General features: G+C 42.8%; 52 protein-coding genes, 1 tRNA gene and 1 riboswitch (2 of these 54 running past the window's edge). Of the genes, 36 read left to right on the forward strand and 17 right to left on the reverse strand.

From position 1 onward, the window contains the following. From AC1U9Z_RS04480 to AC1U9Z_RS04525, 10 genes are all read left to right on the forward strand, one after another. Nucleotides 1-533, forward strand: the 3' portion of a protein-coding gene (locus AC1U9Z_RS04480) for an MBL fold metallo-hydrolase (protein WP_333531996.1). 214 nt of this gene lie to the left of the window's left edge; only the last 533 of its 747 coding nucleotides appear in the window; its start codon lies off the left edge, out of view; it ends in the stop codon at nucleotides 531-533. A gap of 13 nt (nucleotides 534-546) precedes the next feature. Beyond that, complete coding sequence (locus AC1U9Z_RS04485) at nucleotides 547-1,518, forward strand: alanine-tRNA synthetase second additional domain-containing protein (protein WP_333531995.1); 972 nt, start codon at nucleotides 547-549, stop codon at nucleotides 1,516-1,518. A 14-nt stretch (nucleotides 1,519-1,532) separates the two neighbouring features. After that, nucleotides 1,533-2,270, forward strand: a complete 738-nt coding sequence (gene rph, locus AC1U9Z_RS04490) for a ribonuclease PH (protein WP_333531994.1) — start codon at nucleotides 1,533-1,535, stop codon at nucleotides 2,268-2,270. 10 nt (nucleotides 2,271-2,280) lie between these two features. Then, nucleotides 2,281-2,874, forward strand: coding sequence for an XTP/dITP diphosphatase (locus AC1U9Z_RS04495; RefSeq protein ID WP_333531993.1), 594 nt, complete (start codon nucleotides 2,281-2,283; stop codon nucleotides 2,872-2,874). 16 nt (nucleotides 2,875-2,890) lie between these two features. Further along, the gene (locus AC1U9Z_RS04500) at nucleotides 2,891-3,379 is read left to right on the forward strand and encodes a metallophosphoesterase (RefSeq protein ID WP_333531992.1); all 489 of its coding nucleotides are present in this window, start codon (nucleotides 2,891-2,893) and stop codon (nucleotides 3,377-3,379) included. 192 nt (nucleotides 3,380-3,571) lie between these two features. Continuing rightward, nucleotides 3,572-3,645 (forward strand) — tRNA-Gly (locus AC1U9Z_RS04505). Between the two features lie 337 nt (nucleotides 3,646-3,982). Next, nucleotides 3,983-5,326, forward strand: a complete 1,344-nt coding sequence (locus AC1U9Z_RS04510) for a hemolysin family protein (RefSeq protein WP_333531991.1) — start codon at nucleotides 3,983-3,985, stop codon at nucleotides 5,324-5,326. A 483-nt stretch (nucleotides 5,327-5,809) separates the two neighbouring features. After that, nucleotides 5,810-6,343, forward strand: coding sequence for a DUF2062 domain-containing protein (locus AC1U9Z_RS04515; RefSeq protein ID WP_333531990.1), 534 nt, complete (start codon nucleotides 5,810-5,812; stop codon nucleotides 6,341-6,343). A 371-nt stretch (nucleotides 6,344-6,714) separates the two neighbouring features. Next, nucleotides 6,715-7,563: a metallophosphoesterase gene (locus tag AC1U9Z_RS04520; RefSeq protein ID WP_333531989.1), complete on the forward strand. Its 849-nt coding sequence runs from the start codon at nucleotides 6,715-6,717 to the stop codon at nucleotides 7,561-7,563. Between the two features lie 195 nt (nucleotides 7,564-7,758). Next, nucleotides 7,759-8,640 (forward strand): alpha/beta fold hydrolase, encoded by an 882-nt coding sequence (locus AC1U9Z_RS04525; protein WP_333531988.1) that lies wholly within the window; start codon nucleotides 7,759-7,761, stop codon nucleotides 8,638-8,640. On the opposite strand, the gene AC1U9Z_RS04530 is transcribed toward AC1U9Z_RS04525, so the two are convergent. The 3 genes from AC1U9Z_RS04530 to AC1U9Z_RS04540 all read right to left on the reverse strand — a co-directional run bounded on the left by AC1U9Z_RS04530 (nucleotide 8,637) and on the right by AC1U9Z_RS04540 (nucleotide 13,569). After that, nucleotides 8,637-11,102: a cyclic nucleotide-binding domain-containing protein gene (locus tag AC1U9Z_RS04530; RefSeq protein ID WP_333531987.1), complete on the reverse strand. Its 2,466-nt coding sequence runs from the start codon at nucleotides 11,100-11,102 to the stop codon at nucleotides 8,637-8,639. The two genes, AC1U9Z_RS04525 and AC1U9Z_RS04530, sit on opposite strands and share 4 nt — an antisense overlap. Nucleotides 11,103-11,196: 94 nt before the next feature. Continuing rightward, nucleotides 11,197-12,273 carry an ATP-binding protein gene (locus AC1U9Z_RS04535; protein WP_479955928.1) on the reverse strand — a complete coding sequence of 359 codons (1,077 nt, stop codon included), beginning with the start codon at nucleotides 12,271-12,273 and terminating at the stop codon, nucleotides 11,197-11,199. A 357-nt stretch (nucleotides 12,274-12,630) separates the two neighbouring features. Continuing rightward, nucleotides 12,631-13,569: a magnesium transporter CorA family protein gene (locus AC1U9Z_RS04540; protein WP_333531985.1), complete on the reverse strand. Its 939-nt coding sequence runs from the start codon at nucleotides 13,567-13,569 to the stop codon at nucleotides 12,631-12,633. Nucleotides 13,570-13,663: 94 nt separating this feature from the next. Between AC1U9Z_RS04540 and AC1U9Z_RS04545 the strand changes: the two genes are divergently transcribed. The 12 genes from AC1U9Z_RS04545 to AC1U9Z_RS04600 all read left to right on the forward strand — a co-directional run bounded on the left by AC1U9Z_RS04545 (nucleotide 13,664) and on the right by AC1U9Z_RS04600 (nucleotide 27,928). Further along, the gene (locus tag AC1U9Z_RS04545; protein WP_333531984.1) at nucleotides 13,664-14,134 is read left to right on the forward strand and encodes a hypothetical protein; all 471 of its coding nucleotides are present in this window, start codon (nucleotides 13,664-13,666) and stop codon (nucleotides 14,132-14,134) included. A gap of 173 nt (nucleotides 14,135-14,307) precedes the next feature. After that, nucleotides 14,308-17,550, forward strand: coding sequence for a hybrid sensor histidine kinase/response regulator (locus AC1U9Z_RS04550; protein WP_333531983.1), 3,243 nt, complete (start codon nucleotides 14,308-14,310; stop codon nucleotides 17,548-17,550). Then, nucleotides 17,540-17,749, forward strand: coding sequence for a hypothetical protein (locus AC1U9Z_RS04555; protein WP_333531982.1), 210 nt, complete (start codon nucleotides 17,540-17,542; stop codon nucleotides 17,747-17,749). Before AC1U9Z_RS04550 ends, AC1U9Z_RS04555 begins: the two co-directional genes overlap by 11 nt. Next, nucleotides 17,739-19,112: a sigma-54-dependent transcriptional regulator gene (locus AC1U9Z_RS04560; protein WP_333531981.1), complete on the forward strand. Its 1,374-nt coding sequence runs from the start codon at nucleotides 17,739-17,741 to the stop codon at nucleotides 19,110-19,112. The genes AC1U9Z_RS04555 and AC1U9Z_RS04560 overlap by 11 nt, the downstream gene beginning before the upstream one ends. Nucleotides 19,113-19,262: 150 nt before the next feature. Beyond that, nucleotides 19,263-19,478 carry a hypothetical protein gene (locus AC1U9Z_RS04565; RefSeq protein WP_333531980.1) on the forward strand — a complete coding sequence of 72 codons (216 nt, stop codon included), beginning with the start codon at nucleotides 19,263-19,265 and terminating at the stop codon, nucleotides 19,476-19,478. A 163-nt stretch (nucleotides 19,479-19,641) separates the two neighbouring features. Further along, nucleotides 19,642-20,004 (forward strand): response regulator, encoded by a 363-nt coding sequence (locus AC1U9Z_RS04570; RefSeq protein WP_333531979.1) that lies wholly within the window; start codon nucleotides 19,642-19,644, stop codon nucleotides 20,002-20,004. A 21-nt stretch (nucleotides 20,005-20,025) separates the two neighbouring features. Continuing rightward, complete coding sequence (locus AC1U9Z_RS04575; RefSeq protein ID WP_333531978.1) at nucleotides 20,026-22,044, forward strand: chemotaxis protein CheA; 2,019 nt, start codon at nucleotides 20,026-20,028, stop codon at nucleotides 22,042-22,044. A 10-nt stretch (nucleotides 22,045-22,054) separates the two neighbouring features. Then, nucleotides 22,055-22,534: a chemotaxis protein CheW gene (locus AC1U9Z_RS04580; protein WP_333532055.1), complete on the forward strand. Its 480-nt coding sequence runs from the start codon at nucleotides 22,055-22,057 to the stop codon at nucleotides 22,532-22,534. A 41-nt stretch (nucleotides 22,535-22,575) separates the two neighbouring features. After that, nucleotides 22,576-24,936 carry a HAMP domain-containing methyl-accepting chemotaxis protein gene (locus tag AC1U9Z_RS04585; protein ID WP_333531977.1) on the forward strand — a complete coding sequence of 787 codons (2,361 nt, stop codon included), beginning with the start codon at nucleotides 22,576-22,578 and terminating at the stop codon, nucleotides 24,934-24,936. Between the two features lie 54 nt (nucleotides 24,937-24,990). Further along, a complete protein-coding gene (locus tag AC1U9Z_RS04590; protein ID WP_333531976.1) occupies nucleotides 24,991-25,803 on the forward strand; it encodes a CheR family methyltransferase in 813 nt (270 codons plus the stop codon). A 5-nt stretch (nucleotides 25,804-25,808) separates the two neighbouring features. Next, nucleotides 25,809-26,831 carry a protein-glutamate methylesterase/protein-glutamine glutaminase gene (locus AC1U9Z_RS04595; RefSeq protein ID WP_333531975.1) on the forward strand — a complete coding sequence of 341 codons (1,023 nt, stop codon included), beginning with the start codon at nucleotides 25,809-25,811 and terminating at the stop codon, nucleotides 26,829-26,831. Nucleotides 26,832-26,890: 59 nt separating this feature from the next. Then, the gene (locus tag AC1U9Z_RS04600) at nucleotides 26,891-27,928 is read left to right on the forward strand and encodes an HD-GYP domain-containing protein (protein ID WP_333531974.1); all 1,038 of its coding nucleotides are present in this window, start codon (nucleotides 26,891-26,893) and stop codon (nucleotides 27,926-27,928) included. Nucleotides 27,929-27,985: 57 nt separating this feature from the next. Here the strand turns inward: AC1U9Z_RS04600 and AC1U9Z_RS04605 are convergent, their stop codons facing one another. From AC1U9Z_RS04605 to AC1U9Z_RS04620, 4 genes are all read right to left on the reverse strand, one after another. After that, complete coding sequence (locus AC1U9Z_RS04605; protein WP_333531973.1) at nucleotides 27,986-28,441, reverse strand: hypothetical protein; 456 nt, start codon at nucleotides 28,439-28,441, stop codon at nucleotides 27,986-27,988. Between the two features lie 11 nt (nucleotides 28,442-28,452). Beyond that, nucleotides 28,453-29,319 (reverse strand): sensor histidine kinase, encoded by an 867-nt coding sequence (locus AC1U9Z_RS04610; RefSeq protein ID WP_333531972.1) that lies wholly within the window; start codon nucleotides 29,317-29,319, stop codon nucleotides 28,453-28,455. Between the two features lie 467 nt (nucleotides 29,320-29,786). Next, nucleotides 29,787-30,974 (reverse strand): DUF438 domain-containing protein, encoded by a 1,188-nt coding sequence (locus AC1U9Z_RS04615; protein WP_333531971.1) that lies wholly within the window; start codon nucleotides 30,972-30,974, stop codon nucleotides 29,787-29,789. A 102-nt stretch (nucleotides 30,975-31,076) separates the two neighbouring features. Beyond that, nucleotides 31,077-31,352, reverse strand: coding sequence for a hypothetical protein (locus AC1U9Z_RS04620; RefSeq protein WP_333531970.1), 276 nt, complete (start codon nucleotides 31,350-31,352; stop codon nucleotides 31,077-31,079). 142 nt (nucleotides 31,353-31,494) lie between these two features. On the opposite strand from AC1U9Z_RS04620, the gene larE reads away from it, so the two are divergent. From larE to fdhF, 8 genes are all read left to right on the forward strand, one after another. Beyond that, nucleotides 31,495-32,298, forward strand: a complete 804-nt coding sequence (gene larE, locus AC1U9Z_RS04625) for an ATP-dependent sacrificial sulfur transferase LarE (protein WP_333531969.1) — start codon at nucleotides 31,495-31,497, stop codon at nucleotides 32,296-32,298. A 3-nt stretch (nucleotides 32,299-32,301) separates the two neighbouring features. Further along, complete coding sequence (gene larB, locus AC1U9Z_RS04630) at nucleotides 32,302-33,054, forward strand: nickel pincer cofactor biosynthesis protein LarB (RefSeq protein WP_333531968.1); 753 nt, start codon at nucleotides 32,302-32,304, stop codon at nucleotides 33,052-33,054. Nucleotides 33,055-33,057: 3 nt separating this feature from the next. After that, a complete protein-coding gene (gene larC, locus AC1U9Z_RS04635) occupies nucleotides 33,058-33,819 on the forward strand; it encodes a nickel pincer cofactor biosynthesis protein LarC (RefSeq protein ID WP_333531967.1) in 762 nt (253 codons plus the stop codon). Nucleotides 33,820-33,851: 32 nt separating this feature from the next. Beyond that, nucleotides 33,852-34,613 (forward strand): selenium cofactor biosynthesis protein YqeC, encoded by a 762-nt coding sequence (gene yqeC / locus AC1U9Z_RS04640; protein ID WP_333531966.1) that lies wholly within the window; start codon nucleotides 33,852-33,854, stop codon nucleotides 34,611-34,613. 253 nt (nucleotides 34,614-34,866) lie between these two features. Beyond that, nucleotides 34,867-36,021, forward strand: a complete 1,155-nt coding sequence (larC2, locus tag AC1U9Z_RS04645; protein WP_333532054.1) for a nickel pincer cofactor biosynthesis protein LarC2 — start codon at nucleotides 34,867-34,869, stop codon at nucleotides 36,019-36,021. Nucleotides 36,022-36,234: 213 nt separating this feature from the next. Continuing rightward, nucleotides 36,235-36,729 carry an NADH-quinone oxidoreductase subunit NuoE gene (gene nuoE / locus AC1U9Z_RS04650; protein ID WP_442886078.1) on the forward strand — a complete coding sequence of 165 codons (495 nt, stop codon included), beginning with the start codon at nucleotides 36,235-36,237 and terminating at the stop codon, nucleotides 36,727-36,729. Between the two features lie 14 nt (nucleotides 36,730-36,743). Then, a complete protein-coding gene (locus AC1U9Z_RS04655) occupies nucleotides 36,744-38,525 on the forward strand; it encodes an NADH-quinone oxidoreductase subunit NuoF (protein WP_333531965.1) in 1,782 nt (593 codons plus the stop codon). Between the two features lie 24 nt (nucleotides 38,526-38,549). Continuing rightward, nucleotides 38,550-41,240, forward strand: coding sequence for a formate dehydrogenase subunit alpha (gene fdhF / locus AC1U9Z_RS04660; protein WP_333531964.1), 2,691 nt, complete (start codon nucleotides 38,550-38,552; stop codon nucleotides 41,238-41,240). 102 nt (nucleotides 41,241-41,342) lie between these two features. On the opposite strand, the gene AC1U9Z_RS04665 is transcribed toward fdhF, so the two are convergent. Together AC1U9Z_RS04665 and AC1U9Z_RS04670 are read right to left on the reverse strand one after the other, a co-directional pair. Then, nucleotides 41,343-42,341 (reverse strand): inorganic phosphate transporter, encoded by a 999-nt coding sequence (locus AC1U9Z_RS04665; RefSeq protein WP_333531963.1) that lies wholly within the window; start codon nucleotides 42,339-42,341, stop codon nucleotides 41,343-41,345. A 15-nt stretch (nucleotides 42,342-42,356) separates the two neighbouring features. Then, the gene (locus AC1U9Z_RS04670; protein ID WP_333531962.1) at nucleotides 42,357-42,971 is read right to left on the reverse strand and encodes a DUF47 domain-containing protein; all 615 of its coding nucleotides are present in this window, start codon (nucleotides 42,969-42,971) and stop codon (nucleotides 42,357-42,359) included. A 360-nt stretch (nucleotides 42,972-43,331) separates the two neighbouring features. Here AC1U9Z_RS04670 and sigK point away from each other — a divergent pair, with 360 nt between their 5' ends. Continuing rightward, entirely contained in the window at nucleotides 43,332-44,030 is a 699-nt protein-coding gene (gene sigK / locus AC1U9Z_RS04675) for an RNA polymerase sporulation sigma factor SigK (RefSeq protein ID WP_333531961.1), read from the forward strand. Nucleotides 44,031-44,183: 153 nt separating this feature from the next. Here the strand turns inward: sigK and AC1U9Z_RS04680 are convergent, their stop codons facing one another. The 3 genes from AC1U9Z_RS04680 to AC1U9Z_RS04690 are packed head-to-tail and all read right to left on the reverse strand — an operon-like array spanning nucleotide 44,184 to nucleotide 46,719. Further along, nucleotides 44,184-45,017, reverse strand: a complete 834-nt coding sequence (locus AC1U9Z_RS04680) for a MetQ/NlpA family ABC transporter substrate-binding protein (protein ID WP_333531960.1) — start codon at nucleotides 45,015-45,017, stop codon at nucleotides 44,184-44,186. A 12-nt stretch (nucleotides 45,018-45,029) separates the two neighbouring features. Further along, complete coding sequence (locus AC1U9Z_RS04685) at nucleotides 45,030-45,704, reverse strand: methionine ABC transporter permease (RefSeq protein WP_333531959.1); 675 nt, start codon at nucleotides 45,702-45,704, stop codon at nucleotides 45,030-45,032. Further along, nucleotides 45,697-46,719 carry a methionine ABC transporter ATP-binding protein gene (locus AC1U9Z_RS04690; protein WP_333531958.1) on the reverse strand — a complete coding sequence of 341 codons (1,023 nt, stop codon included), beginning with the start codon at nucleotides 46,717-46,719 and terminating at the stop codon, nucleotides 45,697-45,699. The genes AC1U9Z_RS04685 and AC1U9Z_RS04690 overlap by 8 nt, the downstream gene beginning before the upstream one ends. A 103-nt stretch (nucleotides 46,720-46,822) precedes the next feature. Next, a riboswitch (SAM riboswitch) is annotated at nucleotides 46,823-46,935 on the reverse strand. 436 nt (nucleotides 46,936-47,371) lie between these two features. Between AC1U9Z_RS04690 and AC1U9Z_RS04695 the strand changes: the two genes are divergently transcribed. Continuing rightward, nucleotides 47,372-47,554: a hypothetical protein gene (locus AC1U9Z_RS04695; RefSeq protein ID WP_333531956.1), complete on the forward strand. Its 183-nt coding sequence runs from the start codon at nucleotides 47,372-47,374 to the stop codon at nucleotides 47,552-47,554. 350 nt (nucleotides 47,555-47,904) lie between these two features. Here AC1U9Z_RS04695 and AC1U9Z_RS04700 read toward each other — a convergent pair whose 3' ends face one another. The 5 genes from AC1U9Z_RS04700 to AC1U9Z_RS04720 form a co-directional block, all read right to left on the reverse strand. Continuing rightward, the gene (locus AC1U9Z_RS04700) at nucleotides 47,905-48,375 is read right to left on the reverse strand and encodes a hypothetical protein (protein ID WP_333531955.1); all 471 of its coding nucleotides are present in this window, start codon (nucleotides 48,373-48,375) and stop codon (nucleotides 47,905-47,907) included. 103 nt (nucleotides 48,376-48,478) lie between these two features. Further along, the gene (locus AC1U9Z_RS04705; protein ID WP_333531954.1) at nucleotides 48,479-49,309 is read right to left on the reverse strand and encodes a metal ABC transporter permease; all 831 of its coding nucleotides are present in this window, start codon (nucleotides 49,307-49,309) and stop codon (nucleotides 48,479-48,481) included. Next, nucleotides 49,290-50,069: a metal ABC transporter ATP-binding protein gene (locus AC1U9Z_RS04710; RefSeq protein ID WP_333531953.1), complete on the reverse strand. Its 780-nt coding sequence runs from the start codon at nucleotides 50,067-50,069 to the stop codon at nucleotides 49,290-49,292. The genes AC1U9Z_RS04705 and AC1U9Z_RS04710 overlap by 20 nt, the downstream gene beginning before the upstream one ends. Nucleotide 50,070: 1 nt before the next feature. Beyond that, the gene (locus AC1U9Z_RS04715; RefSeq protein ID WP_333531952.1) at nucleotides 50,071-51,006 is read right to left on the reverse strand and encodes a metal ABC transporter substrate-binding protein; all 936 of its coding nucleotides are present in this window, start codon (nucleotides 51,004-51,006) and stop codon (nucleotides 50,071-50,073) included. Continuing rightward, nucleotides 51,003-51,437: a Fur family transcriptional regulator gene (locus AC1U9Z_RS04720; protein ID WP_333531951.1), complete on the reverse strand. Its 435-nt coding sequence runs from the start codon at nucleotides 51,435-51,437 to the stop codon at nucleotides 51,003-51,005. The genes AC1U9Z_RS04715 and AC1U9Z_RS04720 overlap by 4 nt, the downstream gene beginning before the upstream one ends. 217 nt (nucleotides 51,438-51,654) lie before the next feature. Here AC1U9Z_RS04720 and AC1U9Z_RS04725 point away from each other — a divergent pair, with 217 nt between their 5' ends. The 4 genes from AC1U9Z_RS04725 to rnk all read left to right on the forward strand — a co-directional run. After that, complete coding sequence (locus tag AC1U9Z_RS04725) at nucleotides 51,655-53,841, forward strand: PAS domain S-box protein (RefSeq protein ID WP_333531950.1); 2,187 nt, start codon at nucleotides 51,655-51,657, stop codon at nucleotides 53,839-53,841. Nucleotides 53,842-54,034: 193 nt separating this feature from the next. Next, nucleotides 54,035-55,513 carry a potassium/proton antiporter gene (locus tag AC1U9Z_RS04730; protein ID WP_333531949.1) on the forward strand — a complete coding sequence of 493 codons (1,479 nt, stop codon included), beginning with the start codon at nucleotides 54,035-54,037 and terminating at the stop codon, nucleotides 55,511-55,513. A gap of 470 nt (nucleotides 55,514-55,983) precedes the next feature. Next, nucleotides 55,984-57,429: a cardiolipin synthase gene (gene cls, locus AC1U9Z_RS04735; RefSeq protein WP_479955937.1), complete on the forward strand. Its 1,446-nt coding sequence runs from the start codon at nucleotides 55,984-55,986 to the stop codon at nucleotides 57,427-57,429. Nucleotides 57,430-57,615: 186 nt separating this feature from the next. Next, nucleotides 57,616-57,671: the start of a nucleoside diphosphate kinase regulator gene (rnk, locus tag AC1U9Z_RS04740; protein WP_333531947.1), read on the forward strand. Its footprint extends 367 nt past the window's final position; only the first 56 of its 423 coding nucleotides appear in the window; it begins with the start codon at nucleotides 57,616-57,618; its stop codon lies off the right edge, out of view.

Consider the following 57,671-nt stretch of genomic DNA (forward strand, 5'->3'; position numbering starts at 1 on the left):
GACATGCCATTGAGTCTGCCAACCGGGAAGGGCGTATGAACAGGATTGTGCCCCTGTTCATGCCCACTGGCCCGGCGGAGGATTTTAACAGGATCATGGGCTTTACCAAGGCCTTTCAGGTGCAGATAATTGACGAAATGCCTGAGCCCAGGGAAACAATCCTCGCTGGTTTAAAGATAACCTTTGTACCAGGCAAACACAATCTGCCAGTGTACAGTTTAGCGGTTAAGGGAACGAGGAGACTTGTTTTCTCCGGGGATACCGCCTATAATGAGGATTTAATTAAACTAACAACCGGAGCAGACTTACTTCTCTGTGAGGCCAGCGGCCTCGATAAAGATGCAGACTACCTCAAAGATAATCATCTGACTGCCCGTCAAGCTGGCCAAACAGCCGCCGCAGCTAATGCCAAGCGGTTAATGATTACCCACTTTTACCCTGAATATGTCCTTTCCGAATTGCAAAGGCAGGCTGAGGAGGGATTCGGGCAAACTACGGAATTGGCCAGGGAAGGAGCTACCATCGAGATTTAAAGGGGGAGAAGCATTGCCAGTGTCCATTATTCATGAGTACTTAATGCATGCGGTCTATTTTGCACCCAGGGGACGCTACCGATTGCTGGCCCTGGGCGGCAGCTTGTCTCACCGCTACCTCAGCCCGGGGGATCTCTTAATTGGTTTTGTGGGAGATGCCGGAGCGGGCAAATCACTTCTTATAAGAGGGATGTTTCCTGGGCTAGAACTTACCAATGATGATGATGGAATCAATGTACGCCCATTGCCCCTGCTGGATGATTTTGAGAGAAAACATTTTCGTAGTCGAACTTATCACTTGGATGTACGGTTTGAAATGGCCTTTACCCAGCCTTGGACCATTGTAGAGGCTATAAAAGAGGCCATTAAACATGACAGGCGTGTTATTATCGAGCATTTTGATCTGATCTATCCGATGCTGAAAAGGAATGCACAAATATTGATTGGTATCGGCGAGGAAGTGATTGTCACCAGACCCAACATTTTTGGACCGGAGCCCCAGGAAATTGTAGATATCGTCTATGAATCACTGATCTATAGAAAAATGGCCCATACCGCTGAGGATATTACCGGGTTGGTATTGGAGCATGAATTTGGCATTAAATGCCCCAAGTCCCACAACGATATTAAGCACGGTTTTGTTATAGAATTTGGCGAGAAACCAACTCTGGATCTTGATGCATTGGAAAACAGAGTAAAAGCAATTATTGATAAGGATTTTTGTATTTACTACCACGATGAAACAAATATTAAAGTAGGGGAAAACCTGATCTTTCCTTGTACAGGTCCACGGTTGCATGTGAAAAAAACCAGTGAAATTATTAATTTCCGTCTGGTGAAGGAATTTATCTGGGACCCCATGGATGAACTTTATGGCCTGGTAGGTTTAGTTGGCTCTGTGGATGAAGGGAATAGCCCCGCGGCACCACCAGACCAGTTCCAGCTTATCCGAAGGGCCCGGGGGCGATCCAAAGCGGTTACATAAGGAGGCAAATACAGTTGGAGAGAGTTGACGGAAGAAAGCAGAATCAAATACGCCCGGTGAATATGACACCCAATTATAACAAGTATGCGGAGGGATCCGTTTTAATCGAGGTGGGGGATACCCGAGTTATTTGCACTGCCACTGTAGAAGAGAGGGTGCCGCCTTTTTTAAAGGGGCAGGGTAAAGGCTGGGTTACTGCCGAATATTCCATGATTCCCCGGGCGACCGGCAGCCGCACAGTAAGAGAAGCTGCCAGAGGCAAATTGGGTGGTCGGACCATGGAAATACAACGATTAATTGGCCGCGCCCTTCGCTCGGTGGTGGATCTCGAGGCTCTGGGTGAGAGGACCCTTACGCTGGATTGTGATGTTATCCAGGCCGATGGGGGTACTCGTACTGCATCCATTACCGGGGCCTATGTGGCCATGATTTTTGCCTTGAACAAATTAGTGGAACAAGGTATGCTAAAGAAAATACCAGTGCGAGATTTTATCGCTGCCACCAGTGTAGGAATCGTTAGTGGTAAACCAATCATTGATTTATGCTATGCAGAGGATTCTGCCGCAGAAGTCGATATGAATGTGGTCATGACAGGAGCAGGTCGTTTTATTGAAATACAAGGTACCGGTGAGGAAGCAACCTTTTCCAGGGACGAAATGAATAAGTTGTTGGATTTAGCCACGGCTGGCATTCAAGAATTAAATAATGTGCAGCGCCAGGTACTGGGTGATATCTCTGCCAAGATAGGGTAGGTGTCAGGTTTTGAAATTGGTCTTAGCAACCAACAATCAAGGAAAAGTTAAAGAATTAGATGAAATGTTAAAACCCCTTGGTTTTCACGTCATTCCCATCGGCGAATATCCTGGGTTTAAAGAGGTGGAGGAAGACGGGGAGACCTTTGCCGATAATGCTATAAAAAAGGCGAAAGCTGCGGCTGAATTCACAGGAGAGCTAGCCCTGGCAGATGATTCTGGCTTAGAAGTGGATGCATTGAATGGTGCACCTGGGGTACATTCTGCCCGTTTTGCCGGGGAACCTAAGGACGATGCTGCAAATAACGCCAAATTATTACGGATGTTGGATAATATCCCCCCAGAGAAACGCACGGCCAGGTTCCGCTGCGCCATTGCCATTGTTGAACCTAACGGCACAACCCAGACAACGGATGGTACCTGTGAGGGGTTAATTCTAAGGGAATTAAAGGGTGAAGGTGGTTTTGGCTACGACCCCCTCTTTTATGTGCCGGAATATAAACAGACCTTTGCGGAATTAAATTTAGAAAACAAAAACTCCATCAGTCACCGGGGGAAAGCCCTCATAAAAGCGATGGAACTTTTGAAAAGCCTTTATATTTAATCAGGAGGGCTAAGTTTTGCGAATTTTGGTTGTATCGGATACCCATGGACAACTGGATGTTATTTATAACATCACCCAATATATTGGTGACGTGGACCTAATCCTGCACGCCGGTGACCATTACCGGGATTGTGATAAGCTGGCCTATACCCTGGAAATACCCGCCAGAGGTGTGCGGGGCAACTGTGATTACGCAGGAGATGGTCCACTGGAGGATATTTTAATTGTAGATGGCCTGAAAATTTTTATAACCCACGGTCACCGTCATGGCGTAAAATATGGCACCGACACCATAATCAAAAGGGCCAAGGAATTAGGGGCAAAGGTGGCCATTTATGGGCATACCCATGTTTCCGATTTCCGAGTGGTCGATGACATTGTTATTATGAACCCAGGAAGTCCAGTACAGCCAAGGGGACGCAAAAGGCCCTCGGTTGGACTCATCGATATACAGGATGAAGAAATTGATATAGAGATTTTCTTTATCGACTACTTTTTCCCATAAAAATAAACTGTTTTGGAGCACAGGGGGACGGTTCTTTTGTGTTGGTCTAGAACAACACAAAAGAACCGTCCCCCTGTGCTCCTGTGCCCTCCGTTTTATTTGTCGGTGGGTCGAAAAAGAAATATTGACAATCGCTGTGGATTTGATATAATAATATTCGTTCCGGTGAACAAGCAAATGCAATTAAGTAATGCGGGTGTAGCTCAATGGTAGAGCGTCGGCCTTCCAAGCCGATTACGTGGGTTCGATTCCCATCACCCGCTCCATAAGATGACTTTTTTGGAGCTTAACCATAATTTGTCCGTTTTGGACAAGTTATGGTTTGGTTTTTTTTTAGAACATTTAAAGGCTCTTAGCTTGTCGCAACGATTGATAACTCTGTATGATCGGTCTTTATGACTAGGAAAGCGTAGTAAGCAGACGATTGACAGAGAAAAAGAAACCCTTTAGCGAATAAAATATTAAATTACCACCCGACTCCCTCAGACGGTAGTTTAGTAACTTTTCTCTGGTTTTGTTAATAATCTGAAATTTGTTAGAATAATTATTAGTTAGCGAGAAAACTTCGCTTTAAATTTTATAAAGGAGAGTGATCCCATTACCATGGGTGACGACACGTCATTCAGTATGCTTTTGGCATTACAGGTCCTGTTGGCATTGTTTTTAGTCTTTCTCAACGGTGTTTTTGTGGCTGCAGAGTTTTCCTTTGTGAAAGTTAGGCACACTCGACTGGCCCAACTGGTGGCTGAAGGAAATCGTCAGGCCAAGAGCGCCCAAATCTGTGTCAACAACATCGATGCTTACCTATCGGTTTGCCAACTGGGAATTACCCTGTCAAGCTTGGGTCTAGGGTGGCTGGGAGAGCCGTTGGTAGCCAAATTTTTAGAGCCGGTACTGCATTTCATAGGAGTAACCTCCGTTGCAGCGGTCCACACCATTTCCTTCATCATTGCCTTTGCTTTGGTGACCTTTATGCATGTGGTTTTTGGGGAGTTGGTACCAAAATCACTGGCCATTCAAAAGGCGGAGAGTGTAACACTATGGTTAGCTGGGCCGATGCGTCTATTTTATGTCATCTTCTACCCCGGCATTGTGATTTTTAATGGCACTGCCAACTGGATCCTTCGCCGAATGGGGGTGCAACCAGCCAGTGAGCATGAAGAAAGTCACAGTGAAGAAGAATTGCAGATGTTGGTCTCCGAAAGTTACAAAGGTGGGCATTTGGATAAAAATGAATGGCGCTTACTCCAGAATGTTTTTGAATTCGAAAATAGAGTGGCCAGGGAAGTAATCGTCCCCCGTCCAGAGGTTGTCTTCTTGGATTGCAAAAAAAATCTGGAGGAAAACCTGGCCTTAGCTCGTCAAACCGAGCATACACGCTATCCTTTGATGGATGGGGATAGCGACCATGTGGTTGGCCTAGTGCATATTAAAGATTTATTTAGGTTGGCACCAGGAACGAGCATCGACAAAGTAAAACGGCCTATTATGATGGTACCCGAAGGCGTTTCGCTGGATCGGTTGCTTAGAGAATTTCAACAAAATCATCAACAAATGGCCCTCGTAGTGGATGAGTATGGCGGCACCAGTGGAATCATTACAATGGAAAACGTGCTTGAAGAACTGGTGGGCGATATCCAGGACGAATTTGATCAAGAACAACCACAGGTTGCCCCTATTGAAGAGGGTACGTTTATGGTGAATGGCCGTATATTACTAGAAGAAGCCACGGAATTATTCAAGTTACCCGTGGATGAAGAGGAAGAATATGATACCTTGGGTGGCTTTGTCTTTGGCAGATTGGGTAAGCGGCCGAAGGTAGGTGATGTGGTGGAATTGCCCGAACACAAACTAGAAGTTGTGGAGATGCAAGGCCTGCGCATTCACCGCATACGCTTAAATATTTTAAATAGCAATTTGCGGGAAGATAGCAATGTTGCTTCATAGATACCAAAGGAGAGCCTGTTCTTGATGAATAGGCCCTCCCTTTTTGATTACTTTTTCACCACCAAGGTCAATGCATATTTTTAATATAGCTTACAAGGCACCTAAAAAGGGGCTTTTACACAAAATGCACTATAACGCAGAACTGTACACTTTCGTGGTAATTTTGTATAATAGATGTTGAAGTGAAGATCCAATTTATCAAGGAACAATTTAAGAAACGGAAGCAACCATTCATTCCCCTCAGCCACTTATCACTAATTAGGTCAGCAGCATGGCCAGTCGGCAAAGGTTTTCTGCAAAATACAGCCCTTATGCAGTCCTTAATGATATACTTTAGTGAGGCAGAGCCTTTTAAATTGAAGGAGCGTGTGAGGGTACCTATGTTTAAAATTTTGGATCATTTGGAGTAGGCACAGCGAAGGCCGCCTGGTATTAGGCCATGAGATGTGTAGGGTTCTTATTTTGCAGAATGAGGGGGAGCTAGTGATATTCAAGAAGTATAAGGAAAGGTTTTTCAAGCTCATTAGTATTCGTGACTGCCCATATAAACTGGCAAAAAGCATTTCTTTGGGTTTTTTCTTAGCCCTGCTGCCCTTGCCGGGTTTGAATTTGGCAGTAGGTGTAATTCTAGCGAAGTTGTTTAGACTCAACGTGGTGGCCACAACGATACCAGCTGTACTTTTAACCTATGTTTCTCCCTTTTTATACTATTTTAATTACAAAACAGGTGCTTTGTTTATCCACTCCGGCGAAAAACCACCGCAGGAGTTTGTCTATGACCTTTCCTTTTGGGAGAAGATTGCTAATTTCTTTGCCCAGGCAGGCCCAGCCTATTTGCTAGGCAGTGCCATTAATGCTACGCTGGCGGCATTTTTATCATATTTCATTTTCCTTTACTTTTATAAAAAAGCTTTTCCCCTTTTTGTCAAGAAAATTGGTTTATGGAAGGTTAGAAGGCATATAAAAGAGAAGGACGCTTCTATGTTCAGAATAAGCAATTGGAAGAATCTTAAGTAATGGGTTGGTATGAGTACATGAGAAGTGCCTGGGGTTTAGAACCTCGGGCATTTTGACCTTATATGCTGTACGGAAAAACCACCCATTTGACGGTATGTTTATCATACGATATAGTTAAACCCATGAAACGATGAGGACTAATTTGCACCGAGAGATTATATTACAACACTAAAGGGGTTTGCCATGAGAATTTGGTTTTCAATTATTTTAATTATATACTCTGTCTCGAACTTTCTAATTGGGAGACAACTTTATGATTTATTGAAAATAAATAAATTGGTTTATTGGCCAATCTTTATTTTAATAGCCCTTTCCCCCTGTTGGGACGTTTCAGTGCCATAAGCGTCTTTGAAAAGATAGGCAATTATTGGATGGTCTTTTTCTATTTTGCTACCTTTGTGGCAGTACTTGGTCTTTTTATTAAACATAAACCCTTTATCCTTGGCTGCTACTTATTAATCTTTTTGGCTATTTTCTATGGATCTTTTCAGGCTAAAAATATAAAGGCCGAGCACTATGATATTACGATACCCAAGCAGGCAAATGACCTACGAATCGTCTTGCTATCGGATATCCATATTGATAAACAAAAGAGCCAAGGCTTTGTGGCTAAAATGGTTGAAGATATTAATGCTTTAAACCCGGATATAGTAGTTTTAGCGGGGGATATTTTCGATGACAGGGATATTAACTCTCTAAAAAGGGAGCAAGAGACCTTAAAGGGGATCCATGCAAAATATGGGGTATACGGAGTTTTGGGTAATCATGAATACTACACTGGTAATCTAGATGAAAGTTTGGCTATCTTTAAAGATGCCAATATAACGATACTGAGGGATGAGGTTGTTGAGGCGGCAGGAATTTATATCGTTGGTCGTGAGGATGTTTCCAGAAAAAGAAAGAATTTGCAAGACATTTTACAGCATGTAAATAAGGAGAAACCCATCATATTGCTGGATCACCAACCGGTGGCCTTCGATGAAGCAAGGGAAAATGGAGTTGATTTGCAACTCTCTGGCCATACTCACAGGGGGCAATTTTTTCCAAACCAACTCATTACGAAGAGGGTTTATGCCGTGGATTATGGTTACCTGGCGATGGATACGTTGCAAGTTATCGTTTCGTCTGGCTATGGTACCTGGGGACCGCCTGTACGCATCGGTACCCAGTCAGAAATTGTAGACATTAAAATCGCCTTTAGGAAAAACGCAAGTCTCTAAAAGAATGATGCAATCTAAATATAGCCTGGCAGATTAAAAATCGGCCGGGCTATATTTATAAAAAACCCAGGTCAGCATACCCAGTGTTATATGGGACAGAAAGCTAGTGTTGTTTTCCCTTAGGGGTATGGTTACAAATTGATTTCCGTTACAATAATGTTGGGGATGTATTGGTTAACGGGGGAGTCGGTACAAATGGGAGATTTTAAATTTAACTCGAAGTTTATTGAAATAGAAGGCAATAACATTCATTATTTGGATGAAGGGAATGGTGAGGTACTGCTAATGCTGCACGGTAATCCCACTTGGTGTTACCTGTACAGGCATTTCATACCCGAATTAAGCTTGGATTACCGTTGCATAGCGCCGGATTTTCTGGGATTTGGCTGGTCCGATAAGCCTGTGGGGGCAGATTATAGCCTGCAGGCCCAATTAAAACGGTTAACCATTTTTATCGAGAGGCTGGAACTGGCGGAGATTACCCTGATAATCCATGATATTGGCGGAATTATTGGCCTTTCTTGGGCGGCAGAACACAAACACTTGGTTAAACGTCTCGTCATATTAAATACCAGTGGTTCGGTACCAGCTGTTTGGTATGACAATCGATATTTACCCCCTTGGTCTTATCTGGTACTTTGGCCTTTACGAATACCTGGGGTAGGGGAACTGCTGGTACAGGGCTTTAATATCCTCCAGAGGATGGTCATGCCCTTAGCCTTTGCCGACCAGCGAGTATTTACCCGGGAGGCCCGACGGGGTTTTCGATTACCCTATCGGTGTAAAGCGGACCGTGTGGCACAACTTAGCACAGTAAGGCAAATACCGATTCTTAAATCGGACCCGGTATATCACATGCTCCTTAAAACCGGCCAAAGGCTAAAAGGCTGGCAGGTACCCACCCAGATTATCTGGGGTATGAAGGACCCCGCCTTTTCGCCAAAGCTGATTAAAGACCTGGAACGCTTATTGCCAAACCATCGGCCAACTCTGCGGCTGCCAGGTGCAGGGCATTTTCTAATGGAGGAACAGCCCACAGCCATTCTTGAAAAAATAAAAGAATTTTTAACGGACTAAAGAAAATACATTAAGAGAGCAAAGTAGCCCAGGGCACTGGCGACGGCTGTAATCGTAACACCTTTATGCCTTATTTGAGGCAGAATCCGGAATAGGCAATACAATGTCCATAGTAGCCCGAAAAGCATAAGAAAGGTCTGAAGAAAGCTGCAGGCATTGGTAGTAAAAAGTTGCTGTTTGCCAATACCATATACTAACTGCAGGGAAATTACCTTCAATTCATCGAATTTAGACCCTAACTGGTAGGAGATATTAGCTGCGGCAATTAATGGTGTAAAACCCAGGGACAATCGCAGGTAAGGAGTAAAATATTTGCTTGATAAGTGCTTTTTTACATAAGCAACGACAATCACCAGTAATAAGGTAAATAACAACCAGTAAAAAAGGTTAAACAACAGTTTCCATTGGAAAGGATAATGAGCTTTGATACTTTCCATGGTTAATGGTGGGATCAGCATAAAGGCGAAGAAAATCACCAAAACCGCAAAACCCCCGTGGACATTGGAAAGCATAAAAATTTCCCGACCCGGTGGCCTTAGACTAAATTTAATGGAATCGTTAGGACAGTTGGTTACACATTTGAAACAGAGCTTGCAGTTAATATTGCTGTCAATATACATGGCATGCAGCAGCATGGGGCAGCCTGAACGACTGTTGCCTTTATAGCAATTAAAAGACATGCATTGGTTTTGACAAATGTCTGTTTTAGTTCGCAGTTCGACCACTGAAAGGGTAGAACTTACAGCAAAAATCGCCCCTAGGGGGCACATGTAACGGCACCATACGTGACCCTTAAATAATAAACCACAGGTGATGGCGGCTAAAGAGATGGCTATGAGTAACAAGCTAGTTAGGTAGGTGGAGTCTTTAATGACGAAATATTCTTCATACCATAAGATTAAACTGAATAAGAAACCAATCGTGATGTAATAGTAACGGGTTAAAAAAGCAGGGAAGTGTTTTTCAAAACATTTTAGATGCTGTGCTATTGAAGCCAACTGAGAAAAGGGGCATATTGAACAGGCTGTCCTGGCTAGCACAAGGCAAGCAATAATAATGGCTGGCCCCATAACCTTCCAGGTTAAAAGGCTAATGAAGGGATTATCATTTCCTCCGATATAACTAAATAAAAGGATACTAAGAAAAATTATGGTTACCAGCAGTTGTGCCCTTTGGGGCCATTTTTGTTGTTGGATAAGTTCCTTGAAAAATTGCCAATTGAGGAGGTTATAGCCGGTGAGGCTGCGGGTGACCTCCCCTAGAATGATGCTATCTGCTTCGATGACCTTGCCCTCGGTCAATATTACTGCGCGGTCGATGATTTCTTCTAGTTCCTGAATATTGGATTGTTGGTAATCGTGGGAGAGCAGCTTTTCAACGGCATCTGGGGCCAACTCCATTATTTCTTTATTGTGCTTTGTACATTTAAGTTCTACAAAATGCTTTAGTAATTCAGGGATGTCTTTTTTTCTATTACGCAGAGGCTCTAGGTATAGACCATTCCGAAATAGTGGATAACAGGTAACGCCAGGAAATCTTTTTTCTATATATTGACTAGGGTTGTTAAGCAGGGAGGCCATAATAATTCTGACTTCCCTGGAGCGGTTGACATATTCCAGCAATCTGAGCAAGGCCCCCCTGGGCAACAGCTCAATGTCATTGAGGTAAAGGGTGCCACGCTGGGCCAGGTCAAGGTAGCTAAATTGATCGAGTGGGGTACTGGTTTTGGACAAAGGACCCAGTAGCTTGTTACCTTCCTCATCCTGTGACAGTTCCTCACAATCCACAACAATAAAGGGTAATTCCTTTCTTTTACTTTGTCTATGGATCAAATTTGCGATTAAAAGTTTGCCTGTACCCTTTTCCCCGGTTAACAGTAAGGGTTCACTGTGTTTAGCTAAATCGTCCATTTTATGCCGCAGTACCTTGGAAAATTTACTTTGCCCGACCAAACGGTTTAAGTAACTCCTAGATTCCAGCATAAAGGTAGCCAAGGCCAGTTGTTTATCTTTGGCTGCTGTATTTTCAAGATTTACCTTTTGAAGTTGACTGGATAGGGTTTTAATAATTCGGTTGCTAAGATTAGGTAGTAAATGAATAAGTCTCTGGAAGGCATTATCATCGAAGATAATAACCTGACTTTTTCGAACTGCACTTATGTTTACAGGGGATGGCTCCCCGGTAAGTAAACAAATATCACCATAATAGTCCCCGGATAAAAGCCGATCCAGGATTACTTTTTCACCGTTTTCATCCGTCGTATAAACCTCTAATTCGCCGGAACTAACGATGAAAAAATTCCTTAATACTTCCAACTGATAAATAATGGGATCTTGGACCCGTAGGGTCTTTAATGTGCAATCTTTACTAATAGCATGTAAATGCTCAGAGGGAATCCCTTTGAACAGGTTAAGGTCATGCAAGGTTTTATAAATCAAATCCTCAGGGGTTTGCCATGCCATATTATCACCCAATTATTCTTATCTATAACTAGTTGGTAGTAGCATAATATATTTTGACAATTCGGACAATACGATTTTGTGGAATTTTTAATCATTAGGCACTGGCAGAGGTCTCGCAATGTTCCTTTGCCGCAGATGTATAGTGGGGGAGATAAATTATACAATGTGTGCCGATTCCTTCTGTACTTAGCACTTGAATCTTACCCCTATGGGCTTCTATAATGGATTGGCAAATAAACATACCAAGTCCTGTGCCATTGGTTTTTGTGGTGAAGAAAGGCACGAAAATATTTTCTATTGTTTCTTCTGACATACCGGAACCGGTATCGGATACGGTTATACAAAATTGTTCGTTTTCATAAGCAACCGTTATAAACAAATACCCCCCGTTTGACATTGCCTCAATTGCATTTTGGCAGATGTTTAATAATACTTGTTTTATTTGTTTCCCATCAATAAAACAGCTTGCTGGTATCTTTAAGCTTTGGCATTCAATTTGGATGTTCTTTAGAAGGGCCTGGGGCTTAACCAAGGTTGCGATGCCCTTAACCAATGTACTTAATGAATGGTGTTCAAGTAGAGGATGACTTGGTCGGGATAATCGAAGGAAGTCATTAATTACTGAATTGGCAGAATCGACTTCTCCAATGATGATATGGGCATATTGGTTTAAAATGTTGTCGGGAGAGGATTTTTCCTCTAAAATTTGGGCAAACCCTCTTACGGCAGTGAGGGGGTTTTTTACCTCATGGGCCATACTCGCAGCCATTTGACCAATAACTGCTTGTCTATCCTTAATTATTAATGCGTCTTGGGTTTGTTTTAATTCTTGCAGGGATTTCCTTAGGTTTTCTTCCGATTTCTTATGCTCAATAATTTCATTGCGTAATTGCTCATTGACCTTATTTAATTCTAAAGTCCTTTCTGCCACCTTTTTTTCTAATTCATTGTGGGCTTTAAGCAAAGCGTTTTTTGCCACCCTTAAAGATTCCTCAGAGTTGCGGATGGAAAGGAATAAGGGAGCAATTTTTGCAGTGCCGAATAGCAGTAATAAAGAAACGATTAAAGCGATTATTTCGGCATAGAGGTGAGAGGGATATAATGGAAATTGGTTGGTTAGAACAGAGATTAAAGTAACCGAACGCCGAATAATTTGAACGAATATAGACATGGAAATTAAAAGCCAGGCTGTACGTGATTTTGTGACTTTAATTAGCCTAAAGGAAAAATAGCAGGCAAATAAAAGGCATAATATGGATGTGCATATTATAAAAATTAAAAGGTTAAACACAATTGAGCACCTCTAAGCAATGAAGAGTTTGCCAAATAATAATAAAGTAAGTTGGAACGATCTGGGGAGTAATAACTAAACCTATTTTTATAGTTTTTTTATTATATTACAAGAGAATATTTCCAACAAAATCTATTTATTATCGACATCAGCGTAAAAGGGACGTTTCATTTGGCGCTAAGCGATAGCCCAAACGAAACGTCCCTTGCCATTAATTCGCTTGATTTAATTTAGTTTTTATAAATATTTCTTTCTGGCAAAGATCAGTGCGATGATTAGTGAGAGGGTTAAGCAAAAAAGCATAACGGTGATAAAGGCATAGGGAGCATCCTGCAAGGGCAGGTCTACGTTCATGCCGTAAAAGCTGGCGATCATGGTGGGAACAGCTAGGATAATTGTAATGGAAGTTAAAAATTTCATGACAATGTTAACATTGTTGGAAATCACAGATGCAAAGGCATCCATCATACCGCTTAAGACATTACTATAAATATGGGCCATCTCAATAGCTTGTTTGTTTTCTATGATGGCATCTTCCAAAATCTCTTGATCATCCTCATACATTTTTAAGTAGTTGTTCCTTAACATCTTCTCCATAACCGCTTCATTGGCTTTTAAAGAAGCCGTAAAATACACTAAGCTTTTACTAAGACTTAAAAGGGAATAAAGTCCCTCATTACGCATGGACTGATGGAGTTCTTCCTCAATCCGATTGGTTTTTTGGTTAATCTGTCGCAAATATTTTAAGTAATAGGTAGCAATAACATAAAGTATTTGCAAGACAAACCGAGTTTTCTTAAAGGTGTAGAGATCCTTGACTCTTTTTTGGGCAAACTCTTCGATGATTTTATTTTCTCTTAATGTAATGGTAACAAAATAATTATTCGTTACAATAATGGTAAGGGGAATGGTATCATATAAGAGGGAATTGTTTTGTTGCCGTACCTCCACCGGGATATCTACGATGATCCAGATATAGTGATCTTCCCGCTCAATTCTGGGTGTTTCTGCTTCATCCAGAGCGTCCGAGATGAATTCATGTTCTATGTTTAACAGTGTGAGAACCTGGGCAATTTCTTCCTCCTGCGGATTTACCAGACTAATCCAGGTGCCAGCTTCGATGGCTTTCGTTTCTTCCAATGTACCATCCGGTCTAGACATATATGTTTTTAGCATGTAAATATCCCCCGATAAGATTTTACCTCCCCTATTATGCCCGGGGAAACCTTTTTGAATAAAAATTGTACTTTTTATATAAAGGAGAGAAAAAATGTTTTGTCAATTGGATCAAGTAAAACAAATTTTGGATACCGCAGCCGCTGTGAAAAATGTGCTGGGTGAGGAACAGACGGGTGAAGGGGTTTTCGCCCGTAAGGCATGCTCCATGCTGTATGGGTTACTCTTAATGAAGGATTATGATGTGTTTATTCAAGGCGGTACGATTCATTTGCAAGATCAAGAGTATCCTCACCAATGGATTGAAATGTATTTGGATGGGGTACCCTTCATTTTAGATATCTGCTTAGGAACGGTGGCAGGCTTAATTAAGGACAATCAGGAAGATATTTATTTTCTGCCAGAGGAAGATGCGGTCATGGAATATGGTTATCAGGTGCACCAGGAATATCCCTGGCTAAAAGGGGACTGTCAGCCGGAAACTTGGCAAAGGGTCATAGAACGATTAAAACTGCCAACCACCGTCGAGCAGTTGTTGGAGGAAATTGAGGAAAACAGTATCTAAAGAAAAGGAGTGTTTACCACAGGTAGGCACTCTTTTTATGCCGCGGCAGAAGGAAATACCTGACAAGGGGGCGTTTTCCTTTTTCTAAAAAATCTGATAATATAGTTATAGGAATAAAATGCCTATAGAGGTATATATTTTCCAAAATTAAATAAAATTGGGGGGTAATTTTGTTGGTTAATCCCCTTTTAATAGCAACTACCCTAGCCTCCCTCGTATTAGTTTTCGTGTACATCTACCTTTACATACAGGAGCGAGAAGAGTTTATCAAACTGTGGACGATCAGTTGGTGCATGTATCTTCTAAGAATCGCCATTGAATTTTTTGTGATTTATTCATCTGCTGCTATACTATTGTCGGCAATATATCAACTGGCCACCCTTTTCAGTGGCTTATTTCTATTACTGGGTGCCTATCGCTTTACCGGAAAAAAATTTAATAACTGCTGGTTGCATGTTAGCTTTCTATGTGTTTTTTTGATTTCTGTGGGTCTGCTAACCGGTCAAAGTCAATTTGCCATTTCCCTTCCCACCATGCTGTTAACCGGCTCGATGTTTATCTGGACCGGCTGGTTATTAAGTCAGTTTGATGAGTTAAAGGGTCTGGAGATAAAAGTAATTGTTACGACCTTTATATTACTTGGATTTCATCACTGGGATTTCCCCTTTCTTTACCCGCTGTCGTGGTTTACTAATTGGGGTTATTTGATTGGGTCAGGATTAAGGTTATTAATCTCTGTGGCATTGCTAATGCTGATTTATCAAAGGATCAAGAATCAGTTGACAGCAAATGAAAAACGTTTCCGGTTAGTGGCCCAGGCCGCAACTGCCGCAATCATTTCAGTTAACCCGGAGGGTAAAATAATTTTTTGGAATAAGTCTGCCGCTTGTCTCTTTGGTTATCAAAAGGAAGAAATAATAGGAGAAGCGTTGGATGTTCTCCTGCCGGAACAAGATTTTCCGGCATACCAAAAAATACTATCCCATGTTGTTTGGCAAAATGAGGCTGCTCCCGATGGGAAAAAAACCGTGGAGATGGTTGGCGTGCATAAAGACGGCAGAAGAATCCCACTGGAAATTTCTTTGTCTGCTTGGCAACAAGGAGGGGTCGTTTTTCTCACAGTTATTATACATGACATAACCGATCGCAAGCAGGCGGAACAAGCCCTCAAAAGGTACCAATTCCTCTTTGATAACGCCAATGACAATATTCTGGTGGTAAAACACGGTGATGGCAAAATAATCGACGCCAACCCTACGGCCCTTAAAACCTATGGTTACACCAAGCAGGAAATCATCGCAAAATCAATATTTGAACTGCGAGTGGAATCAAGGGATGTTGTTGTGGGACAGTTAAAAGAGGCTCAACAGCAGGGAGTGGTCTTTGAGGCCATGCATCGGCGCAAAGACGGGTCTACATTAACAGTGGAGGTAAGTTCACACGGAGTGGTAATCAACGGTGAAACTTTTTTATTTAGTATTATTCGTGATATTACAGAACGTAAGCAAGCGGAGGAAATTTTAAAAAAATACCAGACCATGTTTGAAAATGCCCGGGACAATATAATTTTTGCCCAGGTACCGGGTGGGCAGATCTTAGATGCTAATCGTGCCGCTGTTGAAAACTATGGCTATACCAGGGAAGAACTGCTGGCTAAAACACTCCATCAACTGAGGGCAGATAACGATGCAGCAACGGCAGATAAACACATTGAACAGGCTGACAAAAAGGGCATAAGATTTGCAACCATGCACCGCCGCAAGGATGGCAGTGTCTTTCCGGCAGAAATAAATTCACGGGGTGTTACAATTGGCCGCCAGCGTAATCTTGTTGTAATTATCAGGGACATCACGAAGCATAAGCTTGCGGAAGAGGCCTTAGCCAGGGAAAAGGAAAGGTTAGCAGTGACGCTGAGGTCAATCGGCGAAGGGGTTATTACCACCAATATCGAAGGTAGAATCGTTTTAATAAATAAGGTTGCGGAGAAACTTACCGGTTGGCCGCAAAGGGAAGCCATTGGGAGGCCGCTGGGACAAGTTTATCGAATAATTGACGAAAGAACCAGGGAGGTATGCCCGGACCCAGTGGAAAAGGTATTGCTGATGAGCAATTCAACCAACTCGGATAGCCACATTCTGATGGCCAGGGATGGCGCGGAAAGGGTAATAACGGACTGCGGCACACCGATAACTGACCGGAATAGCGAAATGATAGGGGTAGTGCTGGTTTTTCATGATATTACAGAAGAACGTAAAATGAGAGAAGAACTGCTCAAGGCCAATAAGCTGGAGTCCCTGGGTATACTGGCAGGTGGCATTGCCCACGACTTTAATAATATTCTAACCTCTATCATTGGCAATGTATCCCTGCTCAAAGCCTATGGCAAATCGAACAGTGAAATAAGCCAAATACTATATGAATTTGAACAGGCCACCTGGCGGGCTAAGGGGTTAACCCAACAGTTATTAACCTTTGCCAAGGGTGGTGCGCCCATCAAAAAAAGTGCTTCGATCAAAGAAATAGTCAAGGAGACCGCAGACTTTGTCCTTAGAGGTGCCAAGGTTTCCTGCATCTATGCAATGCCTGACAACCTTTGGCCGGTGGAAGTAGATGAGGGGCAAATAAGCCAAGTAATTAACAATCTGGTGATTAATGCCATGCAGGCCATGACTAAGGGTGGTACCATTCGTATAAGTTGTGAAAATGTGCAGCATTTTAAAAAGCCGCCGGGGATACTGGAATGTGGAGATTATATTAAAATTGCCATCCAAGATCAAGGGTATGGCATACCCAGGCAAGACTACGAGAAACTATTTGATCCCTATTTTACAACCAAACCAAATGGAACGGGGTTGGGTCTAGCGATCAGCTACTCGATTATAAACCAGCACAACGGTTTAATGGAAGTTACATCTGAAATAGCCAGGGGCACTACCTTTACCATTTATTTACCTGCTTCAACTAGCCAAGTAGAAAGAAAAAATGACGCCATGGGTTTCCCTGTGCCTAGCGGCAAAATTCTGATCATGGACGACGAAAAATTAGTGCTGAGCGTGGCTGGTAAAATGCTTAAATACTTAGGTTACCAGGTGGATTATGCACATCACGGGGTGGAAGCCATCGAAAAATACAAAGCTGCCAAAGAAAATGGCAGTCCCTTTGTCGCTGTTATTATGGATTTAACCATACCGGGGGCGATGGGTGGCTTAGAGACGTTAAACCACCTGCTTCATTTTGACCCCGAAATTAATGCCATTGTTTCCAGTGGCTATTCCACAGACCCGATTATGTCGAATTATAAAAAATATGGCTTTAAGGCGGTTGTTACCAAACCTTACAGAATCGAGGAAATGGCAGAAGCTTTGCAAGGTGTTTTGTTAGATGATACCAAGGGGGTTACACATCATGCAGAGTAAATTTGAGGAAATAAAAACGAATATACACAAATTGAATAATTTACTTACTGTGATACAGGGAAATGCTGAGTTGATCAAGCTGGATCAGCAAAATCAGGAGGATGCGGCAGAAATATTAGATGCCTGTAAACAAATGGAAGAAGTGCTTAGGACCATCCGTCAAACTATCTCAAGGGCGGTGGATGTAAATGGAACTTAATATTTTGATTGTGGATGATGAAAAGCTCATACAAAACCTGTTTAAGAAAATACTTAAACAGAGTCCCTACCAAGTTGTTCTGGCGGGTGATATCAAAGCTGCCCTGGGGGAATTAGCAAAAAAACAGTTTAACCTGGCCCTGATCGATTTAATGTTACCGGATGGATCAGGACTGGAACTGTTAGAAAAAATTAAAAAAAGCCAACCAAATTGCAAATGTATCATTATGACTGGCTATGGCACACTGAATACGGCGGTTCATTCAATTCAACTGGGTGCCTATGATTATCTGGAAAAACCCTTTGGCTCAGTTGATGAACTTAGACAAATTGTCTCTGACGCAGTGGTCTTTGACCTGGACAAAGATGAGCAAATTCATCTCATTGAAGATTTGGCCTACCAAACTGGCCTTGTGGTTGGCCAAGGGCATGAGATGAGGCAATTAATCAAGACCGCCTATAAACTGGCCAGTAAGAACGTTAGTGTCTTAATTACCGGAGAAACTGGCACAGGGAAGGAGTTATTGGCCAGATTTATCCACAATGTAAGCGGCAGGAAGGATCAGGTATTTATACCAATCAATTGTGGGGCCTTTAGTGAAAACCTTTTGGAAAGTGAATTATTTGGCCACGAAAAGGGTGCTTTCACTGGTTCCAGTAGTACCAAAAAAGGCATCTTTGAGTTAGCTCATCGCGGTACTCTGCTTCTTGACGAACTGGCGGAAGCAAGCCCCGGCATTCAGGTTAAACTGCTCAGGGTTTTAGAAACGGGTGATTTTATGCGGGTGGGGGGTGAGGATTTAATTCATTGTGATGTAAGAATTATTGCAGCAACTAACGGGAATATTGAAGGGCTGGTAAGAAACAATCATTTTCGGGAGGACCTTTACTACCGTTTAAATGTGGCGCGCTTGGAATTACCTCCCCTGAGAAAAAGAACCGAAGACATACCTTATCTGGTTAGACATTTTTACAAGAAAATTACAGGCAATCATTATAAAAATATTTCTTTAAGCCATTTGGCTTTAGAGGTTTTTCAATCCTACCATTGGCCAGGTAACCTAAGGGAATTGTATAACATCATTCAACAAGTGCTTTTCACGGAGGTAAGTAATAAAATTGATTTAAAGCATTTGCCGAAGGAAATGCTCGGAAGTTATAATAAGCAGACTGACTCCCTTGGCAGGGTTGAAGAATCACCCCATATCCCCCCAAATAGTGGTGAGTTTATACCCAAGACCCTGGCAGAGGTTGAAAAAGAATATATCGAAAAGACCATGAGGCATTTTAACGGAAACATATCCCTTGCCGCAGAAGCCCTCGGGTTAAGTAGAGCGACATTATATCGCAAAATAAAACAATAATTGATAAAAAGTGTATTAGTATGCGATGGAAGGCCCTTAAAAAAGGAGCCTTCTTTTTTCTTTTTGATTAAAAAGTCTTGATTAACCTCAATCAAAGGTGCTGGTGAATATTGGCATAAAATATGCATATAAGTTTTGTGGGGTGAGGGCATGACAAAGTATAAAAAGATAGAGGAAACAATTATTATGCAACAACTACCTCAAATTCATGATTCCTTGACAGTTATTATTGGGAATTTACAATTACTGGCCGAGGGAAAAGATAATGAGGAAGGGAGACTGTATCGGGAGTTAATTAAAGAAGGGTATAAGATTAACCAAGCAATTGCAGTCCTTTTTCCACCGGGCGTAATATCCAAACGTTAGGCTGGCTCCATTGGTTGATTTAAAACAATCATAGCAAGGATTAATAGCATGACGGTTAATCTAAAAGAGTGCTCTCTAGGTTTAAGGTATAAAAACCGTAATATTTGATTCATGGTTAAAGAATTTTTTCAACCATCGTGTTTGGCAGAGGGGGTAAAAAACTATGGCAAAGATACTGATTGTAGACGATGCTATGTTTATGAGGAAGGCACTAAGAAATATGCTTGAAAGAAATGGTTTTGAGGTAGTTGACGAGGCTGAAAATGGCGCAATGGGAGTTGAAAAATACAAGAAATGCAGACCAGATCTGGTAACGATGGATATAACCATGCCTGAAATGACCGGCATTGATGCGCTTAAAGCCATTAAGGCCTATGATCCCCAGGCGAAGGTAATAATGGTGTCGGCAATGGGGCAGGAATCCTTTGTTAAGGAGGCTGTCCTGAGCGGTGCCAAAAGTTTTATCGTTAAACCATTTAAGGAAGAATTTATAATTAAGGCTTTTAATAAAATTCTTGCTACTTAAGCTGCCAAAGGGGCGATTGTCTTGACTGATAATTATGGAAACGAACCAATGGTGGAGCTGTTTGTTTTTGAGACCACAAAACTTTTAGAACAGCTTGAGCAATTAATACTAAGTACGGAAAAGTATAGCTGTTTCAGCCCAACAGCTGTTAATGATATCTTTAGAATTATGCATACAGTCAAAGGCTCAGCCTCCATGATGTTTTATGAAAACATCTCTTTAATTGCCCATTCAATGGAGGATCTTTTCTTTTTTATTCGTGAAAATAACCCCCAAAATATAGATTGCAGCAGTTTATATGATCTAATTTTTGAGGGTGCCGACTTTATTAAATTAGAAATTCAAAAGATAAAAAACAACGATAGTCCCGATGGGGACCCAACGACTATTTTGTCTGGGATTAAGGAACTACTTGGTGACTTGAAAGGGCAAAATGATGCTGAAAATTTTTATGCACAAAAATCTAACGAAGATCGGCAAAATGACATAGCCCAGAGCAAAGAAATAGATGCAAAGAAGAATAACCACTACCAAGCAGTGATTTTCTTTGAAAAGGGTTGTGAGATGGAACACATGAGGGCCTATGCTGTGATTCATAGTCTGAATGATATCGCCCAAGAAATGTGTTATACCCCTGAGGATACGGATAGTGACAGCAGTGCTGAAATAATAGGACGGGATGGCTTTAAGATCCTATTCAAAACAGAGTTGTCCCATGAAGATATTTACGATTTCTTGATGCAAACACCTTTTTTAAAAAGCCTTGAATTGGCAGCACTTGATCAGGTGGAGGAAATTTCTCATCCCAAAATATTGCAAAACCCAGCCCCTGTCGTAACCCATCAGCAAAGCATTATCAGTGTTCAAGTTGACAAATTGGACAAACTGATGGACTTAGTTGGCGAGCTTGTTATATCCGAAGCAATGGTAACCCAGCATCCGGAATTAAAAAATATAAGATTGCATCATTTTCAAAAGGCTGCTAGGCAACTTGGTAAAATAACCAGCGAGATTCAAGATATGGTTATGTCCATCCGAATGGTTCCCATCGCTGCTACTTTCCACAAGATGCATCGGATCCTAAGGGATATGTGTAAAAAACTTGATAAAGAGGTAGAACTGAAGATAATTGGTCAAGAAACGGAAGTGGATAAAAACATCATTGAGCACATTTCGGATCCCCTGATCCATCTGGTAAGGAATGCCATAGACCATGGCATAGAAACCCCTGCTGAAAGACAGGCCAAGGGTAAGCCCCCGAAGGCAACTGTAACCTTGGAGGCCAAAAACGCAGGCAGTGATGTTGTGATAACCGTGAAGGACGACGGCAAGGGTTTAAATAAGGAAAAGATCTTGCAAAGGGCCTTGGCAAATGGACTGGTTAACAAAAGCCTAAATGAAATGTCTGATCAAGAAATATATCATCTAATATTTCGGCCTGGTTTTTCAACCAAGGAAAATGTCACGGAGTTTTCCGGCCGAGGAGTTGGTATGGACGTGGTCATCAAAAACATTGAGTCAGTGGGCGGTTCTGTGGCCATAGCGAGTAAAAACGAACAAGGATCAACCATCACCCTAAAACTTCCACTCACACTAGCAATTATAGAGGGTATAAATATCAAGGTTGCCAACTCCCGTTTTACCATACCCACCACAAGTATCAAAGAATCCTTCCGACCAACAGAGAACGACCTGCTGCAAGACCCTGATGGCAATGAAATGATCATGGTGCGGGGGCAGTGCTACCCGATTTTAAGACTGCACCAGTTGTATAAGATAAAGACCGAGGCCACCAACATTACAGAAGGTATCATGATCATGGTTGAAAATGACTCCCATGGCTGCTGTATCTTTGCCGATGAACTTCTGGGAGAGCAGCAGGTGGTAGTGAAGGCACTGCCCGCCTATATTAAAAGAATAAAAAAGATTAAGGGTTTGGCAGGCTGTACCCTTTTAGGGGATGGCAGTGTGAGTTTGATCTTGGATATAGGGGGCTTGGTTAAAACAAATCAATTGATGGTAGGTGGAAAAAGTGTCTAACAATCTAGCGATGCTTGTGGAGGAGCAAGGGGAGGATACGCAAAGGGATAAATTCCTTACTTTCACAATTGGCAATGAGTATTTTGGTATAGAAATAAAATATGTCAAGGAAATCATTGGCATTCAGGTTATCACGGAGGTACCCGAATTGCCCCAATATATCCGCGGCATTATTAATCTTAGGGGCAATATTATCCCGGTGATGGATGTGCGGCTAAGGTTTAAAAAGCCCTTTAGAGAGTATAATGACCGGACTTGTGTAATTGTTGTAGCTATTTGGGATGTGTCAGTGGGGCTCATCGTGGATAGTGTGTCAGAGGTGCTTGCTATTCCAGAGAGCGAGATTGTACCTCCCCCTGATGCCAGCACGGGATTCAGCAATAAATATATCAAGGGCATTGGTAAGGTGGGAAATGGGGTAAAACTAATTTTAAATTGCGATAAATTACTGGGGCAAGATGAGGTAGAGTTATTCGCTCATACCAATTAGTTCGTCTAAAAGCGAAGAAATTTGCTGGGGGGTAAGCCTATATGAAGTGGTACTATAACTTAAAAATTTCCGTCAAGCTGCTGATCGGGTTTATTATCGTTGCTCTGATGGCTGGCATAGTGGGGATGGTGGGAGTAACCAATATTCGTTCGGTAAATACCAACTATATCGATCTATATAATAATTATGGGGTACCCCTAAGCTATGCAGGTGACGCTGGCATGGATTTTATTCGTGTACGGGCCAGCCTCAGGGATATAGTCTTGGATAGGGGGAGTCATAATAGACAGCAGTATGTAGATCAAATAAGGGAATATAATCAAAAAATTGACGTTAATTTAGCAAAGTATGAAAAAACAATCCAAACGGATGACGCCCGCAAAGAATTTGAAAATACGAGAAAGTTATTTGAAAAATTCGAACCGATGCAGGAAAGGATAATTAGCCTGGCCTTAGCCAACCAAGAAGAGCAAGCCTTGGTATATATGAGGGGAGAACCAGGTCAGGTTGCCCAGGAAATTGATCAGTCAATTACTATTTTGCACAGCTCAAAGATAACGGTAGGTAAACAAAGGGCTGATGAATTAAGTGCACTAACCAGTAAAACTGTCGCAACGACGATTATTGTGTTGGTTCTTGCCATTGTTCTGGCCATAGCTTTAGGGATATTTATTTCTCGGCTAATCAGCAAGCCCATTAAAAAAATGGTTGAGGCGGCGGACAAGCTGGCAGTGGGAGACATTCATGTTAAGGTGGAGGCTAGAACCAAGGATGAAATAGGAACCCTAATGCAGTCCTTTGGCAAAATGGTGGAAAATATTCGTGAACAAGCCTTAGTGGCAGAAAAAATTGCTGCGGGTGATTTAACCGTACAGGTAAAACCAAAATCAGAGAATGATATTTTAAATAAAAGGTTTGCTGAAATGCTTGACACCATACGGAATTTGGTCAGTCAAATTAATGATGCTTATCAAAAACAAAGGCTTGGTGAACTGGATGCTTTGATTTCAATTGAGCAATTTAATGGGGCTTTTAAGGAAGTGGCAGAGGGCGTTAATGAAGGGTATAAATTGCATATAGGCAATATATTAAAAATACTGGACATCCTATCTTCCTATGCCGAAGGGGATTTTTCAAAGGTACTCGAGAGACTGCCAGGAAAACAAGCACTGGCCAATGAAAAAATGGATCTGCTTAGAAATAATTTAATGAGCCTGATTGAAGAAATGGTAAAACTATCGGAAACGGCGATAGAAGGTCAGCTTAGCAGCAGGGGTGATTTAACAAAATTTTATGGGGATTATCGTAAGATAGTAGAAGGTGTCAATAAGACCTTGGATGAGGTGATAAAACCGATTACCGAGACCGCTGCTATTTTGGAGCAAATGGCCCAGGGTAATTTTCAAGTTAGTGTTACAGGTAATTACAAAGGTGATTATACCGTTATTAAGGATGCAGTTAATAATTTAATAAATTCATTCAACGAAGTACTGGGCAATATTAATTCATCTGCCGAACAGGTCGCGGCCGGTGCCGGGCAGGTATCCGAATCCAGCATGGCCCTCTCCCAGGGTGCCGCTGAACAGGCCAGTTCCGTCGAACAGCTTACTGCATCCCTGGAGGAGATTTCCAGCCAGACCAATCAAAATGCTGAAAATGCCAACCAGGCGAATCAACTGGCTGATACTGCACGACTCAATGCCATGCAGGGGAATGAACAAATGCAGCAGATGCAAAAGGCCATGGTCGAAATTAACGATGCCTCTGGCAATATCTCGAAGATTATTAAAGTCATTGACGAAATTGCTTTCCAAACCAATATTCTTGCCCTTAATGCTGCGGTGGAGGCTGCCAGGGCAGGACAACATGGCAAAGGCTTTGCTGTGGTGGCTGAAGAAGTGCGGAATCTGGCAGCCAGAAGTGCCAATGCCGCCAAGGAAACCACGGAGATGATTGAGGGTTCCATCAAAAAAGTAGAGGATGGCACGAGGATTGCCAATGCAACTGCCACTGCCTTAAACAATATTGTTGGGGATATTTCCAAAGTAGCGAATCTGGTGAACGATATCGCGGTGGCCTCCGGTGAACAGGCAACGGGTATTTCCCAGGTAAATCAGGGAGTTATCCAGGTGTCCCAGGTAGTGCAAACGAACTCGGCCACCTCTGAAGAAAGTGCCGCTGCCAGTGAGGAATTATCCAGTCAGGCTCAGGTATTAAAGGAAATGGTTAGCCGGTTTAAATTAAGAAAAAGCAGTTCTTCCTGGAACAAATTAGAAGAATTAAGTCCGGAGGTATTAAGGCTTCTGGAGAGTCTCCAGGAAAAGAAGGTTGCTGCCGCCAGTGAAAGCAATGAGCCAAAGTTAAAGATTGCTTTAAGCGACAGTGAATTTGGTAAGTATTAAAATTTAAATTGGAGAGGGCCACTGGCTCTCTCCAACATCAGGGTGGGGTAGGCGTTGGTACCGATTACCGACAAGGAATTTCAGATATTTTCTTCTTATATAAAAAGCAATTATGGAATTAGTTTAAAAGATGAAAAACGAACCCTTTTAACAGGCAGGCTGCATCAGGTGCTGGCCCAGCATAAACTTAACAACTTTACCGAGTACTTTGACTATGTGGTATCGGATCAGACCGGGGCTGCTGCACTTACCTTAGTTGATAAAATTACCACCAACCATACTTTTTTTATGAGGGAAATTGACCACTTTAACTATTTTAAAAACACCGTACTTCCCTACCTAGCCAGTCATGTTGGGGAAAGGGACTTAAGAATATGGAGTGCGGGATGCTCCAGTGGTGAGGAACCTTATACCCTGGCCATGATTATGGGGGACTTTTTTGTCAATAAGAAATTGTGGTGGGATACGAAAATCCTAGCCACGGATATTTCTAGCAAGGTGCTTAATACAGCCATAAAAGGTGAATATGCCAATGCACGATTAACATTACTGCCGGATCACTGGAAGAAAAATTACTTTAGGCAAGTTAACAGCGAAAAAAGTGCTTTGATCAAAAAAATTAAGGATGAAGTTATCTATAGAAAGTTTAATTTAATGGAATCCTTTCCCTTTAAAAAGAAATTCCATGTGATTTTCTGTCGTAATGTGATGATTTACTTTGATCATAAAACCAAAAATGAACTGGTAAAAAAATTTTATGATTTCACAGAAAAGGGTGGCTATCTCTTTATCGGACAATCAGAAGCCTTAAACCGCCAGGAGATTAAGTATAAGTATGTAATGCCTGCTGTCTACCGAAAGGAATAGCTGCTATGAACATGAACAAAAGGGTCAAAGTGTTGGTTGTAGATGACAGTCTGATATTCAGGGAGGTATTGGCCCAAAGAATCTCCTCTGACCCTCTGCTCCAGGTTGTGGCCACGGCGGGTGACCCCTTTGAGGCCCGGGATAAGATTATCGAGCACAGGCCCGATGTGATGACCTGTGATATTGAAATGCCCCGCATGAACGGCATTGAGTTTATCCAAAGACTTCTCCCCCAATATCCCTTACCAGTGGTGGTGGTGAGCAGTATCAGCAATGCAGTTTTTAGGGCCTTAAATGCTGGGGCAGTGGATTTCGTAACCAAACCAGATGTAAAATCAGCGGGAAGTGTCAAGGCATTTTTAGAGGAGGTAATTTTAAAAATTAAAATCGCCTCCCAGGCTAAGGTGAAATCAGGGAACGAAAATACCTTAACGGCTCAGGTTTCCCAAACTAGTTCGGATAGCAAAGGAAAAATCATTGCTATAGGGGCATCTACCGGGGGCATAGAAGCGATATTTAACTTACTGCAAGGGCTTTCTAAAAATGGTCCCGGCATTGTGGTTGTACAGCACATACCCCCGGTTTTTTCTAAGATGTTTGCGGAAAGGCTAAATCAAACCACGCCTTTTGAAGTGAAAGAAGCCCAGACCGATGACTATGTTGAAAAGGGACGTGTCCTTATTGCCCCGGGAGACAAGCATATGAGGATAAAAAAGGTGGGGCTAAGCTATCGCGTAGAATGTTTCTCCGAAGATAAAGTGAACGGGCACTGCCCCTCTGTGGATGTGTTATTTTCCTCTGTGGCTAAGGAGGCTGGTAGTAACGCCATTGGTGTCATCCTAACGGGTATGGGTTATGACGGTGCCAAAGGGCTTTTGGCCATGAGGCGGCGGGGGGCCAGAACCATAGGACAGGATGAAAAAACAGCGGTTGTCTATGGTATGCCAAAGGTGGCTTATGATGTGGGTGCAGTGGAAAAACAAGCGGCTATTAATGAGATCCCCTTTGTAATTTCTAGGATGCTATAGCCCACCCGCTTAAGGAGGCGTATTGCCCCTTGGATAGGGCATATTACGGAGTTAATGAGGTGAAGTCAGTGAAAATGATTAAAAAGCTGATAACCCAATGTGAAGAAGGGGACGTTTTGGCAGAGGATATCTATGGCCCCTACGGTATTCCACTGGTGATAAAAAACACGGAAATGAACCTTTATCTAATTAATAGGCTAATGAGGAATGGTATTTATAACTTATGGGTCTATGCCTATGATGAAGAACATTCACAAGCCTATCAGAGATTTGATAAAAATTATAAGAAGACCATTTTACTTGTCAAGGGATTAATTAATGACCTTGCGGTAGGAAAGAGACTGGAATTTGATCAAGTTTTGCAAGCCACCGAACAAATTGTATTTAGTACCAAAGACAATAAGCTCATTTTACAATACCTAAGTGATCTTCGTAAAACCGATGAATATACCTTCACCCATTGTATAACTACTGCCTTTTATTCCATGTTAATTGGCAAATGGCTAAATCTGGGGGAAGATGAGATTTGGAAAATAATTCAGGCGGGACTCTTACATGATATCGGTAAAACCCAAATACCTTTGGAAATTCTTAATAAAAAAGAAAAGCTGACGCCGGAGGAATTTGAAATAGTAAAGAATCATGCCATTCTTGGTTATGAATTGGTTAAGGAAATCAATGAAATTGATCCAGATGTTAAAAGGGCGGTATTGTTACACCACGAGAGAATAGATGCCTCGGGATATCCATTCCAGTATGGTGCGGATCGTATTGGTTTATACGCTAAAATTGTTGGTGTAGCAGATGTTTATGATGCAATGACATCCGATCGGGTCTATAAAAAAAGAGCGACCCCCTTTGAAGCCTTTGAAATGTTTAAACAAATCGGTGTGAGTATTTTTGATACCAAAATACTCAAGGTTTTCTTGAGTAATTTAGCAATTTACTACACTGGAACAAAGATTATTTTAAATACGGGTGAGATTGGTGAAATTGTCTATATTCCACCCCAGGACATATTAAACCCAGTTATTCGAGTGGCCTCGAAAATTTACGACAGCTCGAAAGATACCGTAAAGGTATTAAGTCTGATATAAAAAAAGGCTTCAATCCTTTTCCATAACAAAGGAGTTTGCTTTGCGAAACTCCTTTTTCTAACGGCCGATGAATTTGGTTTTGTAGTCCCAAAGAACGATAAAGTTAAGTATCAGAACCTGAGGTACCCTGGCTAAGAACCAAACAATGTGAGGGTGGGTTGCGGGATAGTTATCTACCAGAAGAATGGTAACACTGGGTATGGTAATTAGTAATACAATTGAGGTCAAAGTCGTTGTAATAATCACCCTGCAATTAAATACCCGGGTGAAGGCAAAAACGAGAAAAATATTAATCAATAAATTGATAAAAATTGCCTCTAGAAAATCAATAACAAAGCTGCTTTGCACCCAATCTTTGACTACTATTTTTGCCACTACGATAGTTAAGAGAAGTTTTGTGGTATATTTAATATCTGAAAAGTAGAATACAAACAAAAATACCGAGAGGGATTGCAGCACCATAAAGGTATAGCGTAGAGACCAAGGTATTTCTGCAAAGAAGATATCAGTCAAAACCGACCCCCCTAAATAGTAACGACAAAGGTAGTACCGTTTTCCCTGTCACTTTCCACCGTGATGCTGCCGTGATACTTATCAACCAGTTCCTTGACATTGTATAGTCCAATGCCGGATCCCAAATTCCCTTTGGTGGTGTAACCGTAATCAAAGATCCTTTCGGTGTCTTCAATATAACTGCCGGTATTAAAAACCTCAATCACTAAATGATCATTCGAATAATTGAAGGAAATTTCTACAATTTTTTCAACAGAAGCATTAAGTTTTTTCAATTCAAAAAAGGCGTTGTCAATTAAATTAGATATAATACGAACTAAATCCGTTTGCTTAAGGGAGATATTTGATAAGTCCGTTTCAAAATCAAAAACAAGTTTAATGTTACTACGATAGGCTTCATCCTTTTTCATATAAAGAAGAACGGCTACCTCTGGTATTTGTATTTGGCTAATAACACGAATATCTGAAACTTCCTGGTTAATGTTTTTAATATATTCCTCGGCCTTATTGGTTTTATTTAATTGAATATAGCCCAAAATGACTTGTAAGTGATTTAAGAAATCGTGTCGATGACAACGCAGCAAGTGGATTGTATTTTGGGCCAATTCATTCTGGAGTTTTTCCTTTGCATATTCTTGTTCCAGACAACTAGCTTTAAAATAGTGTAAAAGGGAGTATATAAATATAGTTGTTGTAGAGATGGTAACAATTAAAGTCATCAGTTCAAGGTTTTTATAATGGGGTATTCTAAAACCAAGATAACGTTCTAAAATAGAATGATCCTTTAAATATAAAACCCAGACAAAAGCAAGTATATAGCCTAACTGAATAACAACCAAGGTAAGGGCCAGATCCCTAAATTTCTGCTGCCTAGTCATAAATTGCCCCTTTGTTGTAATTAACAATAGACAATGCTTCGACAAAAAACCCCAAATTTCCTTTCTCTATACTATGTATATTGTACACTTGTCCTTTAGGCAAGTATAAAAGAGAAAACCCGGGAAATTATCCCGGGTTTTCCTGTGGGGAACGCCACCGCTCTAAAAAACACACAACCTCTTTAAAAACATCCGAATACTTACCAATCGAATTACTTTTCCGAACGACATACGATCCGAACGACATACGAAATGAGGGAACTACAACCGGACTTAACAGACAATACTTGGAAACCACAGCTTACTTCAACAGCTTACTTCAACAGCTTACTTCACAGGAACCTTGTGAAACTGAGAAACCGTGCCAATTCCACTGCTAAACCTTAAGCGCTCCCCGTAATTTGATTATATTGAAAATTGATACACTTGTAAAGAAGGATAGAAAGGATTCTATAAGGTAATATTTTCTAATCCTCATATTGCAATAAACGTCGTTCACCTTTTAAAGCACGGATACCAGTAACATCTTGGCTTACCTCTATTGTGCCTAGATAGGTACCCTGCTCGTCTCGCAGGGCAAAATAACGAATGTGGATAAACTTTCCACCCAACTCCAGCCAAAATTCTGCGGTGCTGTGTTTACCGCTTTTAAAGTCGGATAGAATTTTTTCCACCATATGAACATTATCCGGTGGATGGCAATTTTGTACTTTACGGCCAATGATGGACTTAGTCCGAACAAAGATTCTTTCCCGCCCCTGGGAAAAATATTTTACGGTGTCATCCTTGTCCACAAAGGTAATATCAATGGGGACATTGGTAAGGATGGTATTCAGTTCTTTAAGGGTCAAGAAACCTGTGTCCACAGGCATGGCATCACCGGAGTGCTGCTGGGAGATAGGCTTGGCTGCACCAGCCTTTGGCTGCCAAAAATCACCATGTGGTTTGGAAAAGACCACACCAAATTCCTCATCCTGCTGTTTTATTTCTACCCATTCTTCCTCAGTCAAAGTATTTAGCAGCATGGGACTAAGGATATTTTCTTCCTTAAAGATCATTTCCGATATTTTATTCTTCATGGTTTCATAGGCTGTTTTAATGGCTTCGGCATCCCCTTCCCGAAGTCTTGTCAAAACCACTTTCACCAGATCCCGAATTTCGTCATCCACCGACCACATGACCGAAGGTGGTCCGGTAATATTGTGTCTCTCCAGATAGGGGAAGATGATGTTTTCTTTTTTAGAATAATGCTTATCTAAATTTTCCCGTAAAAAGGACAGGCGTTCTTTGAGGGCCTCCATTTGATTGTCCTGAAAATATAAATCAGATTCTTGCAGAATTTTGTTAATTTCCTCATTTTCATGCTTTAAGGTGTATAAGGGATGACCGGGAATCAGTTCTGGTTTTTCATTTTGTTCCAGGGCATCACGGAATACCGCTGCATGTACATCACAGAGTTTGGTAATTTCCTCGGGATTCATCCCTTCCCCAATCAGGGCTTGTTCCATATTGGCGATTTCGGTGGCATCAATGTCTTTAATTAAGTTCTGAAAATCAGCCTTGACCTTATCAAAATCCTTTCCTTGATGAAGATCCTTAATAATTGTTTTTAACATTTCTTGCTTAGCTTCTTTGCTTCCAAGGTATTCGCTCATGGGTGACCTCCTTACAAAATATCTATAGTAAGTGATGCCCATTTTGAGCAAATTTATTTATTCTTGTAAGGTAGAAAAAATAAACTCCCAGCCCAAGGGAGTTTATTTTTGAGTGCATTTACATTTTTCGCAGGAGGGGCAAAGGGGGGTGAAGCACTCCTTACAGACACCCCTTTGGTCCGGTTTAGCCGGACTGCCACACATGACACAACAAATTGGTTCATTGGGAATCAGCTCAGCCAATCGAATGGAAAGTACCATACCATTATTAAATCTTGCGGAAACCAGCTTGCTCGTAACACAACCACCGAGAGAGATGCAGGTTCGCTGGGAAGGTACGTGGAAAAGTGGTTGTTGAAAGGTTGGAAATTTATCCATTTAAACACCTCCGATAACATCATATGCGAAAGGCGGTGCGATGTTTCAAGAGAGCTAAACCTAAAAGCTTGGCATTTGCTGAGTTTTTCTTATAAAATAATATAGATGTTATAACTTTTCTAAATTAGCTAGGTGGGATATTTTGGAACAATTAAAGCAAAACCTTCTCAGAGAAAAAATTAAAAACTATCAGAAGGCACTTGTGGCCTTTTCCGGTGGGATAGACAGCACCCTGCTGCTTAAAATAGCCTCGGAAGAAATACCAACAGGTGTTCTAGCTGTGACAGCAGTTTCGGATACATTTACTGAAGAGGAACTACAACGTACAAGGGAGTTAACCAAGGAGTTTGGTGTAGAACATTTGATCATTCAAAGTAATGAAATGGCAGATGCCCGGTTTGTTGATAACTCCCCCGAAAGGTGCTATTATTGTAAACATTTACGCTTTCGTACATTAAAGGAAATTGCCCGTTCCAGAGGAATTGAAAATGTCCTGGATGGATCGAATGTGGATGATCTGGCCGATTATCGACCGGGTCAGCGAGCGATTAAAGAACTTGGGGTAAAGAGTCCCCTGCAGGAGGTTGGCTTAACCAAGGCAGAGATAAGGGAACTGGCCCGTAAAAAGGGGATCGCCACCTGGCAGGCCCCGGCAATTGCCTGTCTGGCATCGAGGATTCACTATGGGGAAACCATAACCAAAGAAAAGCTTTACACCATCAAAGAGGGGGAGGCCTTTTTAAGGGATTTGGGGTTTTTCCCCTGTCGACTACGACTGCATGGAAATTTGGCCAGAATTGAAGTGCCAAGTGATAGACTTTTAGATCTGATGACTTTGTCAGAGCAGGTCACCACTTACTTAAAAAAATTAGGTTTGACCTATGTAACCTTAGATATGATGGGTTTACGCTCGGGCAGCATGAATGAAGCGATCAAGGGAGAGTGAATGATGGATCAATATGAAATAAGGCAGCTGCTTAGCCAGGTGAAGGAGGGCACCCTAACCATTGACGATGCACTGGCAGGACTAAAGAACCTTCCCTACGAAGATTTGGGTTTTGTCAAAATAGATCACCATAGGAGCCTGCGTAGGGGTTTTGCGGAAGTAGTCTATTGTGCCGGTAAAACGGTGGAGCAGGTACAAAAAATTATGGAGGCCTTGGCGGACCGCTCCACAAGCAATATATTGGGTACGAGGGCTTCCCAGGAGATGTACCGGGCTGTCCAAAGGGTAGTTCCTGATGCTAAATATGATAGCACAGCCAGGTTAATTACTGTTACCAGAGGGGAACAAAAAAGAATTGGTAATGTGCTGGTGGCCTGTGCAGGCACATCCGACTTGCCTGTGGCGGAGGAAGCAGCTATTACTGCGGATTTAATGGGGGCAAGGGTTGAGCGCTTGTATGATGCCGGGGTTGCGGGCATTCATAGGCTGTTGATGAATCGGGGAAAATTAGATGCTGCCAGGGTGATTGTGGCGGTTGCAGGTATGGAGGGGGCCTTGGCCAGTGTTATAGGCGGCTTGGTGGACAAGCCGGTTATTGCCGTACCCACCAGTGTGGGGTATGGTGCTAGCTTTAACGGCCTGGCAGCCCTGCTGGCCATGTTAAATAGCTGCTCCTCAGGAGTAACTGTGGTTAATATTGATAATGGTTTTGGTGCCGCTTATGCTGCCGCTATGATAAATCGGATGGGGGAGTAGAAATTGTCGATTATTTACTTTGACTGCTTTTCAGGTATCAGTGGAGATATGATCATTGGTGCATTGCTGGATGCTGGTTTACCCTTTCGGGAGTTGGAAGAGGAACTGGCTAAATTAAACCTGGCTAATTTCCAAATCAAATCGGAGAAAGTAATAAAAAAGGGGATTACTGCTACTAAATTTTCTGTGGTTACGGATGAACAGCAGCCGCACAGACATATTGGTGATATTCACAAGATTATTCAAGAAAGCAGCCTGGAGGAACCGATCCAAGGTACCGTGATGAAAATATTTAACCGCTTAGCCGAAGCGGAGGGTAAGATTCACGGCGTAAGCCCAGAGAAGATTCATTTTCATGAAGTTGGGGCAGTGGATGCCATTGTCGATATTGTAGGGGCTGTGGTTAGTTTACATAAGATGAATATTACGAAAATAACGGCTTCCCCTCTCAATGTTGGGGGTGGCTGGACTCACTGTATGCATGGGCTTATCCCAGTCCCTGCTCCGGCAACCCTGGAACTATTAAAGGGTATTCCCATTTATAATGGCGGCGTGAACAGAGAATTAGTTACCCCCACCGGGGCCGCTATTATTTCTGCCCTATGTCAGGACTTCACGGACCTGCCGGCCATGATTCCTGGACAAATAGGCTATGGTGCAGGTACCGCGGAACTGCGGATACCCAATGCCCTGCGTGTTATTGTGGGGGAAGAGAAACACCGGCATGAGCACGGGCACCAGCACCACAAACATACCCATAATTAGACGCTAGCCTTCGATTAGGGAGAGGAAGAACGTTGCTAAGCCTGCATGCCGCTTTGGAACTTGGGCCAAAGGAAACAATTTGTCTGGTGGGCGGCGGTGGTAAAACCACTGCCATGTATAGATTAAGCGGGGAATTGGCTGACCGGGGGAACAAAGTCATTGTTACCACCACCACCAAAATATGGCCCCCAGAAAACGGACAAAGAAAATCATTGATTTTAAGCAAGGATTGTCAAAACTTATTTCAAGCATTAGAATGTGCCTGGGACACGAATTCCCAAGTTTGCCTTGGTAAGTTTATTGATCATAATGGTAAACTTGTGGGTCTTGATGGAGAATGTGTGGATTTAATTAGTTGTCAGGGCAGGGCCAATTTTATCCTTTGTGAGGCGGACGGTTCAAAGGGTAAGCCGATCAAGGCACCCGCTGACCATGAGCCAGTCATTCCAAGGGAATGCACCCTTGGCCTGGGGATTGTGGGTTGGGATGCACGCCACAAACCCCTGCGGGAAGAGTTTGTGCACAGGGCGGAGCTTTTTTCAGAGTTAACCGCTTTCCCCTTAAATAAGAACCTGACCGCCACAGCCATAGCCAGTAGCCTGCTGCATCCCAGGGGGATTTTTAAAGGGTTGCCTGCCAGCGCCAGAAGGGTTTGCCTGATCAATAAGGTTGATCATCAGGAAGATCTGCCAGAGGCAAGAAGACTGGCTAAATTATTGCTTGGAAAAAACATTGACAAGGTTTTACTGTGCTCCTTACGGAGTACCCAGCCTGTTTGGGAGGTGCTGGGGTAGACACACAACACAGGGAACAACACACGACAACGCGCGGGGACGGTTCGAGATCACTGAAAAAGTATCATTTTTCAAGAATCCACTCAATATATTGTGACTAAAACCCATGTTGAATCACAACATATTGTATAGGGTGAATTTTTAGAAGCACTTTTTCATTGGTTTCGGACGGTTCTTTTGTGTCCCCGTGGACACAGGGACACAAAAGAACCGTCCCCGTGTGTTGTGAGACATGGAATAGGGGTGGGTTTTTATTCTAGTACTATATTTTGATTGTATCTCTGGTTTAACCGAAGATATGATTCTTGCTGCTTTACTTCATGCTCAAAAAAATGAGATAAGTTTGGCAAAAAAATTGTCTGGCCTGGGTTTGCCCCCTTGTGAAATTCATTGCCGTAGGGGAGGCGAAGTTTTTCCTGCCAACCGGGTTTCGCTGCAATCGCCACATTCGGGGGAACAAACTTTTTTTCAGTTGTTGGATATAATTGAGGAGACAGGCTTAAGTGACGATTTCAAGGAACGGGTAATCCATATTTTTACCAACTTAGCAGAGGCCCAAGCTAGGGTGTTAGAGCTGCCTCTGAAGAATGTCAGAATAGAGGATGCGTTAACGAAGGTTATCAAAACCATTGCTATTTTGCTTTGCATCCAAGGGCTAGCACCAAGGAAAATCCTGATCTCACCGATCCGTTTTGCAACAAAGTTCGTTAACCAAAATGCCCCTTGCACCATCCCCTCGCCCGAGACAATGGAATTATTAAAGGGCCTTGCCATTTGTACAGGAAGCAATCGTACTGGTTTTGTCACACCACTGGGTGCGGCCATTGCCAGGACCCTGGTTACTGATATGGCAGAGGAGCCGGCAATGATTTTAGATTCCCTGGGCTATGGTGGTGATGACCAAGCAGATAATTTGTTAAGGGTGATGGTTGGCACCGTTTCCTCCTTAATGCAAGATCACCTCGCCCTATTAGAGACCAATATAGATGATATGAATCCTGAATTGCATCCCTTCGTGTTAGACAAGCTCTTAGCCGAAGGTGCTCTAGATGTTTTTTACACACCCATTATCATGAAAAAAGGCCGCCCGGCAGTTAAATTAACGGTTATCTGCCGCCCCCAGGATGTTGATGCCCTAACGGGGGTTATTTTACAGGAGACCTCATCCCTAGGGGTAAGGATTGCTTATCAAAACAGAAAAAAGCTGTTCCGGGAAATTAGAAAAGTAAATACACCTTACGGCCCGGTCAAAATTAAGCTAGCCCGCCTGGGCCCAGGTCAGCCAGTATTAAACCTCAAACCCGAGTATGAAGACTGCCGGGCCTTAGCCAACCGTTTGCATATTCCGGTTAAAGAAGTGTACCAGGCAGCCCTGCAAGAAGGGCGGGAGAGGTGGATTCGTTGTTAGCTGCCAGCCGTTAGCAACAATCTTTGTGAAAAAAGGTTGAGTCAAGATCCTTCGCTATCGTTCAGGATGACATAGCTAATAGCTAAGGAGCTAGCCCTACCGCGAAAAATGGTATAAAATAAGAAAGTAACTCATTGACAAAATTGACGCTCCACAGTGGTGGGGTGTTTTTGGTTTACGCTGGCAGAAAGTTCAAGGAAGGGGGAAATAAGCTTGTCTGCTTGCTGCTGTGGCAATAAACACGCCAAGGAAGATCCGAAACAAATGGCCCTGCGGGAGGCCATTGCTCGTTATCAGGGTGTTGCTGGTGCTTTAATCCCCCTATTGCAGGAGGCCCAGGAAATTTTCGGCTATTTGCCGGGAGAGGTGATGGAGGAGATTGCCAGGGGGTTAGGCCTTCCTTTTAGTAAGGTTTTTGGTGTAGCTACCTTTTATGCTCAATTTCACCTAAAGCCCCGGGGCAGGAATGTTATCCGGGTTTGTACTGGTACTGCCTGTCATGTTCGGGGAGCCAGTCCTTTGCTGGAGAGTATCAGGCAGGCACTGGGCCTAAAGGACGAAGGAACCACCGAAGATTTGCGCTATACCCTGGAAACAGTGGCTTGTTTGGGAGCCTGTGGTTTAGCTCCGGCCATGATGGTCAATGAAGATACCCATGGCCGTCTTACCCCAGCCAAAGCTCTGGAAGTTTTAAAACAGTATCAATAGGACGGAGGATTGCCATGAAAAAAATTGTTTGTGTGTGTGCGGGTGGCTGTACTTCCTCCGGTTCCCTGAGGGTACTGGAAGGGCTGCGGGCCGAGGTACAACAAAGGGGTTTACAGGATCAAATAGTGGTCAAGCCAGTAGGCTGCCATGGTTTCTGCGAACAAGGGCCGGTGGTTAGCATCGAACCGACCAAAACTTTCTATACCAGGGTTTCCGAGGGAGATGTGTCGGAGATTATCACTTCCCTGCAAGAAGGTTCTCTGGTGGAACGTCTTCTTTATGTTAATCCTAGCAATCAACAGCAAATCAACACCTATGACCAGGTGCCCTTCTACGCCCGCCAACAAAAGATTGTCTTAGCAAAATGTGGTCAGATTAATCCGGAGCATATTGAAGACTACTTGGCCCAGGGCGGGTATCAAGCTTTAGAAAATGTAATCCGGCAGATGACACCCCAGCAGGTGGTTGATGAAGTAAAGAAGTCAGGTCTCAGGGGCCGCGGTGGTGCAGGCTTCCCAACTGGAAGGAAGTGGGAATCTGCTCTAAAGGCTAAAATAACGGATAAAAGATACGTTATTTGCAATGCCGACGAAGGAGACCCGGGTGCCTTTATGGATCGCAGTTTGTTGGAGGGTAATCCCCACGAGGTACTAGAGGGCATGGCCATATGTGGCTATGCCACCGGTTCCGACGAAGGCTATATCTATGTGCGGGCAGAGTACCCAATGGCCATCAAGCGATTAAAGCTGGCCATCGAACAGGCCGAGAGGGCTGGACTTTTAGGTAATCATATTTTTCAATCTAATTTTAGCTTTCATATAAAAATTAAAGCCGGTGCTGGGGCCTTTGTGTGCGGTGAAGGAACGGCACTGATGACCTCCATTGAGGGAAATAGGGGAATGCCCAGGTTTAAGGCGGACCGTTCCACGGAAAAGGGATTATGGCAAAAACCCACCGTAATCAACAACGTTGAAACCTTTGCCAATGTTCCCACCATTATCACCAAGGGTGCTGCCTGGTATGCTTCCATGGGCACGGAAAAAAGCAAGGGGACCAAAATATTTTCATTAACGGGTAAGGTTATCAACACTGGTTTGGTGGAAGTACCCATGGGTACCACTCTGCGCCAGATCATTTTTGATATAGGTGGGGGCATCTCAAATCAGCGAGCCTTTAAAGCAGTCCAATCAGGGGGGCCTTCCGGGGGATGTATTCCTGAGGCACACTTGGATCTGCCGGTGGATTATGATTCCTTAGACCAGATAGGGTCTATGATGGGTTCCGGTGGATTGGTGGTATTGGACGATACCACCTGTATGGTGGATGTAGCTCGGTTTTTTTTAAATTTTACGCAAAAGGAATCCTGTGGTAAATGCACTCCCTGCCGGGAGGGAACCCTGCGTATGTTAGAAATACTGACCCGGATTTGTGAAGGGCAGGGTCAGCCCAAGGATTTGGAAAACCTAGAACGTCTGGCTAAAATTATCTGCAATACATCCCTCTGTGGTTTGGGACAAAGTGCACCATATCCGGTACTAAGTACCCTGCGCTATTTTCGGCAGGAATATGAAGCCCACATTTATCACAAACGCTGCCCCGCCGGTGCTTGTGCCAAGCTGCTGGTATACTCGATTGTTGCCGAGGCCTGTAAGGGCTGTGGCAGTTGTGCCAGGGCCTGTCCCACCGGGGCCATCCGCGGCAACAAAAAAGAACCCCATGTCATTGATGGAACCCGCTGCATAAAATGCGGCAATTGCCTGCAAAAATGTAAGTTTGGTGCTGTACGAAAACGTTAACCGCGGCAAAAGGAGAGTGATATTTTGTCTGAGATATATCTAACCATCAATGGCCAGTCAATTGCTGTTCCTGTGGGCAGTACCATTTTAGAGGCTGCCGAGCAACTGGGCATTTTTATCCCCACCTTTTGCCATGATCCGGAATTAACCAGGGCGGCCTCCTGCCGTATTTGTGTGGTGGAAATGGTTGATACCGGCAAGTTACAAGTAGCCTGTGCCACTGCTGTCAAAGAGGGCATGGTTATCGACACCGAATCAGCGGCGGTGTTGGAGGCCAGAAGGACCATTTTGGAATTATTGCTGGCCAATCACCCCCAGGATTGTCTCACCTGTGGCAAGGCCGGGGATTGCCGGCTGCAAGATTACGCCTTTCGCTATGGTGTGGCAAGACCTGGTTTTAGCGGTCAAAGCCATGACTATGAAATAGAACAGGACAACCCATTTATTGTTCGGGATATGAATAAATGCATTCTATGTGGCAAATGTGTACGTATGTGCAGTGAAGTACAGGGACAACATGCCTTGGATTTTACCTATCGAGGTATTCAAACCAAAATTGCCACGGCCCTGGACTTGCCCTTGGCCCAATCAAACTGTGTATTTTGCGGTAACTGTGTGGCTGTTTGCCCGGTGGGGGCACTACAGGAAAGGGGTTTAAGAAAAAAGGCCAGGACCTGGGAAGTAAATAAAATAAAAACAGTTTGTCCCTACTGTGGCACTGGCTGCAGCCTGGAACTAAATGTCAAGGGGGGACAAGTGGTTGGGGTAACCTCCTGCGAGGGAGAAGTTAACGGCAGGTCCTTGTGTGTCAAGGGAAGGTTTGGCCATGGCTTTATCCACCATCCAGATCGTTTAACCTCACCCTTAATTAAAAGAAATGGTCACTTTGTTGAGGCCAGTTGGGATGAAGCCATTAACCTGGTGGCGGAAAGTCTGTCTGCCATTAGGCAAACCCACGGTGCCGCTGCCCTGGGAGTATTAAGTTCCGCCCGGTGTACGAATGAAGAAAACTATCTGCTGCAAAAACTGACCCGTGGGGTCCTTGGCACCAACAATATCGATCATTGTGCCCGTCTCTGACACGCTCCCACTGTCGCCGGTCTGGCGGCATCCTTGGGCAGCGGTGCCATGACCAACAGTATTAAAGAAATTGCCGGGGCTGATTTTATTTTAGCCATTGGTACCAACACCACAGAGTCCCACCCAATCATTGGCTTGCAGGTCAAAAAGGCACTACGGCAGGGTGCCACCCTGGTGGTGCTGGACCCACGTCAAACCGAAGTGGCCCAATTGGCCCACCATCATCTGAGATTAAAGTCAGGTACCGATGTGGCCTTGCTTAACGGCTTAGCCCAGATAATTATTGCAGAGGGACTCTGGCATAAGGACTTTGTTGAGCAGCGCACCGAAGATTTAGAGGCACTTAAACAAATTGTAGAAAAATACACCCCGGCCCATGTGGCCGAAATCACGGGTATATCCGTTGAGATCCTCCAGGCAGTGGCCAGGGGCTATGCCCAGGCCCAAAGGGCCACCATTTTATATACCATGGGTCTTACCCAACACACCACTGGTACCCATAATGTCTTGGCAGTGGCCAACCTGGCCTTGTTGTGCGGTCAGCTTGGCAAAGAACACAGCGGCGTCAATCCCCTGCGGGGACAAAATAATGTTCAGGGTTCCTGCGACATGGGAGCACTGCCCAATGTGCTGACCGGATATCAAAATGTAAGCGATCATCAAGTCAGAGAAAGTTTTGCCATGGCCTGGGGTGTTTCAGATTTACCTGCTGCCCCGGGACTCACAGTGGGTGAAATGTTCGAAGCAGCCAGTGCCGGCAGCATCAAGGGTATGTATATTATGGGGGAGAATCCCCTCTTGTCCGATGCCAATGCCAATCAAGTTAAAGTAGACTTGCAAAACTTAGATTTTTTGGTGGTGCAGGATATTTTTCTGACAGAGACAGCTAAGTTGGCCGATGTGGTGCTGCCGGCTGCCAGCTTTGCCGAAAAGGATGGAACCTTTACCAATACCGAACGTAGGGTGCAGCGGGTGCGTCAGGCCATTGCACCGGTGGGCCAAGCCAAGGCCGATTGGCAAATCATCAGTATGCTGGCGAATGCCTTCGGTTATCCCATGCAATATGGTTCCCCCGCAGAGGTCATGGCGGAAATTGCCAGTGTGACACCTTCCTACGGTGGTATTTCCTATGAACGATTAGAACAACAAGGTTTGCAGTGGCCCTGCCCCACCGCAGAGCATCCTGGTACACCGATACTGCATCAGCAAAGCTTCCCCCGGGGGCGTGGTAAATTTCACCCGGTGGTTTATGTACCAGCGGCGGAAATACCCGATGCAGAGTACCCACTGGTGCTAAGCACGGGCAGAAGACTCTATCAATACCACACAGGCACAATGACCCTGCGGACTGGTACCCTGGAAAAGCATTATCCAGACGAATATTTGGAAGTGAATCCCCGGGATGCAGCTCCCTTGGGCCTGGTTGACGGGGATAAAGTTAAGGTTGTCTCGCGCCGTGGCAAGGTGGAACTGGCAGTAAGAATAACAGAAGTAACGCCACCCGGTTTAGTCTTTACTTCCTTCCATTACCCCCAGGTGCCGATAAACCAACTTACTAACGCTGCCCATGACCCCATTGCCAAAATACCGCAGCTAAAAATCTGTGCCGTTCGCATAGAAAAAATAATCACTTAAAAACTTAAAAATAAAAATGCGACAGGGAGAACCGTCTCCGCTGTGGTGATAATTGAAGATATAAGAAAAGAGACAGAGAGAACCGACTCCCTGTCTCTTTTCTTATAGGAATAATGCTTGAACAATAATAAAGCTTAGCGCAGCCAAAAGCATTGTGATTGGTAAAGTAATAATCCAGGCAGAAACCATTGTTACTGCGGTACCCCACTTAACAGAGGATAAACGCTTGGCTGAACCAACACCCATAATGGACGAGCTAATGACATGGGTGGTGGAAACGGGTAATCGAATAATGGTGGCACCAATAATAATAAGGGCAGAGGATAAATCTGCAGCAAAACCACTGGCCGGCTCTAATTTAATGATCTTAGAACCAACGGTTTTAATAATACGCCAACCGCCCACGGAGGTACCCAGGGCCATGGCAACCGCGGCAGAGACTTTCACCCAGAGGGCTACATCCAAGGTATCCTGATACCCCCCTGCAACCAAAGCAAAGGTGATAATACCCATTGTTTTTTGGGCATCGTTGGTGCCGTGGCTGAAAGCTTGAAAGGATGCGGTAAATATCTGTAAAAAGCGAAATTTCGAATTCATTTTATGGGGTGAAAAATTGGCAAATATTATGCGAATAATAGACATAATAATATAGCCAATGGTAAAGGCAATTAAGGGGGATAAAATAAGAGCTTCGATAATGGTTAAGAAACCTTTAAGGTTTACAGCACTAAATCCAGCCGAGGCAATAACAGCACCAGCTAAAGAACCAATCAAGGCGTGAGAAGAACTGCTGGGAATACCATAATACCAGGTTAGTAGGTTCCAAATAATGGCTGCCACCAGGGCGGCGGCCACTACGTAAACCCCGTTATCCAGACTAGCCGGGTTAGCTACACTGCCACCCACCGTTTTAGCAACGCCAGTAAAAGTAAGGGCACCCAATAAATTCATAACTGCAGCTAAGACGATAGCTACTCTGGGTCGGATAGCCTTGGTGGAAATAGAGGTGGCAATGGCATTTGCAGTGTCGTGAAATCCGTTAATAAAATCAAAGCTTAAGGCCAAAATAACAACGGCAATAATGACAAAATGTAGTTCCATATTACGCCTTCCTTATTAGGAATTTCGCATGAGAACGCTCTCAAGAATATTTGCCACGTCTTCACAGGCATCGGTAACCTCTTCTAACATCTCATAAATCTGCTTGTACTTAACAAATTCGATGGCATCGGTACAGGAGGAAACCAATTCCCGTAAACTATTATTGAATAGGTCATCCGCTTCGTTTTCCAGTTCATTAATGCGTACAGCATGAGGCCGAATATCAAGAAACTTTTTGGAAGTCAGTTTTTCGATGGCTCCTTCAACTTCCTTGCACTGTTCGACAATAATTTCCGTATTTCGCTTAATGAAAATGTTAATATCACGGATGTCATAGATATCCATACGAATCAAGGTAGCCTCGATACCATCCAGTATATCGTCCATTTTAACGGCCAGATTCAAAATATCTTCCCGTTCCAGAGGTGTTATAAAAGTTTTGTTTAATTCCTTATAGATGCTATGGGTGTAGCGATCACCTTTTTTTTCCAAGTCTTGAATATCCGTCAAAGCTTTTCTCTCAGTGCCGGGTTTGTGTATTTCGGAGCTGAATTCTTCAGCAGCCTCGGTAATGTTTTTTGAAATAGCGATGAAGGTTTCAAAGAAAATATCCTTCTTCTTAAATAACATACAGTCCCCCCCAAGGAAATATTTTTTATCCTTGTCCATGAAAGAGTATACCACATACAGTTTGTTAATGTTAAAAAATTAAAAAGACTTAAAGAAAAATTAACAATCAAGTGAAAAAATGTGCATGTACCAAAAACATAAGAAGGTTTTTATAAAAGGGACACGCACACGGTTAAAAAATATAACTATATTCTCCTCATAAAACCCTCCTCTATTCGACATAATTCTTATTTCCATGAATTTACTTGAAAATCCTTCGCCAGAACTTTCTAACTACTTTTTTTATGTGAACAAGCACATTTTAATCGTTTCCCACGTAGCATAAAGTAGATAAGTATTTTTGTTACGGAGGGATGCTAAGTGACCGCAGGTATCATTACCTTAATAGCCCTTTCGGTTTTAAATGGCATTGCAATTTTGGTTTCCTATATTTCATCCGGCAGTTTGCCAGATCCCTTATCCCCCGAGGAAGAGAGGGAATGGTTATTAAGATTAGCCAAAGGGGATAAATTGGCTAAAACGGTATTAATAGAACGGAACCTAAGATTAGTTGCTAAGATTGCCAATAAGTTAAAAGACAATGGTGTGGAAAAACAAGACCTCTTTCAAATTGGTGTAATTGGTTTAATTAAGGGAGTAGATACCTTTGACATGACCAAAGCCAGAAAGTTTTCAACCTATGCCGGGGTTTGTATTCAAAATGAGATGCTGATGGTGCTGCGCAAACAAAAGACCATGAGAAATACCATCTCCATTTCAGAACCTCTGGATTATGATAAAGATGGGGGACTTTTGGAATTGCAAGATACCCTGATGAACGAAGATACCCCGGTGGATGAGGTGGTAGAAACCAGTTTGGAAGTGGAAAGACTGGAAAAGGCCCTGCAAAAACTATCTCCCAGGGAACAGGCAGTCATAAAATTAAGATACGGCCTAGATGGCGGTCAGGAATATACCCAACGGGAGGTAGGCCAGCAGCTAGCCATTTCACGTTCCTTCATCTCCCGCATTGAAAGCAGCTCCATTCATAAGCTGTACAAAGAAATGTCTCATTCCTAGCCATCAGCCGTCAGCTATTAGCTGTATCTAACATTGAAAGGCGGCAAAGCCCATGGCCCACGGCTATTTTCAGGGTAAGATAGCTAACCGGGTAACAGCTAAAGGCTAAAAGCAAAGTCCCCCGGAGTTTTCCGGGGGACTTGCGGTTATGGATTAAAATGTTGCTACAACGGCACCTTTGTAGGTGTCTTCGATAAATTTCTTAACTTCTGGGCTCTTTAAAGCTTCGGTCAGTTTTTTGATTTCTTCACGGTTTTCGTCCCCTTTGCGGATGGCTAAAATGTTGCCATAGGTGTCAGCGGCTTCAGATTGAGCATCTTCGGCCACCATGGCATCGGTGGGAACAAAGTTGGCTTGGACGGCAAAGTTACCGTTAATTACTGCACCAGCTAGATCATCGACGGAACGGGGGAGTTGAGCAGCTTCTAATTCAATAACTTCTACTTTCTTCTCTACGATATCCCGTACTGTGGCACTGATGCCAACGCCTTCCTTAAGTTTCAGCAGACCAGCCTCTTCTAAAACAGCCAGGGCTCTACCACCGTTGGTGGGGTCGTTGGGAATACCAATTTTGTCGCCTTCTTTAAATTCGCTGACGGCGGTAATTTTCTTGGAGAAAAGACCCATTGGTTCAAAGTGAATTTTGGCAGTATAGCTTAATTCCATACTCTTTTGGTTGTTGAATTCTTCAAGGTAAGGTAGGTGCTGGAAGTAGTTAGCATCCAGCAGCTTGTCATTAAGGGCCAGGTTGGGTTGTACATAATCGTTAAATTCCACGATTTCCAGTTGGATGCCATCCTTCTCTAAAATAGGTTTCACTATTTTTAATATTTCAGCATGGGGTACCGGGGTAGCGCCAACCTTTAATACCTTCGCTTCTTTATCATCATTAGCAGCTTGTGGTTGTTCCTTTTCGCCGCCGCAGCCAACCAGCAGCAGGCTGAGAGATAGCAGGCAAGTTAACAGTAACGCAAACTTCTTTTTCACGGAAACTCCTCCTTAGTTTTTGTTAAATTTTTCGGCAAGTATATTGCCAAGGGTTTGCATGATTTGAACCATAATAACTAGAATGACCACGGTGGTTACCATTACTACTGAATCAAACCGCATGTAGCCGTAACGTATGGCCAGATCCCCTAGGCCACCTCCTCCCACGACACCGGCCATGGCAGAGTAACCAACCACGGCAATGGCCGTAATAGTCGTACCTAAAATAATACCAGGCAGGGCCTCAGGAAGCAGTACCTTGCGAATAATTTGCCAGGTGCTGGCCCCCATTGCCAGAGAAGCCTCGACCACCCCCCAGTTTACTTCCTTTAAAGAAGTTTCCACCATTCTAGCCACAAAGGGAGCGGCGGCAACGGTGAGGGGTACAATGGCCGCGGTGGTTCCGATGGTGGTGCCCACCACAAATTTGGTAAAGGGACCCAGGGCCAGTAATAAAATAATGAAGGGATAGGAGCGAAAGATGTTCACGATGGATCCTAAAACCCTATTAAGTGTCAAATTTTCTTTTATGTGACCCTTGTCGGTAATAACTAAAATCACACCAAGGGGGATGCCTAGAACGGAGGCAAAGACCACAGATACAATTGTCATATATAAGGTATCCCAGGTAGCTTTAATGATTTCAGGTGATAAATTAGACAGGTGGGAGAGAACTTCATTAGACATCCTTTAACACCTCAATTCTTAAACCCTGTTTCTGCAAATATGTCACTGCCTTTTGGCAACTTATATGGGAACCCATACACTCAATAATTAACATACCAAAGGCTGTATCTTGAATTTGATCAATATTACCGTAAAGGATGTTAACATCTACATCAAATTGTTTGACCAGAGTTGAAATCACTGGTTCATCGGTGGTATCACCAATGAAAGAAACTCGTATGATTTGCCCTTCACCCTTTTCTAGTAGGCGTTCCTTAACTTTGTCTGGTACATCGGTATTAATGATAGTTTGGACAAAACGTCGGGTGGTTGGGTGTTGGGGCTGGGTGAAGACATCAATGACCAAGCCGGCTTCAATGATTTTCCCTTTTTCAATGACCGCCACGGAATCGCAAATTTCTGAAATAACCTTCATTTCATGGGTAATCATCAGAATTGTTAGATCCAGTTTGCGGTTAATATCCTTTAACAGCTCTAGAATTGAGCTGGTTGTAGCAGGGTCCAGGGCCGAGGTAGCTTCATCACACAGCAGTACAATGGGGTCATTGGCTAGGGCCCGGGCGATGCCCACCCGTTGTTTCTGCCCACCGGATAGTTGGCTGGGGTAGGCATTGGCTTTATCCGTTAGGCCTACCAACTCCAATAATTTGGTAACCTTTTCTTGGCTTGTTTCTTTGTCCACACCGCTTATCTCTAAAGGGAAGGAGACATTTTCATGGACTGTTCGTGATGACAATAGATTAAAGTGTTGGAAGATCATACCAATCTTTTGGCGACTGGCCCTTAGTCCTGCTTCACTTAATTTGGTCATTTCCTGACCATTTACTTTAATACTGCCGGAAGTAGGCTTTTCCAACATATTAACGCAGCGTATCAGGGTACTTTTACCGGCACCACTGAAACCAATGATACCGTAAATTTCGCCCTTGCGAACTCTCAAACTTACACTGTCCAGGGCCTTAACATCTCCGGCACTGGAATGATAAATCTTGGTTAGGTCTTTAATTTCTATCAATGATATCAACCTTCCTTGATTGCTGAGTTTAGTGTGCCCGTTTCTAAATAAATGAGGCCCCTTCTGGGCAGACCAGAAGAGGCCATAATATACCTATGCCCCCTCCTTATCTTTCAGAAGAATGTTCTTCTGCAGGAATTAGCACCTTTCTCAAGAAATTTCTAAGAAGGTTGCCGGGCGTCTCAGGGCCAGTCCCTCAGCCTCTCTGGATAAGAAGAATATATTATTAAATTGACTAATGATGATTTTATGCTATGTCTTTAAATTTGTCAATGATTATTTATAGGCAACTTGGAAAAACTTTTACACCTCAGAAAAAATTACCGTCCACAAACTTGCATGATTCTTCTTATAAAGAAGGAAAATAATAATGATTAAATTTAAAGGAGGGGTTGCTATGAGCCGCAGACTAAAGTCCCGGGATAATGGAAAACATAAGCAAGTTCCCAAGTATTCGACGGACCGTAAAACGGTGAAACCACCTCCGGATAATAGTGTTGGGGTTACCTATGTATAAATAAAAACGGCCGTTTTCCGGCCGTTTTTATTTATTTTGAAAAAATCAAGTGAAAGGAAGAACTTGTTTCTTTCGGGAACTTTTCCTGGGGTCTTTGAATATTTTGTCATACCTTTAAATAAGGAAGTGAGAGAGATGCTTTCCCCCGATATGGACCCTAAGGAATTAAAAGGTTTAATACCCCTGTTTACCAAAGAAGATATGGAAGAACTATTAAAAGAGATAGAAGATATCATCCGTTACGAGCAAGACATAAAAAGGCTGATGCGTTTGTTTGACAATCGAAAAATAGTGGAGGATGCCATTGATCATTTATAAAATCCTGTGATTACTGTGGATAACCATGATAAATGTGGGTAACTCTGTGGATAACGTGTTATTATTACTGAAAAACTGTTTATAACTTACTTCCAAGAATGATTAATTCAGGAATAAATTCTGTATTTCGGGCAAAAATATAGTTCACATAATCTACGCAATGAATTGCTCTGCTTCGGCAGAGAATTTTTTTGCCCATCGGATTATTCGCAAACTTTATGGCTTAATGTTTTAGATTTACAATGTTTGGTTAGTATTATAACGGTCCCTTAAAGTCTGCAGGGATTAACTTTCAAAGGGAGTGTCGCCTAGCTATTTTTCAGTAGTTGTCAGTGACACTCCCCTTCTTATTAAATGTGCTTATATATTCGTTTGCCATATAAACCCTCACAGATTTGGGTTAAAATTAACAGAACCACAAAATTAAGCAGGAAATCATAGAGTATGCTGTAGTTTCCTAAAAAGGAAAGGTTACCAACTTTAATGGCGACATAAGAAGCAATTTCTGCAATGATAGTAAAAAATAATAATATTGGGATTTTTTTACTAAAGTCATCTTTCATATAACTTATTACGAGTATTCCTGCCGCTGCACCCCAAAGGGGATTTAATAAAGGGACCCCGGCAACTAATACCCAACCTTTGTTAAACTGGATTAGGCCAAGTGAAATTAAAACATATTCAACCATGAATAATATAGCTGCGGCTATGATGCCGATGGGTAATAATTCTTTAATTCTTTGTGGTTTAATTAAAACAAAAACCAATACCCATAGTACAATAGCATAAATAGGATTAATCCACGTTTGTAGAAATTCCATTTTACCCCTCCAATTTTCTCCAGATAATATAGCATATTATTTACAGATAGGATGTAATTTATAAGCACCCCAATAGAAGAACCGAGGTCCGAGACCTCGGTTTTTAAGATACAATTCCTTTATATATTGCCATTTTACGGTTGAGCTGTTGGTAAACCAGACTACTTACCAACAGAATGACAGAGGTCATGACAATGGCACCTCCTGGTGCCAGATTCATGTAAAAGGAGGCAAAGACACCAATAAAGATAGCTGTTTCACCGAACAAAATGGATAATAGCATAGCACCACGGAAACTGCTGGCCAAACGCATGGCTGTGGCCACCGGCAATATCATCAGTGAAGATACCAATAGAATACCCACTACTCGGATGGCTAAGGCGATGGTGATAGCAGTCATAATGGTAAAACAAGTGTTGATGGCATCCACCGGAATACCACTGACCCTGGCATGATCCTCATCAAAGGAAATGGCGAATAATTCCTTCTTTAAGAGGTGAACTAAGAGTAAAATGGCAATACCCAGCAGGGAGACGATTTTTAAGTCATCCACGCTGATGGCCACAATACTGCCAAAGAGATAGCTCATAAAATTGGCACTATAGCCTTTGCCTAAATCTAAAAGGATGGCACCCAGAGCTACCCCGGTGGAAAGAGTAATGGCAATGGAAATTTCCGAATAACCACGGTATAGCTTGCGTAACATTTCCAGCAATAGCCCGCCGCCAACTGCAAAAAGCGATGCACTTAAGATCGGGTGAATTCCTGTCATTAGTCCCGCTGCCACACCGGATAGGCAGACATGGGATAAAGCATCAGAAATCATAGACATCCTCCGCAGGGCGATAAATAAACCAACAATGGGGCAGATGAGGCCCACTAAAAAACCAGCTAACAGTGCCCGCTGCATAAACTCATACTGTAAAATTTCCATAACATGGCTCCTTTGTGTTGGTGGGCTGACTGGTAATGCGTCGCTTGCAGTTTTTTAGTTGGTTTTCTGGATCATTATATTGGTGGCAAGAACAACTGCAAATATGTTTATCCAGGCAAACCTGGTGACTGACCAAAGATCCTAAGCCCGCCAATTCATGGGAAACAATTAACATGGTGATACCTTGCAGCAGGCTTAGTTCCTTTAAAAGACGGTACATAGAATCCAAGGCAGCACGGTCAACACCGGTGTTTGGTTCATCAAGGATTAAAAGCTCAGGTTCCGAGACCAAGGCCCTGGCCAAAAGGATTCTTTGCTGCTGCCCGCCGGAAAGGGTGCCTACTGGTCGGTCAGCAAATTCTGTCATGCCCACCTGTTGCAAAACCTGGTCCACCAGCAGGTGGTCTGGTTTTGATAAGGGATGGAACAGACCTCGCCTAGGAACCCGGCCCGAGCGGATCACCTCCCGGGCGGTGGCGGGAAATTGGCTATTAAAACCTGTGGCCTTTTGGGCCAAATAGCCGATGCGGTAGCGGTCCTTTACCTTATGCGCTTCGCTGCCAAAAACCTTGATGGAACCAGCAGAAGGTTTTAACTGCCCCAAGACTAGTTTTAGCAGGGTGGATTTACCGGAACCATTTGGTCCTGTGATGGCTACCACATCCCCTGCGGCAACACGCAGATGCATATTATTTAAGATCGGGTGGCAGACGTAGGTAAAAGTCATCCCTTCAATCTTTATGATATCTTCCTTATTCATTTTATTCAGCTCCTAGAGCAATTTTTAAATTGGCAAGATTTTTTCTCATCACAGATAGGTAATTTTCACCGCTTGCTAATTCTTGTTCAGATAACCCCTCGATGGGATTCAGTACCAGGGTTTTTGCCTTCAATTCACTGGCCAGAGTTTCAGAGACTTTGGGGTTAACGAGGGTTTCGAAAAAAATGGTATCAATATTTTTATTCCGGGCCAGTTCAATAATGGCAGCCATATCAGCGGGACTGGGTTCACTTTCTGCTGCTAGCCCACGGATCGGTATTTCAATCAGACCATAGCGCTTAGCTAGGTAGCCAAAGGCAGCGTGAGAGGTAATAAACTCCTTGGTCTTGGTCTTAGCCAGATTTTCTTGATATTCTAAGTGTAATTTATCCAATTCCTGTTGAAACTGGTTGGCATTGGCCTGGTAATAGGACTTATTGTTGGGATCAGCCTTGACTAGGCCTGTAAGGATTTCATCTACCATTATTTTGGCATGTAATGGATCAAGCCAAACATGAGGGTCATGGAGATGATGTTCAGGTGAATCCGTGTGGGCATGTGTTTCTTCTATTAAATTGAGCCTTTGACCAGCTTGAATGATCGTTATATTTTCCCTATCCAGGGTATTTAAAATTTTATCGCCCCAATGTTCCACACCGGTACCGCTTAGGATGATCACATTGGCTTTGGTCATTTTTACCATGTCCTGGGGACTGGGCTCCCAATCATGGGGTTCTGCACCAGGAGGCACGATGTTTTCCACCTGAACCTTCGTACCACCCACTTGTTTAGCAAAATCATAGAGGGGGTAGATGCTAGTATATACTTTTAGCGTGTCTTCTGCCTGGTCGGGCTGATTTTTGCCATTTGTTTGACAGCCGATGGCAACAGGGACTAAAAAAATAAGAGCCAGCATGCTTAAAATTACTCTTTTCACAATAATCCCCCTTTCTTAGTACACTTTTCACACAAACCAAAAATTTCAAAGGAATGGCTTAGTATTTTAAATTTATTGACTTTATCTTGGTCGAGAAACTTTAGCGGGCAATAATGAATCTCTTGGGCATCACCACATTGGGTGCAAATCAGGTGGTGATGGTGGATATTACTCGTTAATTCATAATGAACCCGTCGCTCGCCTAAATTAAGTTCTCTTAAAATGCCGATGTCCCGAAGCATCCCAAGATTTCGATAAACCGTATCAAGGCTAATGGTAGGATAGGTTTTTGCAATGGCCAAATGGATGTCCTCGGCACTTAAATGTTTATTTTCAGGACCCAAAAAGCTGCTAAGAATAGCTTGCCTTTGGGGGGTTACCTTGACGCCCTTTTCTTTTAGCTGTTGGATTAAAAGCTGTAACTCCTGCAAAGCATTCACCTTCTTAAATAGGAATATTTCTTATCTACTATTAATTATTATAACCAACAAGAAAATATGTCAATGCTTTAAAGAGAAATAATAGTTCTGACATATAAATAAAAAAGGAAAATTAATGCATTGGGTAGAAAGTAAAGCCAATTATAAAAGCCAATTATATATGAAGAGAGAGATTAAACAAAATATTTCTGTTTTCTCGGAGGTTATAATGAACCTAAAGCTGAGGGTTTTAATTATAGAGGATTCGGAAGACGATCTGCATCTATTGTTAAGAGAGCTTAGAGAAGGAGGGTATGCGTTCAGCTACCGGTGGGTTAAGGACCGACAGGAGATGAGCCAGGCCCTGTCAGTGGATTGGGATATTATTCTATCAGACTATGTGCTGCCACAGTTCAGTGGTTTAGAGGCCTTGAAAATGATTCGAGAAAGGGGCCTTGAGCTGCCCTTCATTATGTTATCCGGTCAAATATCCGAAGTAACAGCGGTGGAGGCCATACGGGCCGGTGCCCAAGACTATATCGTCAAAGGTAATTTGAGCCGCTTAATTCCTGCCATCCAAAGGGAACTGCGGGAAGCCAAGCTACGCAAGGAAAAAAGACAAGTTGAAAAATCTCTGCAAGCCTCCGAAGAAAAGTTTTGTAAGATTTTCCATGCCAGCCCGGATATAATGGCCATACTATCCCTACCGGATTTGATTTTTATTGATGTCAATGCCAGTTGGTTGGCTTACACGGGTAACCACAGGGAAGCTGTCATTGGTAAAACGGTAATGCAATTAAACAGTATCCTGCGTTTCGTAGATCACGACAAATTATTTCAGTTATTGCGTGAATATGGTTCGGTTCATAATGAAGAAGTTTATTTTAGAAGACCTTCCGGGGAGATCAATGTAGTATTGGGATCTGCCAGTATGATCAAACTGGACGGCAAGTCTTGTGTTTTTGTTGTGGCTAAAGATATTACCCACCTAAAGGGAATGCAGCAGGCGGCTGAGACCAGTGAAGCACGGTTTCAAGCGATGTTTGAAAAATCCTTTACTGGGATTGGTATTATGGACGGAGAGGGTACGGTGCTGCATGGCAACACAGCCTTGAAAAATATATTAGGTTATTCGACAGAAGATTTTATCGGCGTAAATACACGTCAAGTTACTCACCCAGATGACATAGCTAAGAATATGATTTATTACCGTCAGTTAGCCTCCGGCAAATTAGATTACTATCAAATGGAAAAAAGGTATATCAGGAAGGACGGCAAAGTAGTTTGGGCTAATATGTCTGTGACAGCCATACGGGACGCCCAGGGAAAGTTTATTCAAGCCATTGCCTTTGTGGAAGATATAACACAAAGGAAGAAAAATGAGATAAAGCTGCGGCAGTTGGCTGCCATTGTGGAGTCCTCTGACGATGGCATCATCAGTAAGGACCCCCGGGGTATCATTGTCAGTTGGAATGCCGGGGCAGAACGTATCTATGGCTACACCGAAGAAGAGGCCATTGGCCGGCACTTTTCTTTTTTATGTCCAGACAATAACAGATGTGAGGAAGAAATTATGGATGCTGTCCGCAACGGGAGAAGACTGCACAATTATGAAACAGTAAGACAAAGAAAAGATGGTAGGATCATCCAGGTTGCCCATACCATCTCACCCATCTATGATTTAAACGGCAGGTTTACAGGGGTATCCACCGTTGTCCGGGACATCACCGAACATAAGGAAATGGAAAAGGAAATGCTTCGTTTGGATCGTCTAAATTTAGTGGGAGAAATGGCTGCGGGTATTAGTCATGAAGTACGCAATCCCATGACCACCGTTAAGGGTTTTTTACAGATTTTAAGGGATAAACCGGATTGTGTTCAGTATATGGATTATTATAACTTAATGATTGATGAACTGGATCGTGCCAATTCTATTATCAGTGAGTTTCTTTCCATCGGCAGAAGTAAGACAACGGAAATGACCATGCAGAATTTAAACGATATCCTGCATAGCCTGGCCCCCCTCATTCAGGCCGATGCGGTAGGTCAGGGGAAAAATATTTATCTTGAAACGAGCAAGGTGCCAGATCTGCTATTAAATGATAAAGAAATACGCCAAGTTATTTTAAACTTAGCTCGCAATGGTTTGGAAGCCATGTCCCAGGGCTATTGCTTGAGAATAAGAACCTTTGTTGACAATGATGATGTGGTACTGGCGGTACAAGATCAGGGAACGGGCATTCTACCGGAACAGATGGAAAAGTTAGGGACACCCTTTTATACGACGAAAGAAAAGGGTACGGGACTTGGTCTGGCCAACTGTTTTAGTGTTGTGGCCCGCCACCGGGGTACGATCCAGGTAGAATCGGGATCCGGTGGTACGACGTTCTATGTGAAATTTAAAGTTAGCTGTTAGTCGTTAGCTTAGTCAATCGTTATTAGGCAAAAAAACGACATGTGTTAATGCGTCATCTTTGTTATCCTGAGCCGTTTTTTGGGATAGTTAAAAGCTAATTGCTAGCAATCTTAATTTATAGTTAGGTTGGCTGGAAACCAAAAAATTGTTATAATTATTATGTCACATAGTAACTTACAAAAACAAAGGGGGGATGATTATTAGTGCAGATAGTGCAATCTTTTTGTTTTCTTTGCTCCTTGTTGCGGGTGTTTTAACAACTAAGTTTTCATCACGGTTGGGGGTACCTTATCTAGTACTGTATGTTGTCGTAGGTATGGTTATGAATAAATACCTATATTATGACAATGCTGCCTTGACTCAACTATTCGGCATTTTAGCCCTGATTGTGATTTTGTTTGAAGGTGGGATGCAAACAAAATGGCAGGATGTAAAACCGGTTATTGTCCCATCCGCTTCGCTGGCAACCTTTGGTGTACTTATCACAACCTTTACAATTGGTATTTTTGCTAAGTATGTTTTGGATGTAAGTTGGTTGGAGGCCTTTTTATTTGGTTCCATTGTTGGCTCCACCGATGCAGCCGCGGTATTTTCTGTTATGGGCACTCAAAATATCAAAAGAAAACTGTCTTCAACCCTAGAGGCAGAATCCGGCAGCAATGACCCAATGGCAGTTTTTCTTACGATAACCTTTATTAGCTTGATTCAGACACCAGAAACGGCAAAGGTCTCTAGTGTAATTTTATCCTTTGTTTTGCAAATGGGTTTGGGTTTATTAATAGGTCTGACCATGGGGAAGTTTACTGTTTGGAGTATCAACAAAATTAACCTTGACTCATCTGGTCTATACCCTGTACTGGCCCTAGGTTTTGCTATTTTTACCTATGGCTCAGCGGCCGTATTAAAAGGAAGCGGTTTACTGGCTGTTTACGTTATGGCTGTATATGTTGGCAATTCTGATTTAACCTTCCGTCACTCCATTTTTCGTTTTAACGAAGGATTTGCCTGGATGATGCAGATCCTCATGTTCATCCTTTTGGGTCTATTGTCCTTTCCTACAGAGTTAGTGGATATTGCTTGGCAAGGAGTTTTGCTGGCCTTTTTACTTGTATTCATAGCTCGACCCATTGGTGTATTTTTGACTACAATAAAAATGGGCTTTACCTTTAGAGATAAAATATTTCTTTCCTGGTCTGGCCTAAAGGGTGCAGTTCCCATTGTCTTAGCAACTTATCCCATCGTTGCTGGACTGGATAATAGCCATGTGATGTTTAATATTGTGTTCTTCGTTGTTTTTATTTCAGCACTGGTGCAAGGGTCAACCATCTCCCTTCTAGCCAATAAGCTTGGTCTGTCCGCAGGTGAAAAAATAACTTCTCCACACAGTTTGGAATTAATTTCAATGGGGAAAACAAACTCGGAAATTATAGAGATTAACATAAAAGAAGACTTCTATATGGCAAATAAGGAGATTCGAGATTTAGATCTCCCAGAAAGCTGCTTAATTACAGCAGTTGTTCGGGACACCAAGGTCATCACACCAAGGGGAACAACGGAATTATTGGCGGGGGATATCCTCTATGTCCTAACCCCTAAATCACAGCGCAAGCTGATAAAAAAAATATTCCGTCAAAAGGACAATACGCCCTTAGAAACAGCATCCAGTTCTTAGCATTTTGCCATCAGCTGTCAGCCCCCAGTTTAAGATGGTTCTGGGAAATTGATCCAATGTGGTTGTTGTATAAGAACCAAAGAAATGGGGTTCTTATACAACAACCTTTTTTTATTTAAGTCACGTGCCGAATGTTAAGGGGCCGTGCCATTAGGCATAACATGCAAAAATGTTGATAACGGAAGGCTGATGGCTAATAATTTGGCACATAAATTGCTTATATTATTGCAAATGGGGAAGATTACTATGTAAGATTTGCTTTATGAACTTCAGTTGTTGCGAAGTCGAAATAAACTGTTCCACTACGACACAAAGTGTTTCGTTTTTATATATGTTTTGTGGGAGTCGCGCCTGCTTACCGCACTCCAATTTTTTTTGCCCTTTTTAGATAGGTCTGAGTTATTTCATTTGCCCTAAGGTCGGCCTTTGGGTAGAATATTCTAAATGGATTAGGAAGAGCAGGTGCAATAATGGAATTTTTTGAACACTTGTATACGATATTATCAATCTTTAATATTTTTCTGGCGGGGACCATCATTTTTCTGGAAAGAAGAAACATTCCTGCCACTTGGGCTTGGCTGATTGTCCTACTGTTTTTACCAATTGTGGGTTTTATTTTTTATATTATTTTTGGACAAAACCTAAGTAAAAGAAAGATTTATAGATTTAGGCAGGAAGAGAAAGCGATTATCGAAGGGATGGTTAAGCAGCAAAAACATCGCTTAAAAGGGGGGGAGGTTCGATATAATGATCCTGCCATGATCGCCTACAAGGATATGATTTATATGAATCTGACCAGTAGTAACTCCCCTTATACCCAGGATAATGAGGTCGAAATTTTCACGGATGGTAAGAGCAAATTTACATCTCTGATTCAGGCCATCAAAGGGGCAAAGAGTCATATTCACTTGTTGTACTATATCGTTAGAAATGATGAATTAAGTCAGCATCTTGTTGAAGTTTTGGCACAAAAGGCCCGGGAGGGTGTGCAGGTAAGGTTTTTGTATGATGCCATTGGTTTTCAGGGCATGTCTAAAAAGGTCTGGCGGCCCTTGCTGGAGGCAGGTGGCGAGGTAGCATCCTTTTTCCCTTCGATACTTCCTTATATTAATATCCGGTTAAATTATCGAAATCACCGGAAGTTGGTAGTAATTGACGGGCACACAGGGTATATTGGGGGCTTTAATGTCGGCAATGAATATCTGGGGTTAGATCCCGTTTTAGGGCATTGGCGGGATACACACTTGAAAGTAAAGGGCAGTGCCGTGCCATTTATACAAGCCAGTTTTATTTTAGATTGGAACTTGTCCGCAAAGCACCATATAAATTATGAAGATCGTTATTTTCCAACCATAGAGGGCAGAGGCAATGTGGGCATGCAGATTGTTACCAGTGGCCCCGTCTTTGATTTAGAGCCCATCAGAAACGGTTATTTAAAAATGATCTATGAAGCCAATGAAGCTATTTTGTTGCAAACCCCCTATTTTGTACCAGATGAAAGTATGTTAACCGCTTTGCGGATGGCCGCTATGTCTGGTGTGGATGTACGTGTGATGGTACCGGGAAAGTCGGATCATCTCTTTCCATATTGGGCAACCCGTGCATATATTGGCGATTTGTTAACCAGTGGCGTAAAGTGTTATATTTATGAAAAGGGCTTTCTCCATGCTAAAACCATTGTGGTAGATGGTAAAATTGCTTCGGTGGGTTCTGCCAATACCGATATTCGAAGTTTTAAACTGAATTTTGAACTAAATGCCTTCATTTTTGACACAGTAACAGCCATGAAACTACAGCGTGTTTTTATGGAAGATTTAGAAAAGTGTAGTGAGCTAACCTTGCAGGCATACCAGTGCAGTTCCACATCTGCTAAATTTATGGAGTCCTTGAGCAGATTGCTATCACCAATTTTATAAGGATTCTAATTACCCTGTTATTTTTAAGCTTTAATTTTTATTAGATTACCTGTATAATATAGGTAACTATTCCATAAAGTACTTTTAAGGCGGCTATCTCTTCCGAGAAGTCGCCGTATATTTTATTTGACTTTAGGCAAGGCCACAGCCAATGATTGAATAATTTATTTTAGGAGGGAAACTACCATGAACAATACGAGAAAAATCTATATGACCAATGCAGATAAAGAGAGACTGCAAAA

This window comes from Desulfotomaculum sp., from assembly GCF_982386235.1.

Bases quoted from the DNA above. Each gene is read 5' to 3' on its own strand.
- AC1U9Z_RS04510 (WP_333531991.1), top strand. From the start codon at position 3,983: ATGGGTGACGACACGTCATTCAGTATGCTTTTGGCATTACAGGTCCTG.
- AC1U9Z_RS04520 (WP_333531989.1), top strand. From the start codon at position 6,715: ATGGTCTTTTTCTATTTTGCTACCTTTGTGGCAGTACTTGGTCTTTTT.
- AC1U9Z_RS04525 (WP_333531988.1), top strand. From the start codon at position 7,759: ATGGGAGATTTTAAATTTAACTCGAAGTTTATTGAAATAGAAGGCAAT.
- AC1U9Z_RS04530 (WP_333531987.1), bottom strand. From the start codon at position 11,102: ATGGCATGGCAAACCCCTGAGGATTTGATTTATAAAACCTTGCATGAC.
- AC1U9Z_RS04535 (WP_479955928.1), bottom strand. From the start codon at position 12,273: ATGTCTATATTCGTTCAAATTATTCGGCGTTCGGTTACTTTAATCTCT.
- AC1U9Z_RS04540 (WP_333531985.1), bottom strand. From the start codon at position 13,569: ATGCTAAAAACATATATGTCTAGACCGGATGGTACATTGGAAGAAACG.
- AC1U9Z_RS04545 (WP_333531984.1), top strand. From the start codon at position 13,664: ATGTTTTGTCAATTGGATCAAGTAAAACAAATTTTGGATACCGCAGCC.
- AC1U9Z_RS04555 (WP_333531982.1), top strand. From the start codon at position 17,540: ATGCAGAGTAAATTTGAGGAAATAAAAACGAATATACACAAATTGAAT.
- AC1U9Z_RS04560 (WP_333531981.1), top strand. From the start codon at position 17,739: ATGGAACTTAATATTTTGATTGTGGATGATGAAAAGCTCATACAAAAC.
- AC1U9Z_RS04565 (WP_333531980.1), top strand. From the start codon at position 19,263: ATGACAAAGTATAAAAAGATAGAGGAAACAATTATTATGCAACAACTA.
- AC1U9Z_RS04570 (WP_333531979.1), top strand. From the start codon at position 19,642: ATGGCAAAGATACTGATTGTAGACGATGCTATGTTTATGAGGAAGGCA.
- AC1U9Z_RS04580 (WP_333532055.1), top strand. From the start codon at position 22,055: ATGCTTGTGGAGGAGCAAGGGGAGGATACGCAAAGGGATAAATTCCTT.
- AC1U9Z_RS04585 (WP_333531977.1), top strand. From the start codon at position 22,576: ATGAAGTGGTACTATAACTTAAAAATTTCCGTCAAGCTGCTGATCGGG.
- AC1U9Z_RS04595 (WP_333531975.1), top strand. From the start codon at position 25,809: ATGAACATGAACAAAAGGGTCAAAGTGTTGGTTGTAGATGACAGTCTG.
- AC1U9Z_RS04610 (WP_333531972.1), bottom strand. From the start codon at position 29,319: ATGACTAGGCAGCAGAAATTTAGGGATCTGGCCCTTACCTTGGTTGTT.
- AC1U9Z_RS04615 (WP_333531971.1), bottom strand. From the start codon at position 30,974: ATGAGCGAATACCTTGGAAGCAAAGAAGCTAAGCAAGAAATGTTAAAA.
- AC1U9Z_RS04620 (WP_333531970.1), bottom strand. From the start codon at position 31,352: ATGGATAAATTTCCAACCTTTCAACAACCACTTTTCCACGTACCTTCC.
- larB (WP_333531968.1), top strand. From the start codon at position 32,302: ATGGATCAATATGAAATAAGGCAGCTGCTTAGCCAGGTGAAGGAGGGC.
- AC1U9Z_RS04655 (WP_333531965.1), top strand. From the start codon at position 36,744: ATGAAAAAAATTGTTTGTGTGTGTGCGGGTGGCTGTACTTCCTCCGGT.
- AC1U9Z_RS04665 (WP_333531963.1), bottom strand. From the start codon at position 42,341: ATGGAACTACATTTTGTCATTATTGCCGTTGTTATTTTGGCCTTAAGC.
- AC1U9Z_RS04670 (WP_333531962.1), bottom strand. From the start codon at position 42,971: ATGTTATTTAAGAAGAAGGATATTTTCTTTGAAACCTTCATCGCTATT.
- AC1U9Z_RS04685 (WP_333531959.1), bottom strand. From the start codon at position 45,704: ATGTCTAATGAAGTTCTCTCCCACCTGTCTAATTTATCACCTGAAATC.
- AC1U9Z_RS04695 (WP_333531956.1), top strand. From the start codon at position 47,372: ATGCTTTCCCCCGATATGGACCCTAAGGAATTAAAAGGTTTAATACCC.
- AC1U9Z_RS04700 (WP_333531955.1), bottom strand. From the start codon at position 48,375: ATGGAATTTCTACAAACGTGGATTAATCCTATTTATGCTATTGTACTA.
- AC1U9Z_RS04705 (WP_333531954.1), bottom strand. From the start codon at position 49,309: ATGGAAATTTTACAGTATGAGTTTATGCAGCGGGCACTGTTAGCTGGT.
- AC1U9Z_RS04710 (WP_333531953.1), bottom strand. From the start codon at position 50,069: ATGAATAAGGAAGATATCATAAAGATTGAAGGGATGACTTTTACCTAC.
- AC1U9Z_RS04725 (WP_333531950.1), top strand. From the start codon at position 51,655: ATGAACCTAAAGCTGAGGGTTTTAATTATAGAGGATTCGGAAGACGAT.
- AC1U9Z_RS04730 (WP_333531949.1), top strand. From the start codon at position 54,035: ATGATTATTAGTGCAGATAGTGCAATCTTTTTGTTTTCTTTGCTCCTT.
- cls (WP_479955937.1), top strand. From the start codon at position 55,984: ATGGAATTTTTTGAACACTTGTATACGATATTATCAATCTTTAATATT.